Source organism: Mesorhizobium sp. M0904 (assembly GCF_040319475.1).
Classification (GTDB): domain Bacteria; phylum Pseudomonadota; class Alphaproteobacteria; order Rhizobiales; family Rhizobiaceae; genus Mesorhizobium.
Genome location: NZ_JAMYOC010000018.1, coordinates 54,230 through 109,751, shown reverse-complemented (window position 1 = coordinate 109,751; position 55,522 = coordinate 54,230). Strand labels below are relative to the sequence as shown.

The following is a 55,522-nucleotide window of genomic DNA, read 5'->3' as shown; positions in this document are numbered from 1 at the left end:
GATATCAGGCGTGCGCGACACGCTGAAGATGCTGCAGCCGGCAAGCTCGGTGCCATTGCTGCTGCGCCAGATCCCGCTGCGCAAGGACGGCGTCGTCATCGGCTCGATCGACCTCGCTCTGGAGCGTGCCTACATCTATCGCGAATATGCCGAGAGCGAGGTCGCCCAGATCCCGAGCGACGACAAGGCGCGCGAGCTCGAGGCGCGCTTTTCCATGCTGGAGACGCTCGCCGACCATGACGACCGCCTGATGGAGCAATTGCTGGACGAGATCGAACCGCCAAAGGACGCGATCTTCGATGACCTCGCCGCGGATCTGCGCGACGGCACGGTGACCCCGGTGCTGATCGGCACCGCCGAGAAGGGCAACGGTGTGCTGCGCCTGTTGAAGGCGATCCGTCACGACGCACCCGATATCGCGGCGACGCGCCAGCGTCTCGGCGCTCCCGACGGCAATGCCACCGTGGTCCAGGTGATGAAGACCATCCACACCGCGCATGGCGGCAAGCTGTCGGTCTCGCGCATCCTGTCCGGTCAGGTCGCCGACGCCGCCGAGCTGTTCCTTCCCAGCGGCGAGACGGCAAAGGTCTCCGGCATCTACAAGATGCTCGGCAAGGACCAGGTCAAGCTGACGTCGGCCAAGGCCGGCGACATGGTGGCGCTCGGCAAGCTGGACGCCGTCAGGACCGGCCAGACGCTGAGCTCGACCAAGGGCGGCATCAAGCCGCTGGTCACGCTGACCCCGCCGCAACCGGTCTTCGCCTTCGCGCTGCGGCCGAAAGAGCGCAAGGACGAGGTCAAGATGTCGGCGGCCATCCAGCGCCTGGCCGAGGAAGATCCCTCGCTCAGTCTGCATCACAACCAGGATTCAGCCGAAACCGTGCTGTCCGGTCATGGCGAGATGCATCTGCGCGTCGTGCGCGAGCGGCTGGAAGGCAAGAACCAGATCCCGGTTGAAGGCCATGCGCCGGCCGTGCCCTATCGGGAGACGATCCGAAAAGCGACGCAGCAGCGCGGCCGCCACAAGAAACAATCGGGCGGCCACGGCCAGTTCGGCGACGTAGTGCTGGAGATCAAGCCGCTGCCGCGCGGGTCAGGTTTCCAGTTCACCGATACGATCACCGGCGGCGTCGTGCCGAAGACGTACATCCAGTCGGTCGAGACCGGCGTGCGCGATTACCTGAAATCCGGCCCGCTCGGCTTTCCGGTCGTCGACGTTGCCGTCAACCTTTCCGACGGCTCCTACCATGCGGTGGATTCCTCCGACATGGCCTTCCAGATGGCGGCGAAGCTGGCGATGAAGGAAGGCATGGCCGCCTGCTCGCCGGTGCTGCTCGAACCGGTGATGAAGGTCGAGATCGTCACGCCGTCGGATGCGACGTCGAAGATCATCGCGCTGATCCCGCAGCGGCGCGGCCAGATCCTCGGCTACGACGCGCGGCCCGACTGGCCGGGATGGGACGTGGTCGAGGCGACCATGCCGCAGGCCGAGATCGGCGACCTCATCATCGAGCTGCGCTCGGCCACGGCTGGTGTCGCCAGCTATCGGGCCGTCTTCGACCACATGGCCGAACTCACCGGGCGGTTGGCCGACGAAGCGCTGAACGCCAACGGCAAGGCCGCCTGAAACAGCAGCTTGCGGCGGCCAGAGCACAAGGATGCACACAAGGAAACGGCGCCCGGATCATTCGGGCGCCGTTTCGTTGCGGACCGTCTTCGTGGGAGGCGAAACGGCAGGTCCGCCGCATGCTTGCCGCCGGTGTCTGGAGGCGGAGGAAGGTTCGGACGCGGTAGCTGCCTGAGCCCGGGTCGTCCGAGTGATGCCCCCATCCCCCGGACGAGCCACACCGCGTCCTATGCTCTGCTTACCCGATTTAGCGTGCCAACGCATGTTACCCGAGGTTACATGTCACTGTTACGCGCCAGTTCCGGCCGATTTTCCGGCGAAGTGTTGGTTTCGGGCAACAAAAAAGCCGGATCAATGAAGACCCGGCTGAGTTTGATTGGAAGTGCCTGTTAAGGCTAACCTCCAGAGGGGAACACTCGAGAGCGCTAATGGGAGGAGAACGCGCTCAGGAGATGATCTATATATGTGCTCTTCATGCCCAAGAAACAAGCATCTATTTTGCAACACTCACATGCAAAAAGGCGCCGGCTGTGGTCTAATCCGTCCCGAAGCGCAATAGGACCAGTTGAATCGCTGAAATACAGCCTGCGGCAAGGCAAAAATCGATCCGCGGCCGCGAATCAGCAGCGATTCCTGCTCGGAAAGTCGAAAAACGCAGGATGACGTGGAATCGTGCAGCACGCGTTTGTTTTTTCGGCAGCCAGACCTTGCTGGTGCATGCCGCCCAAAAAGCCCGCCATCGAGCTTGACCTGAGGGTGTAGTGGTTTGAGTTACATGCCGGACAAGACCTGAAGCGCTTTGCAGGAGACCGTTCAAGGCCGCGCCCGTAAGGAGAGCTATATGCGAGCCACTTCGGCGATCGCCGGCAGCGTCATCTTCCTTGCGGCAGCGCCCGGCGTGGTCGCCGGACTGCTGCCTTGGCTGCTGACCGATCGCTATCGCCTGCCCTGGTCGAGACTGCTCGGTTTCGTTCCTGTGGGCTGGCTGCTGATTGTGGCCGGCACAATCGTGCTGCTGCACGCCTTTGCCCGTTTTGCTCTGGAGGGCCTGGGTACGCCAGCCCCGGTCGCGCCGACCGAGAGGCTGGTCGTCGGCGGCATCTATCGCCATGTCCGCAACCCGATGTACGTCGCCGTGCTGTCGATCGTCCTCGGCCAGGCACTGCTGTTTTCGAGCGGGACGGTCGCCGCCTATCTAGTCATCGCCGCGGCCGCCATGATCTCCTTCGTAAAACTATATGAGGAACCGACGCTTGCCCGCCGCTACGGCGCCGAATACGAAGCCTACCGCCGGGCCGTACCAGGCTGGCTGCCCCGGCTGACGCCTTGGCGCGGCTAATTTCTGGACGCCGACAATTGGCGAAACCGGTGAGACAGCTCCTTTCTCCCCGTCACCATACGGGGAGAAGTGCCCGGCAGGGCGATGGGGGGGCATCAGGACTGCCCATCGAAGGGCAAGTGCGACGAAGGCTGGCGCTGCCCCTTCTCTGGCTGCCGCCATCTTCTCCACGTATAGTGACGGGAAGAAGGACGAATTCGCCGAAGCCTTCGCCATCGCCCGACGTTGCTCAGAAGTCGACGAGCGGCACTGGTAACTAAAACGACCAGCTGCGCGCCTTGGCGATGATGAAATCGCGGAAGACATGCAGCTTCGCCTGGTTCTTCATCGCGTCGGGATAGGCGAAATAGGTATCGAAGGACGGCACTTCGGTTTCGGGCAACAACTGCACCAGCCCGGAATCCTTGCTGACCACATAATCCGGCAGCATGGCGATGCCGGCGCCGCCCTGCACCGCTCGCTTGATCGACAGGATGTCGTTGATCTGCAGCGTCGGCACCCTTTGCCCACCTTCGAAATCGCCGACCGTCTCCAGCCAGTTCAGTTCCGACAGATGCGCCGGCACCGGCACGCCGAAGGTGACGATGCGATGGGCCTTCAGCTCGGCGATCGAATTCGGCTTGCCGTATTTGTTCACATAGGAGGGCGCCGCGTAGAGATGGAAATGCACGGTGAACAGGCGGCGCTGGATGAGGTCCGGCTGCTGCGGCTGGCGCAGCCTGATGGCGCAGTCGGCCTGGCGCATGGTGAGATCGAGCTCCTCATTGGCCAGGATGAGCTGCAGGCTGACCTCGGGATAGAGCTCGATGAATTCCTGCACGCGCTCGGTCAGCCAGCCGGCGCCGAGGCCGACCGTGGTCGTCACCCTGAGCACGCCGGAGGGCCGGTCCTTGGTTTCGGTCAATCGTGATTTGATGGTTTCGAGCTTCATCAGCACGTCGTGTGCCGTGCGGAACAGCATCTCGCCCTGCTCGGTCAGCACCAGGCCGCGGGCATGGCGATTGAACAGCGGCACGCCGACGTCATGCTCGAGCGCGCTGACCTGCCGCGAGATCGCCGATTGCGACAAATGCAGTGTTTCCGCGGCATGGGTGAACGACCCCGCTTCCGCCGCGGCGTGAAACACGCGTAGCTTGTCCCAATCCAACGCCATGATTTCCCCTCGTCCTGTTTTCTGGCGTCCGCCTGTTTTGGCGTCTGAATGAAAAATCAGGCTTTTGCGCGGCTTGTCTCAGCCGCTTGTTCAACAATCACTCCGCCGCTTCGCGGTGAACCTCGATCCCCGCCAAATATTTTTCCGCCTCGAGCGCGGCCATGCAGCCGAGACCGGCCGCCGTCACCGCCTGGCGGTAGATGTCGTCGGTCACATCGCCGGCGGCGAACACACCCGGCATATCGGTGCGGGTCGAATCCGGCGCCGTCCACAGATAGCCGTTCGGCTTCTGCTTCAGCTTGCCGGCAAACAGCTCGACCGCCGGCGCGTGGCCGATCGCCACGAACACGCCGTCGACCACCAGATGCATCTCCTGCCCGGTCACCACGTTGCGCAGCTTCAGCCCTTCGACCGACGGCGGCAGCGGCGCCTTGCCGGGCCTGCCGGTGATCTCGTCGACCACCGTGTCCCAGATGATGCGGACATTGTCTTTCTGCAGCAGCCGCTCGCGCAGGATGCGCTCGGCGCGGAAATCGCTGCGCCTGTGGATAACGGTGACGCTCTTGGCCAGGTTGGAGAGATAGAGCGCTTCCTCCACAGCCGAATTGCCGCCGCCGATCACCGCGACATCCTTGCCGCGATAGAAGAAGCCGTCGCAGGTGGCGCAGGCGGAGACGCCAAAACCCATGAAGGTCTGTTCGCTCGGAATGCCCAGCCATTTCGCCTGCGCGCCGGTGGCGATGATCAGCGCGTCGGCGGTATAGATCGTGCCGGAATCGCCCTTGGCGCGGAACGGCCGCACGTTCAGGTCGACCTCGGTGATGATGTCGTTGACGATGTCGGTGCCGACATGCTCGGCCTGCCTGAGCATTTCGCTCATCAGCCATGGACCCTGGATCGGTTCGGCGAAGCCCGGATAGTTTTCGACGTCGGTGGTGATCATCAGTTGCCCGCCCTGCTGCAGGCCGGCGACCAGCATTGGCTTGAGCATGGCGCGGGCGGCATAGATTGCCGCCGTATAGCCGGCGGGGCCGGAGCCGATGATGAGAACAGGCGCGTGCTTGGTGATCATGAAAAGCCTCTGCGGGGAGCAGCCATGGATTGTGGCATGAACTCTCGTCGATTGTTGCGCGTAATGTAAGTGTTGCCTGCGACGCCAGCAAGGCAAGTTGCCGTTCGTCCCCGGAAAGCTTCGGCGCCGGCGACGGCGACAAGCAACCGCAGCAAGATGCTGCGAAAATCCTCGATCCAGCGGATGGAATAGACAGCAAAGTCGTTTAACTACAAAGTCGCGAAAGATTCTTTCGCGTCACCACGGAAGCCGCCATGCCGATCAAGGCCGATCTCGATGCCATCGACTGGAAGATCCTGCGCGAGCTTCAGCAGGACGGACGCATGACCAATGTCGAACTGTCGAGCCGCGTCGGCATTTCGGCGCCGCCGTGCCTGCGCCGCGTCCGGCGGCTGGAAGAGGCCGGCATCATCCGCGGCTACCGTGCCCTGCTCAACGCTCCGGCACTCGGCCTCGACGTCGTCGCCTTCTGCCTGATCGGCCTACATCACCAGGCCGACGCCGAGCTCAAGACCTTCGCCGAGCGCACCCGCGGCTGGCCGATCGTGCGCGATGCCTGGATGGTGTCGGGCGAATCCGATTTCCTGCTGCACTGCGTGGCGAGCGATCTCGGCACCTTCCAGACCTTCGTCATCGAGGAACTGGCCTCGGCCCCCAATGTCGATACGGTGCGAACCGCGCTGACCATCCGCCGGGTCAAGGACGAAGGGTTGGTGGCGTTTTCGGCTTGAGACCAGGCAAAGCCCCGGAGAAACAAAACCCGGAAACAAAAAACCCGCCTCGGCGGGCGGATCGTCGGTGGGAATCATCACCGTAGTTGAATTAGTAGCATAGCTGCCGGCACAAAGCAAGAACAAAATGTGGCTATGCGTCAAATAATACAGACTGGCGCTGGCCTCACCTTACCTTCCCCGTGAAGGACGGGGAGAGGGGTCGCCAGCGTTGCGGCTACTTCTCCCCGTTGACAATTGACGGCCTCTACCGGCCTGGCGCAATCACCCTGCGTCGCAGAGGCGCGTTTCGACCAGTTCGCAGAGATGGTGGTAAAGGCACAAATGCCCCTGCTGGATGATCGGCGTCGAGGTCGAGGGTACGTTGAGCAGGATGTCGGAGAGCGGCTTCAGCTTGCCGCCGGTGTCGCCGGTCAGGCTGACCACCGTCATGCCCATCATGCGCGCTTGCTGGGCGGCGGCGAGGATGCTTGGCGAATTGCCGCTGGTCGAGATGGCGAGCAGCACGGCGCCTGCCGAACCATGCGCCTCAACCTGGCGCGCAAACACCGTGTCGAAGCCGTAATCATTGCCCCAGGCGGTCAGCACCGCCGCGTTGGCCGGCAGCGCGATGACGTTATAGGCCTTGCGCTCCCTGAGGAAGCGGCCGACCAGCTCGCCGGCGATATGGATGGCGTCGCTGGCCGAGCCGCCATTGCCTGCGATCAGCAGGGCCTTGCCCTGCGAAAGCGCGGCGACGACGGCGCTGACCGCCCGCTCCATCTCGCTGGTCAGGTCGCGCTCGACCATCGCCGAAATCGCGGCCGCCGAGCGGGCCAGGTAATCGTTCAGTTCGAACATGAAACCCTCAGTTCCCGGCGCGCAATCTGCCGATGGTGCCGGTCGTGCTCTTGCCGGCGACGAGATCGACCAGCACGACGCGCCCGCCGGCCTTCTGCACGACATCGGCGCCAACCACCTGATCGACAGTATAGTCGGCGCCCTTGACCAGTATGTCCGGGCTCAGCGCCTCGATCAGTGAAAGCGGCGTATCCTCCTCGAAGATGACGACGGCGTCGACCGAGGCAAGTGCTGCAAGGACGCAGGCCCTGTCATGCTGGTCGTTGACCGGGCGCCCCGGCCCTTTCAGCCGGCGCACCGAGGCATCGCTGTTGAGACCGAGCACCAGCCGGTCGCACTGGCTGCGCGCCGCATGCAACAGGCTGACATGGCCGGCATGCAGGATATCGAAACAGCCATTGGTGAAACCGACGCTCAAGCCCTCGTCCTTCCACGCAGCCGCCAGCCGCGCCGCGGCCGCGGCATCGAGGATCGCGTCCTTGTGGGCGACCGGACCATGCGAGCGAAACAGCGCACCGGTGAGTTCCTCGATCGTCAGCCGCGCGGTGCCGCGCTTGCCGACGACGACGCCGCCGGCGGCGTTGGCGATCGATCCGGCCATGACACGATCAGCCCCTGCTGCAAGAGCCAGCGCGAAGGTCGCGATTACCGTGTCGCCGGCGCCCGAAACGTCGAACACTTCGCGCGCCTGCGTGGCGATATGGCGGGCGTCGTCCGCACCGACGACGCTCATGCCCTTTTCGCTGCGCGTCGCGACGACGAAATCGAAACCGTGCGCCGAAATCAGCTGGCGCGCCGCCGCCTCGATCTCGTCATCGGCAAACACTGCGCGGCCGACCGCCTCGCCGAGTTCCTTGCGGTTGGGCGTGATTGCCGTCGCGCCGGCATAACGCGCATAGTCGCTCCCCTTCGGATCGACCAGCACCGGCTTGCCCGCTTGCCGGCAGATCGAGATCAGCTCGCCGGCGACGCCGCCGAGCAGCACGCCCTTGCCATAGTCGGACAGGATGACGATGTCGGCGCGCGCCAGTGCTTCGCGAAAATGCCCGACCAATGTCGCGCGCTCGGCATCGCCCAGCGGCTTGATTTCCTCTTCGTCGAAACGCAGCACCTGCTGGTTGAGCGCGCTGAAGCGGCTTTTGGACGACGTCATGCGATCGGCATCCTGCCTCAGCCCGCCGGTGTCGACGCCAAAGTCGCCGAGCATGCGCATGAGGTTCTTGCCGGCCTCGTCGGCTCCGATCACCGAGACCGGTATGACGGCAGCGCCGAGCGAAACGATGTTGGCGACGACATTGCCGGCGCCGCCCATCGCCAGCGTTTCGCCGCGCCCGTGCAGCACGGGGATCGGCGCTTCCGGCGAAATGCGCTCGATCACGCCGTTGACGAAACGGTCGAGGATGAAATCGCCGACCACCAGCACGGTGGCGCTGCCGAAGCGCGAAATGGCGCGGTGAAGAGGTTCGGGAGAGGGCAGCTTGATCATGTCAACGCGTGGGAGAGCCGATTTTCGGTGACGGGGAATTCGATTGGCAGGGCCGGCCGTTCATGGCGATGCCGATATACCGCAATTTCAGCCGACGCAACGGCAGGCCTTCGACCGATCGCGGCGGCGAGGCAATGCGTCAGCTTTTCTGCAACGCGACATGCACGCCCAGTCCGACAAGCACCGCACCGCCGGCGCGCCGGATCAGGCGCTGCGCCCGGCTCGACTGCCGCAGCCTGGCGATCACTGCGCCGGCCAGCACCACGCAAACAATGTCGGCCGACGAGAACATCAAATTGACGATCGTTCCAAGCACGACGAACTGCAGCCACACCGGAAACGCTGCCGAGGCATCGATGAACTGCGGCAGGAACGCCATGAAGAAAATCGCCGTCTTGGGGTTGAGCACCTCGACGGCAACGCTCTCGAAAAAGGCGCGGCGGGCGGATTTCGGCTGAATTCCCGGCAAGACAACGCCGCCTTGCGCCTTGGCGCGAAACAGCGAAACACCGAGCCAGATCAGATACAGCGCACCGACCAGCTTGACCGCCATGTAAAGCACCGGCACGGCATGGAACAGCACCGACAGGCCGACAGCGGCGACGAAGACATGAACGTAGCCGCCAAGATGGATGCCGAGCGCCGCCATCAGGCCGGACCAGCGGCCGCGCGCCATGGTTTGCGCAGCGGCATAGAGCATGGCGGGGCCGGGGATATAGGCGAAGATCGCCGTGGTGGCGAAAAAGGCGACAAGCAGTTCGGTTGACGGCATTACCTTGCTCCTGTCGCCGGTTGGCCGGCAGGCCGACTGAAACGTGACGTTTGCGGCGGCACTGTGGCGCTCATCCAACCGCCCCGCCACCTGCTTTGTCGACAGCCCGGCCCGCCTCCCCTATAAGGCCAGAATCCGACGAGGGCTACAACCGGCACAAGGTACCAGAGGATTTCATGATCATCGTCACGGGCGGCGCCGGCATGATCGGTTCCAACATCGTCGCTGCGCTCAACGCTGACGGTTTCAGCGACATCCTCGTCGTCGACGACCTCACCGACGGCCACAAGATCGCCAATCTCGCCGATCTCGAGATCGCCGACTATCTCGACAAGGACGACTTTTTGGCGCGGATGGAGGCCGGTGACCTCGGCCGCATCGAGGCGGTTTTCCACCAGGGTGCCTGCTCGACCACCACCGAATGGAACGGCAAGTTCATGATGGAGGTCAACTACACCTATTCGAAGCACCTGCTGCACGCCTGCCTGGCCTTGCGCGTACCCTTCCTCTATGCCTCGTCCGCTTCGGTCTATGGCGGCGGCGCCGAGTTCCGCGAGGAGCCGGAATGCGAGCGGCCGCTGAACGTCTATGCCTATTCGAAAAAGCTGTTCGACGACTATGTCCGCCGCACCGTTTTCGATACCGACCATTCGCCGGTCGCGGGCCTGCGTTATTTCAACGTCTACGGACCGCGCGAGGCACATAAGGGCGCCATGGCCTCTGTCGCCTTCCATTTGTTCAACCAGGTCGAACGCGGCGAAAACCCCAAGCTGTTCGGCGCCTATGGCGGTTTCGGGCCCGGCGAGCAGAGCCGCGACTTCATCCATGTCGGCGATGTCGCCGACGTCAATCTGTGGCTGTGGAAACGCGGTTCTAGCGGCATCTTCAACTGCGGTACCGGCAAGGCCCAGCCGTTTCGCGCCATTGCCGAAACGGTGATCGATACGCTCGGCAAGGGCCAGATCGAATTCATCGAGTTTCCCGACCACCTCAAGGGCAGCTACCAGAGCTTTACGCAAGCTGATATGTCCCGCTTGCGCGCAGCCGGTTACAATGGCCAGTTCCGCACAGTGGAAACCGGCGTCAGAGACTATGTCGAATGGCTGAAAGCCCAACGATCCTCGTGATCGGCCCACGCTGGGTGGGCGACATGGTGATGGCGCAGTGCCTGTTCCAGGCGCTGAGGGAGCTTCATCCGAACGCCGCCATCGACGTGCTGGCACCGGCGTGGGCAGCACCGCTGGTCAAGCGCATGCCCGAAATCCGCCAGCAGATCGACCTGCCGCTGCAATCCGGCGCGTTCGAATTCCGCGTCCGAAGGCGCTTCGGCCGCCTGCTGCGCGGCCGCTACGACATGGCCTTTGTCCTGCCGGGAAGCTGGAAGTCGGCGCTGATCCCGTTCTTTGCCGGCATTCCGCGCCGTGTCGGCCATCTCAAGGAAATGCGCTACGGGCTGCTGACCGACATCGTGCCCTTGCCCGATCGCCTCAAACGGCGCACCGCGCAGGCCTATTTCAGCCTTGCCCGTGGTGGCGCCTTCCAGGCGCCGAAGCTCGCCGTCGATCAAGCCAGCCAGGCGGCACTGCTCAGCCGTTTCGGGCTGACAGCGGGAAAATTCGTGGCACTGATGCCCGGCGCAGAATTCGGCCCGGCCAAGCGCTGGCCGAGCGAACACTATGCCGGCCTTGCCCGCGAGATGATGGCCAAAGGGTTTGGCGTCGCGCTGTTCGGATCGAAGAACGACGCTGAGGTGACGGCTGAAATCGCAGCGCTGGCGCCGGGCGCCTCCGACCTTGCCGGCCAGACGCGGCTGGAGGATGCCATCGACCTGATCGCCGCGGCGAGGCTCGCCGTCTCCAACGACAGCGGGCTGATGCATGTCGCCGCCGCCGTCGGCACGCCGGTCGTCGCCGTCTACGGCTCGACCTCGCCCGACAACACGCCGCCGCTCGCCGAGCGCCGCGAACTGGTCTGGCTCGGCCTGTCCTGTTCGCCCTGCCACAAAAAAATCTGCCCGCTCGGTCATCTCAACTGCCTGAAGACGTTGGAGGTCGAACGTGTCGTGGCGGCGGCGGAGCGGCTGCTGGAAATGCCGGCCGCCGCATGAAGGTGCTGATCGTCAAGACGTCGTCGATGGGCGACGTCATCCACACCTTTCCCGCAGTCGAGGACGCGCACCGCGCCCGCCCGGATATTTCCTTCCACTGGTGCGTGGAAGAGGCCTTTGCCGGCATCGCGGCGCTGCATCCAGCCATCCAAACCATCCACAGCGTGGCGATCCGGCGCTGGCGCGGGAAGCTGCTCGAGCCCGGCACATGGCGGGAAGTGGTCGGCCTGCGCAGCGCCTTGCGCGCGTCCCGCTACGACCTCGTCCTCGATGCACAAGGCTTGCTGAAATCGGCGCTGGTGGCGCGGTTGGCGGCAGCACCGATTGCCGGCTTCGACCGCTCGAGCGCACGCGAACCTTCGGCGAGCCTGTTTTATGGCCATCGCTTCGCCGTGCCGCGGGGCCTGCATGCCATCGAGCGCACGAGACGCCTGTTCGGGCTGGCGCTCGGCTACGAGCCGGATTTTTCCCGGCTCGAATCGGGCATCGTGCCGCCAGCCGCAAAATCGACTTTTGTCGGCGAAAAGACAGCCTTCCTGCTGCACGGCACCAGCCGCGAGGACAAGAAATGGCCGGTCGCGGACTGGATCGAAATCGCCAGGCTTCTCGTGGCACGAGGGATGACCCCGGTCACCACCTGGTCGAACGACCGTGAACAGGGGGTTGCCGAAGCGATCGCCCGCGCCGTTTCGCAAACCGTGGTGGTTCCCAGATCGCCGCTTGCCGAGATCGCCGCCGTCATCGGCAGCTCGACGCTGGTCATCGGCGCCGACACCGGCCTGACCCATCTCGCCAGCGCTTTCGGCGTGCCGACGGTGGCTGTATTCCTGGCGACGGAGCCCGGCCTGACCGGCCCGCGCGGGCCGTTCTCATCGACGCTACTGGCCGCGCCTGGCCGCAGCGTCACGCCGCCGGAGGTGATGGCGGAAGCAGAGAGATTGCTGGCGCTTAAATTACAAGGCGCTGTATAGGACCTTTTCAGAATTCGCTCTGGCGAGTCGAATAGCGTGGTTTTCGAGAACCGGAGCGGAGCGTACTTAAAGTACGTGAGCACCGGAAGCGCAGAAAACCGCGCTAGTCGGCCGCCAGAGTAGAATTATCAAAAGGTTCTAAATGAATTGCACCTGGACGATCTCATAACCCCTGGCGCCGCCCGGTGCGTTGACCTCGATGGCATCGCCCACTTCCTTGCCGATCAGGGCGCGCGCGATCGGCGAGGAGATCGAGATGCGGCCGGACTTCACGTCCGCTTCCTGGTCGCCGACGATCTGGTAGGTCTTTTTCTCCTCGGTATCCTCGTCGACCAGCACCACGGTGGCGCCGAACTTGACCTTGTCGCCGCTGAGCTTGGTGACGTCGATCACCTCGGCCCGCGCGATCAGGTCCTCGAGTTCGTTGACCCGGCCCTCATTGAGGCTCTGTGCCTCTTTTGCCGCGTGATATTCGGCATTTTCGGAGAGGTCGCCATGCGAGCGCGCTTCGGAAATCGCCTCGATGATACGCGGCCGCTCCTGTTGCTGGCGCCAGCGCAGTTCTTCCTTCAATGACGCGAACCCCTCGCCTGTCATCGGGACCTTGTTCATAATGCCTGACCTTTCCTGCCGCCGCCCCCGCAATCGGGAGCGACCTTGTCGATGGTACAAAAAGAAAACGGTCCGGCAGCCTCGCTAACGGAACCGTCTCACCACAATCTTTGCAAGATATAGCAATCTTCGCGGGTTTTTCACGTCCAAAAAGTCGGATTTTGAAAAATCATCCACCGATCGCGCGGCTGACCTAACGTCAAGGAGCGGATCACGTGTCCCGTGATGCCAAATTCCAGTTCGCAGCAGCATGTGAGCACAGCAAAAAACCGGCTGCGATCGCCGCAGCCGGTATGAGCAGCGTCCGGAGGTCGGATCAGCTCCTCATGAAATGATCGATCTGCTCCGACAGCATACCGTATTCGCGAGATCCCTTGCCCGTGCGCTTCTCGATTTCGCGGAGCTGTTCCTGGGCGCCGGCAAGATCGCCGATCTGCAGGTGCGCCTCGCCGAGATATTCGCGTACCAGCGTGTAGTTCGGGTCGATGCGCAGCGCTTCCTCGTAATAGCCGAGGCCGACGGTGACGCGGCCGGAATGGCGGTGCGAATAGCCGAGATAGTTGAGGATGCGCGGGTCCTGCTTGTTGGCGGCGAGGCTGAGCACGGCGATCGCCTCGTCATAGCGTCCATCCATCGCCAGCGCGCGACCGGCATCATAGATGCTGTCGTCATCCAGCATACCTTGCTTGGGCGAGACACATTTCTTCTGCTTCTTGTCCCAGGCCTCCCCCTTCTTGCACTGGCTCTGGCCGCCGCCGCCACCACCACCTCCCCCGCCTTCACCAGCCGAAAACGCCTGAGCCGCAATCAGCGGCAGGGCGGCAATGGCCATGGCGTAAATCAGCAATCGTCTGCGCATTACACTCTCCTTTGAACCTGACAATGCAACACTAACGCCGGGCCAAAGCCGTTTCGTCCCGGAAAATGTCATCCTATCTCAAAACCGCGATCTCTCCCAGCAAAGGCCATCTTATTCCGGGAAGAGAGGGCATCATAAATCATGGTTCACGATTAACGCCCACGCGCAAGAGAACGTGACGAGCGCTGCAAATCCGCTATCATCGGGCCGACCGAGCACGAAGCAGGGAGACGGCCGGTGCAGCAACGCGTTGAACGAGACTGGGAGCTTTCGATCGGTCCCGACACCGTGCGCCTGTTCATCCTGAAGGCGAAGGCGCTCAGCGCCGCCGTCAACGAAGACTATGCCGACGGCGCCGAGCACGAGGTAGAGCTCGACGGCAACGCGCACGACAACCACCATCATGACGGCCTTGCCGAGGAAAGCTCCGAAGATCTCACCGAGGAAGAACTGCGCGAGCTGATCGACGATCTCAATGTCGACGAAGCGGCCGAACTGATTGCGTTGGCCTGGGTCGGCCGCGGCGACTATGACGCGACGGAATGGACGGACGCGCTGACCGCCGCCCGCGAGCGCGCCAACAAGCGCACGGCAAAATATCTGCTCGGCATGCCGCTGCTGGCGGACTGGCTCGAGGAAGGCCTCGAAGCGATCGGCGCGTAACAGCGCGGTTACCGATTGTGATCGCCAGCCCCCCTCGCCCAAGGCAACTTCCCTGCATTCTGGCCGTTGCGAGACAATGGCGGCGTTTGGCTTTTTCAGATTGGGCAGAGTGCTGCTGGCCGTTGCGGCTACGCCGCTGGCGGGACCCGTTTCAGCCAAGGCGCCCGAACTGCCGCCAACCGCACCGGTTCCGCAACTCAACCAGCAAGTCACTCCGCCAGCACCAACCGAGATCCCGGTCCCCGAACCACGCCCCGCTCCGGAGGCTGAGCGGCCCAAAAACGGCCAGCCTCAAAACGATCAGCCCCAAAATGGCCAGTCCAGGACCGAGCAGCCGAAGCCGCCGGCGATCGCACCACAGCCGCCTGAAAAGCCGGCGCAGGCCGAGCCGCAGGCAAACCCATCGGTCGCGCCACCAAATCCGGCCGAGGCAGACAAAAAGGCGGAGCAAGAAATCCTTCCCGATCCTCGATCGGTCGCAATTGCCGAGAAAGAAATGCCGGCCGAGGAATTGGCCTGCCGCAGGCGGCTGAAATCGATGGGCGTCGATTTCGAGGAGCGCAAGCCCGAGCATGATACGGCGGTCGGTTGCTCGATCCCCTACCCGATCGTGCTGAGGACGCTCGGCAAATCCATCGCCATCGGCCCGGAGCCCGAGCTCAATTGCCAGATGGCTGAAGCGGCCGCACGCTTTGCTGCTTCGGTCATCCAGCCTGCTGCAAAGGCCGAGTTCGGCACGGATATCAAATCGATCGGCCAGGCCTCCGCCTTCGTCTGCCGGTCGCGCAATGGCGGCGGCAAATTGTCGGAGCACGCCTTCGGCAATGCGCTCGATATCGCCAGCTTCAAGCTTTCGGACGGGAAGGAGATCGATGTCGGCCCGGCGCCGCCGGAAAAGGACGCGAAATTCCTGGACACAGTGCGCAAGGCAGCCTGCGGACCGTTCAAGACCGTGCTTGGCCCCGGCAGCGACGCCGATCATTCGCAGCATCTCCACTTCGACCTCGAACCGCGCCGCAATGGCGGCACGTTTTGCCAATGACGCCGGCCGCCGATAGCGGGCGCCGCAATTTGGCCGCAGACGTGAACGGCGCCGCTGATTTTTCCTTTACTCTTCAGGTTTAGAGTCTGTGCCATCTGGGGACAGGAACCCTTCCGATGGCCGGGCTAATTCGCGCTGCGCTTGTCGCTGCGCGGCACACAGGACGCGCGCGCATGGCCGGCAGGCTTGCCGTCGTGATTGCCATTGCGGCGGTCTCCGCCTGCAACACCGGCAGCGTGCTGTCGCTGCAGCCGGCCGTCGACGTCGGGAGCCAGACCGCTGCCGTTCCGCCCTATTCCGGCCAGCAAGATTCCGGCCCAGAATATTCCGGCATGCAGCGCCTCGTCCCATCCAACCCCTATATGACGGCCGCCTATCCGCGCATGGACAATCCGATGTCGCCGGCCGAACAGATGCCGGCCGCAGAGATCGATTGCCGCAAGGAGCTGAAACGCCTCGGCGTCGTCTACACCGACGTCGCGCCGATCCATGAAGGCCAATGCGGCATCGATTATCCGGTCAGGGTCTCGGCCATCGGCAGCGTCGCGATGAAGCCGGCCGCGACGCTGACCTGCGACATGGCCGCCAGCTTTGCCGGCTGGACCAGGAATGAACTCGTCCCGTCGGCCCGCTGGCGCTATTTTTCAGGCGTCAAGACCATCCACCAGGGCTCGAGCTATTCCTGCCGCAGGATCGCCGGCGAAGGTGTTTTGTCGGAACACGGCAAGGGCAATGCGCTCGACGTGATGAGCATCGAGCTTAACAATGGCGACGACATCGACGTCCGCAAGCCCGGCCTGTTCGCCTTCCGCACGCGCGGCTTCCTCAACAATGTGCGGGCCGACGGCTGCCAGTATTTCACCACCGTGCTCGGCCCCGGCTACAACTACGACCACCGCAACCATTTCCATTTCGACATCAAGAATCGCAAGAACGGCTACCGCGCCTGCCGCTGACCGTTCCGGTTTTCAGATGAAATGCGACAAGTTATTTCGTGCAACAGCGCCTGGATCAGCCGCGTTGTGTGCCGCCGGTGGAAGCCATGCTGCGCCACCAGGTCCTGGACGTGCCACAAGTTTCTGTCGCGGATTCCGCTTTCCTCGAGCATGCTGACGGTGCGGAACAGATACTGCGCGGACGAACCCCAATGTCCGGCTGCCCGCGCCAGCGTCTGCGTCCAGATCAGCGAGCCGTAGGCAAAGACCCAGAGCGCTTTGGCGCCGGTATTCCAGAAGCAGCTGCTCGACAAGATCATCGAACTCCGCGTCGCTATGCTCGGTCGTCCCCGGCTCGGGGCCGGGATCCGGCTCGACCCGTTCGACCAGCGCGATAAGGTCGGCGGTCAACGCCATGGCAGTGCCGCGCGCCGGTTTACCCTCCATCACGCCCTCATTCGTGCTAGCCGGTTCTACGCCATTTCATGCTAAAATATGAGGATAGACCGGTTGCGCGCCGCTTGCCAAGGATTTCGACGGCCCGACGGGCCTGCCAGTTCGAGCCAATGCATGAGCCAACGAAGCCTTCGACGACGTGCAACGACCTGGCTGGTGGCATGCTGTGCCGCTTATCTTTCGCTCGCCTATTTCGCCGCGCCTGAGTTCTGGACGTTACGGGACCGCAATTTTCGCAATCAGCAATTCGAGATGGTGACGCACACGCCGCAAGGCATTCCGGGCGATCCGATCAATGTCGGCCTTGTCGGCACCAAGAAGGAGCTTGTCCATGCTTTTGCCGTCGCCGGCTGGGATACGGCAGACGCGGTCTCGCTGAAGACGGCGATCGAGATCGGCGAAAGCGTGCTGTTTGACCGCCCCTATCCCGACGCGCCGGTCAGCCGGCTGCTGTTCGAAGGCCGCGCCCAGGACCTAGCCTTCGAAAAGCCGGTCGGCGACAGCGCCGACCGGCGCCACCACGTCCGCTTCTGGCAGACCGCTGCGACCGGAGACGACGGCCGGCCGCTTTGGCTTGGCTCGGCAAGCTTTGACCGCGGCGTCGGCCTCAGCCATGACACCGGCGCGATCACTCATCACATCGGCCCCGACATCGACGCCGAGCGCGATGGGCTGATGCGCGACCTGTCCGCCGCCGGCATGCTGATCTCGACCAGCGACATACCAGGGGTCGGCGCCACAAAGACCGGGCGCAACGGCGAAGGCGATCCCTATTTCACCGACGGCAAGGCCATCATCGGCGTACTGCTGCAACTGCCGTAGGCGCGCAATCGGCCCGTCTGACAGCCATTTCGCCCGATGGGCTCAGGGGACGGTGATCACGATCTTGCCGAACGGTCCGGTCTCCAGACGCTCGAATGCCTGCGGCACCTCGTCGAAGCCAAACACCCTGTCGATCACCGGCCTGATCGCGAGCGTCTCGATCGCCTGGTTCATTCGTTCGAAGGCGCGGCGGTGGCCGATCGATATGCCCTGCACGACGATCCGGTTGCGCAGGAACGGAATGATCGGGAAACTGAGCTCCATGCTGCCGAGAAGGCCGATGAGCGACAGCCTGCCGTCGGCGCCCAGCGCATTGAGCGAGCGCCGCGCATTGTCGCCGCCGACCATCTCCAGCACGTGCCTGACGCCGGCGCCGTCTGTCAGCTCGCGGGCGACCTCGTCCCATGCCGGATGGCTGCGATAATTGATCCCCTTCCAGGCGCCGAGCGCTTCTGCCCGCTCGAGCTTCTCGTCGCTGCTCGAGGTGACGATGGCGCGCAGGCCGAAAGCGGCGGCGAACTGCAGCGCAAACAGCGACACGCCGCCGGTGCCCTGGATGAGAACGGTCTCACCCGGGATAGGCTTGGCCGCCTCGACCAGCGCGAACCACGCCGTCAGCGCCGCGATCGGCAGCGTCGATGCCTCGACATCGCTGAGCGACGGCGGCGCCGCCACGGCGGCATCCTCGTGAAAGAGCACATGCTCGGACAGCATGCCGGGCAGTGACGAACCAAGCGTATGCTTGTGCAGCACCGGCGGGGCGTTGCCGTCCGGCCAGTCGGCGATCACCTGGCCGAGCACCCGCTGCCCGATTCCGAAGCGGCTGACTTCGCTGCCGGTGGCGACAACTTCGCCAACCGCGTCCGATGTCGGCACGAACGGCAAGCTGAGGTCCGGTATCAGCACGCCATCGACGATCATCCTGTCCTTGTAATTCAGCGATACCGCTGTGACGCGTACCAGAAGATCATGCGGCCCGGGTCGGGGCAGCTTTCCCTCGGCCGGCTTCAAACTGGACAGGCCGAAACCGGCATCTGCCAGGATCTGTTTTGGGTGCTCATTGGTTCGCGCTCCGTGGTTGATGGTGGGCGAGACATTTATGCCGTTTCACTATGGAGAAAAGTGCTTCCATTTGGCATATTCTGCGACAGATTAAGGAGCAAAACTCTACAATAGGAGCGCTTCATTGGAATCGGCCAATTTGCAAGGCATCGTCGCATTCGTTCACGCGGTGGAGGCCGGCAGCTTCACCGGCGCCGGCGCGCGGCTGCATGTCACGAAATCGGCGGTCGGCAAGTCGATCGCGCAGCTGGAACAGCGATTGGGCGTTCGCCTGCTCAACCGCACCACCCGCAGCCTGAGCCCGACCAGTGAGGGCCTGAGCTATTACGAAGCCTGCGTCAGGGCACTGGCCGAGATCGAAGCCGCGCAGTCGCTGCTGGCTTCGCGCAAGCAGGTGCCTTCCGGGCGGCTGCGTGTCGACCTGCCTTTGGCCTTCGGCCGGCGGTGCGTCGCCCCGGTTCTGTTCGACATTTCCAAAAAATTCCCGGATCTGACGATGGAAATCTCGTTCAACGACCGGCGCGTCGACCTGATCGAGGAAGGCATCGACCTGGCGGTGCGCATGGGCGACCTCGACGACAGCTTGTCGCTCGCCGCGCGCCGCATCTATGCCCAGCGTTCGGCCATCGTCGCCGCCCCCGCCTATCTCGACGCCCATGGCAGGCCGCACTCGATCGAGGACCTGCCCAGGCACAGCCTCATCGGCTACGGCCGCGACGGCACGGTCCATCCCTGGACCGTCAGGCATGCCGACGGCCGTCTCGAAAAATTCGCGCCCAAGGCGCGGCTGGTGCTCGGCCACGGCGAACCGATGCTCGATGCGGTACTGGCCGGCTGCGGTATCGTCTATCTGCCGACATGGCTGACGGCCGGCAGCATCAGGCGCGGCGAGCTCGAAATGGTTCTGTCGGACTGCCTTGTCGAAAACACCGTGGTGCATGCCATCTGGCCGGTAACACGCAATCTCGCACCAAAGGTGCGCGTCGTCGTCGACGCCCTGATCGAGCATTTTTCCGCGCCGCCCTGGGATGCGGCCTGGGGTGCCGCCTGATTTGCCCGGCTCGCCAAATTTAAAAAGCGCGACCGTCCTATTTTCGAAAACCGCGCGGCAATGCTATGGACCCGGCATGCTTTATGCTGAAATTGCCATCGTGGTCGTCCTCATCTGCGTGAACGGCCTTCTGTCGATGTCCGAGCTCGCCATCGTCTCGTCGCGGCCGGCGCGCCTCAAGACGATGATCGACCGCAACGTCAAGGGTGCCGGCCGGGCTCTGGCGCTCGGCGCCAATCCGGGAAAGTTCCTGTCCTCGGTGCAGATCGGCATCACTTTGGTCGGCGTCTTGTCCGGCGCCTTTTCCGGCGCCACGCTCGGCGAGCGGCTGGCCACCTTCCTGGCATCGGCCGGCGTCCGCGAAAGCCTCGCCGACCCGCTCGGTGTCGGCATTGTCGTCGCCATCATCACCTATGGCTCGTTGATCATCGGCGAACTGGTGCCCAAGCAGATCGCATTACGCGACCCCGAACGGGTCGCCGTCAGGGTCGCTCCGGCAATGACCATCCTCGCCAGCGTTTCGGCACCGCTGGTCTTCCTGCTCGATTTTTCCGGCCGCGCCCTGCTGTGGCTGCTTGGCCAGCACGGCCAGAGCGAGGAGAGGGTCACCGACGAGGAGATCAAGATGCTGGTCGCCGAAGCCGAGCACCACGGCACCATCGAATCCGACGAACGGCGCATGATCGCCGGCGTGATGCGGCTCGGCGACCGCGCCGTGCGCGCGGTGATGACGCCGCGCACCGAGGTCGACTGGATCAATCTGCAATCCGACGAGGCGGCCATCAGAAAGCTGCTGATGGACACCCAGCATTCGCGCCTGCCGGCCGGCGACGGCGGCGTCGACGCCATGATCGGCGTCGTCCAGACCCGCGACGTGCTGGCGGCGATGCTCGGCGGCCGCGCTCTCGACCCGCGCCGGCACGTGCGCACGGCCCCAATCGTGCATGACCAGGCCGATGCGCTGGACGTGCTTGCGACGCTGAAGGAATCCGACGTGCCGATGGCGCTGGTACATGACGAATACGGCCATTTCGAAGGCATCGTCACCCCGGCCGACATACTGGAAGCGATTACCGGCGTCTTCCGTTCGGATCTCGATGCCGGCGAAGAGGAAAACGCCGTCAAGCGCGAGGACGGCTCATGGCTGCTTGCCGGCTACATGCAGGCCGACGAGATGGCGGAGGTCCTCGGCATCGACCTGCCTGAGAACCGCGACTACGAAACCGTCGCCGGCTATGTGCTGTCGCATTTGCATCATCTGCCGGCGACCGGCGAATGCGTCGACGCGCAAGGCTGGCGCTTCGAGGTCGTCGACCTCGACGGCCGCCGCATCGACAAGCTTATCGCCACCCGCCTGCCCGGCGGTCACCGCGAGGTCGTGCGGTAACGAGCGAAGCGACTTATGGGCTATATGCTCTCGGCGACACCGCTCGCACATTCAAAGTTGATTGGGGATATCGCCTTATGGTCGACCGGTTTTTCGCCGACCCGTATCTCGCTGCCGTCTATGATGCCTGGCACCCGAGATCTGCGCGCGACGACTATGATTTCTACCTGCCCCGCATTCTAACAGCAAACGCGGTGCTTGATGTCGGATGTGGAACGGGCACCCTCCTTCACGAGGCACGCCTGGCCGGACATTCAGGGCGGCTCTGCGGCATCGACCCAGCACCCGGCGTGTTGAATCGGGCACGAACGCGCACGGATATCGAATGGGTCCTCGGCGATCTCCAATCGGCCGGCTGGACAGCCGAGTTTGATCTCATTGTGATGACGGGGCACGCATTCCAGGCCCTTGTCAGCGACGAAGATCTGGGGGATTTCATGGCGGCTGCGCGACACGCCCTTGTGCCAGGCGGATGCTTCGCGTTCGAAACGCGGAACCCTTCGGTGCGGGCGTGGGAGCACTGGACACCCGAAAATGCTGTCGTCGTTGAGCTGCCTGACGGGTCTCTGGTGCAGATCACAACAGAGGTGATCATGCCGTTCGATGGCCAGACCGTGACATTCACCCACAGGTTCGGCGGAAAGCATCCGAGCCTTCCGAAAGTTAGTCGCAGCACCTTGCGATTCCTCGACATGGACGCCCTATCGAGCCTGCTGGGGAACGCGGGTCTACGGATCGAACGGCAATTCGGCGGCTTTGACGGCAGCCCACTTGGCCCTTCGAGCTCCGAGATCATCACGTTCGCGACGAGATGAAAGGAAGCATCCGCTCTCCAGCCCCTGCAAGCAACGACAACTCACGGACCCATTGCGGACGTGGAGCCGTATTTCGCGGGGACTGCTGCCGACCGTAGGCTAGGGCCAAACTTGGCAATTCAATCGATCGCCTCGATGCCTTGTGCCTTCAGCCGTTCGAGATGGTCCTTCATCTCTTTCAGCCGCTCGGGGGAGTGGCCCTGCCACTCGGTGACCTCGCCCGTGATCCTGAGCGGCTCGCGGCAGCGATAGGACTGCGTCGGATTGCCGAGAAATTTCTTGTCCGTAAGATTGGGGTCGTCCATGACCGGGCCGGTTGGTTCCACGATGTAGATCCTTTCGCGTCCGTCACCGGCGGCCAGTTCTGCACCCCAGATAGCGGCATCCAGAGTGCCGGTTAGATAGACCCAGGCTGCCTGCTTTCGCGCCCCGTAATTGGAGCTGTAACCGGCTTCGATCAGGTCTCCCGGTTTAAGTCGGCCCGGGTGCCGTGGTAGAATTGGCGCGGCTTGTCGGGGGCTGTCATCGGCTCATCCTCGCTGTCTCAGGCGTCATGGTGTTGTGGTGCGCACTATTTCATGCACGTCATCGAATCAACCGTCTGGCCGTTCGGTTATCGGACGTCCCCCCATTCCGGTCGTCCCGCCCAAAGCACGCTTCCGGTCGGCTGCCGGTGCGGGTATTATCGGCGCCCTGAACGTCGCTATGGTGGAAAAATGGATCTGCAAACCTTCAGGGATTCGATTGCAAAACCACAGCCGCCAGCCGGCTTGAGCCCTGCCCTGCAGGCGTTGTGGTGGGATGCAAAGGGCGATTGGACTAAGGCGCACGAGTGCGCGCAGCAGCGCGACAATACGGCGGGCATGCACGTGCATGCCTATCTCCACCGCAAGGAAGGCGACCAGTCGAATGCGGAATATTGGTATCGCCGCAGCAACGCGGCGCCGTCGACCTTAACGCTTGACGAGGAATGGCAAGAGTTGGCACGTACACTTTTGCAGCAAAGCTGACGCTTGCTCAGTCATCGTAAAATGGCCGGTCCTGCATCCACTCTCCGGGGTTTCAGCTGGCGCCCTGTGGCTTGTCCCTGCCGTTCCATTCCGCATTGCGCGCCTGCGCCTCTTCGGCGATCAGCTTGAACTCCCGCATCTTCGCAGCTTCGATGGCAAATGCGCGGCTTGGCAGGACGCCAGGGTCCTCCTGACTGTTCTGAAACTGAAAACGGGCCTCCAGTTCGGCCCATATTCGCTCGGGTGCCGTATCCTTGCTGGCAAGCAGCGCAACGACCAGCGCCAGAGTCTCGCGCTGGGCGTTCAGCCGCCCTTCGATCTCTTCATTCGGCAATTCGGACATGCGGGTCGCTTCCGGTTTCTGGCTTAACGGCAAAATCGCACCCTTGTTCCGGAATTCGGGGCTGGCGCGGTCCGGCTGGGCAGCATATGCTCGCAATCGCAATCGAGATGATCTCTCCTCCTCGATCCTGTTGACTCGGGCCGATGGCACTTTTCGCGCCGCTTGCGTCCAGCCTCTTCGAATGCAGCATGCGGACAAATCTTGAGAGCCTGAGCGAATTCTGCCCCGCAACGATCAAAGCCTGTCATCGAGAACGACCATAGGCTGCTGCGAGCACCGGAACAGCTGCGAAGCCTTGGCGTTGTTGGCATCTCGGATCTCGAGCGGACGCTATGAAACCTTCTGATTTTTAAGCCGTTATCGCCGGATGCCCGAGGCTAAATTTAAGCTGAAATCGGTTGACGGCGCCCGAACGCGCGATGCCGAGAAGTCGCGCCGCGAGAAACAATCGACTGTCGAAGTCGCGTCAGAGGTCGTCGGCCAGCCCGCGCCGCCGCCGGATGTCACCGAACCCGATCCTGAGCTGACACCTGAAGAGGCAGAGCGGGCGCGCAAGAGATACCTGCTTAAGCGCTTCTGGATCAGCGCGCGCGGTTACTGGAGCGGCAGTGGCGACAGGGTCGCCTGGCCGTTGACGATCGGGCTGTTGGTCCTGATCGTCGCCAATGTCGGCTTCCAGTATGGGATCAATGTGTGGAATCGCGCAATTTTCGACGCCATTGAGCAACGCAATGCCCACACCGTATATTGGCTGAGCGCCGTATTCCTGCCACTCGTGATCGGAAGCGCCAGCCTTGTGGTGGCACAAGTCTTCTTTCGCATGAGGATACAGCGCCGCTGGCGGTCCTGGCTCACCACCGCGGTCATCGCGCGCTGGCTGGCAAGCGGCCGCTACTATCAGCTGAACCTCGTCGGCGGCGATCATAGCAACCCCGAAGCCCGCATCGCCGAGGATTTGCGGATTGCCACCGAATCGCCCGTCGATTTCATCGCCGGTGTCATCGTCGCATTTCTGTCGGCCTCGACCTTCATCGTGGTGCTCTGGACGATCGGCGGCGCCCTGACCCTGACGATTGCAGGTTCGACCGTCACCATTCCCGGCTTCCTGGTCATCACCGCAGTGCTCTATTCCGCGATCACGTCCACTTCGATGGCGGTCATTGGCCGCCATTTCGTCCACCTCTCCGAGGAAAAAAATCAGGCGGAAGCCGAGTTCCGCTACACGCTGACGCGCGTGCGGGAAAACGGCGAGAGTATCGCATTGCTCGGCGGCGAGGAGGAGGAGCGCAGCGGCATGGACAAGACATTCGCCCATGTGCTCAGGCAATGGGCGCTCCTTGCAGGCCAGCACATGCGCACGGCATTGGTGTCCCAAGGGTCGAGCCTGTTTGCGCCTGTCGTGCCGGTCTTGCTTTGCGCTCCAAAGTTCCTCGAAGGCAGCATGACACTTGGGCAGGTCATGCAGGCTGCCTCGGCCTTTGCCATCGTGCAGGGCGCGTTCGGGTGGCTGGTCGACAACTATCCCCGTCTCGCCGATTGGAATGCCTCTGCACGGCGCATCGCCTCGCTGATGATGTCGCTCGACGGGCTCGAGCGGGCGGAACAGAGCAACACGCTGGGGCGCATAAAGCGCGGCGAGACCGGCAGCGATGCGATGCTCAGCCTGAACAATCTCTCCGTGTCGCTCGACGACGGCACCGCCGTGGTCAAGGAAACCGAGGTCGTGATCGAACCAGGCGAACGGGTGCTTGTCGCCGGCGAATCCGGCTCGGGCAAGAGTACACTGGTGCGGGCCATCGCGGGTCTGTGGCCATGGGGTAGCGGCAGCGTCAACATCCGCGCCGACAGACGGTTGTTCATGTTGCCGCAACGGCCTTACATCCCGACCGGGACCCTTCGCCGCGCTGTCGCCTATCCAGGCGCCGCCGACAGCTGGACGCTGGATAAGATCAAGGCTGCGCTCGACAAGGTGGGACTCGACTACCTCAACGACAGGATTGAGGAGGACGCCCCATGGGACCAGACCTTGTCGGGTGGCGAAAAGCAGCGCCTCGCCTTCGCGCGTCTTCTGCTGCACCGCCCCGATATCATCGTGCTGGACGAGGCAACGTCGGCACTCGATGAGAAGAGCCAGGACAACATGATGCAGATGATCATTCGCGAATTGCCGAAGGTCACCATCATAAGCGTAGCGCATCGCGCCGAGCTGGAAGCTTTCCATAGCCGCAAGATCACATTGGAGCGGCACAAGGGCGGCGCAAAACTCGTCAGCGATATCGAACTCGTCCCGCGCAAGGACAGACGGAACTTGCTCATGCGCCTTCTGAGGCAACGGCGCGCCAACGGAAAGCCAGCGCGACCTTGAGCAAAGCGGCGCTGCCCTACGCAAAGAGTGAGGCCGCCGGACGGACCAGGCGGATCTCCGGTTCGAGTCACTGCCCGCATCTGGTCCTGAAAGCACCAGCCGTGGTACCTTGGTTCCGGGCAGCTGCTGTCGGAACGTCGATGGCACGAGCGCATTTCCATGTCCGGTGCAACGCCGAGGCCAGCTGTGAAAAACCCGGGTTGATTTCAAAAGCCCAGATTGATTTCGAAAGCAAAGGGACCAGCAATGACAATCGCCAAGAACACGATCTGCCTTTGGTACGACAAGGACGCCGAGGCTGCGGCCCGTTTCTATTCCGAGACTTTTCCTGACAGCTCGGTGAAATCCGTCCACCGCGCTCCCAGCGACTACCCGTCCGGCAAGGCCGGCGACGTGCTGACGGTCGAGTTCACGGTCGCCGGCATCCCCTGTCTCGGCCTCAATGGCGGGCCCGCGTTCAAACACAACGAAGCCTTCTCCTTCCAGATCGCCACCGACGATCAGCAGGAGACCGACCGCTATTGGAACGCCATAGTCGGCAATGGCGGCCAGGAAAGTGCGTGCGGCTGGTGCAAGGACAAATGGGGCATCTCCTGGCAAATCACGCCGCGCGTGGTGACCGAAGCGATGGCCGCCGGCGGCGATGAAGCAAAGCGCGCATTCGAAGCGATGATGGAGATGAAAAAGATCGACGTTGCAGCGATCGAGGCGGCGCGGCGCGGCTGACAGTTCGGGGTCAGCCCGACGCGAAAAGATCAGGGCAGAGCGGCCGGAAATGCTGCCGGCCCACCTCCAGACAGGCGTGCGATGGTGTTGAACTGCGCTGAGTTTTACGACGCCGAACTGCGACGGCACAACGAGGTCTTCAGGGCTGCGGTCAAGGCGGGAACGCGCGATCGCGTGCTCGATATCGGATGCGGTTCGGGACAATCCTCTCGTGATGCCGCCCGTGTCGCGGTGGAAGGCAGCGTGCTCGGCGTGGACCTATCGGCGCGGATGCTCGAGATCGCCCGGAGCCGTAGCGCCGAAGAAGGATTGCGAAACGTCGCCTTCGAGCGCGGCGATGCGCAATTGCTGGTATTTCCGCCTGCCGGCTTCGATCTGTGCATCAGTCGCTTTGGTGTGATGTTCTTTGCCGATCCGGCGGCGGCGTTCGCCAATATCGGCCGGGCGATGCGACCGGGGGCGCGTCTTGTATGGATGGTATGGCAGGGCCCGGACCGCAACGAGTGGGCGACTGCCATTCAGCGGGCGATTGCGCCGGGGACCGCCATATCGGCGGGCGCCGCCACCCCATTTTCGCTTGGCGACCCCGCCATCACCGCGGAGATCTTGCGTGCATCCGGTTTTGTTTCGGTCGACTTTGCCGAAGTGCGTGAGCCGGTCTTCTACGGCCAGGACGTCGATGCGGCCTATGACGCTTTGCTTGGCCTGCAACTGGTTAAGGATCCGCTCGCCCGCGCGGATGTGGATGTCGACGCGGCGCTACGGCGGTTGCGCGATCTGCTCGACGCGCACTTGACCGCGGACGGTGTGCTTTTCGACTCGCGCGCCTGGATCATCACCGCAGTTCGGGTGAGCCGACAGTCACCGGGCGATTGACCCGTCGACGATCCTGTTCTCTCGGCCTTCCCGTCAGTCCATTTGCGGCGTGACTTCTGAAAGCAGCCAATCCCTGAAAGCCTTGACCTTGCGCTGACGGATCGCCTCCGGCGGGTAGACGAGATAGAAGCTGGAAGGGGATTTCAGGGCGTGGCCGAAGGGGCGGACAAGCCGCCCGGCGGCGAGGTCGGCCGCAACGAGCATGGTCCGACCCAGCACCACCCCCTCGCCTTGTGCAGCCGACTCCATGGCAAAGGTGGCAGAGTCGAAGGTAATCCCGCTCTGCGGGTCCACGCCCTCGACCCCGGCGCTCGCCAGCCAGGTCGCCCAGTCGATCGGAAAGCTGTCACGGATCAGCGTGTGGTGTCTGAGGTCCTGAGGCGTGCGCAGCGGATGCGCACCCTCAAGAAGCTTTGGGCTGCACACTGGAAACACCTCCTCGCCGGTGAGGAACTCCGACGTGAGCCCCGGATAGTTTCCGCTGCCATAACGGACGGCGACATCGATGCCGTCGCCGAGGAAGTTGGTCAGCTTCCCGCTCGTCGAAACCCGTACATCGATGTCGCCATGCGCACGGTGAAAGCGGTAGAGGCGTGGCACCAGCCATCTCCCCGCGAAGCCATCGGAGGTGCTGACGTTCAGTGTCGAGCTCGAATAGCGGGCCGTTGCCGCAGCAGTGGCGGCGGCCAACTGGTCGAGCACCTCGCGCACCGCCCGCGCATAGGGCTCGCCGACGGCGGTCAGGCTCACCGAACGCGTACCGCGCTCGAACAACTGCACACCGAGCTGATCCTCAAGGTTCTTGATCGCCCGGCTGATCGCACCGTGGGTGACATGAAGTTCCTCTGCCGCCTTGGAGAAACTCAACAGGCGCGCCGCCGCTTCGAAGCTCGGCAAGGTGGTGAGGGGAGGCAGCTTCCGGGGCATGGATCGATACCTATATGTGAGCGATGCTCACACATTGTCGCCGATAAGTCGTTTGTCGTCCAGGCCGGAAGACGGCATGTTTGCTCGCGTATTCAGTCATTCACCGCCGCTGCAAAAGGCGATTTGATGTGACTTATACTCTCGCTGACGAAAGTCGCGGGGCAACTGCTGAAACCAAAACTGCCGCCACTCTGGGAGAGCACCATGAACGCCAAACGAGTTGAACCCATCGTCGACGTCCTGACCGGCATGGCCGGCCGCATCCTCGCCTCGAGCAGCCGGCGCCGGACCGAGCGGCAGATTGCACGCTTCTCGACCCGCCGGCTCGAAGACCTCGGGTTTGCCCGCGACTGGGACGGCTCGGTCTATCGGCCGTCGGACTACCGCTAAGCCTGAATGAAAGCAACAGCGGACAGGCTCTTCGCCAAAAATCGCTGCCGCAAGGAATTAACGGAGAACGGACATGGCCACCATCCACCCATTCCTCTGGTTCAACACCGACGCCAAGGAGGCCCGCGATTTCTACCTCTCGGTCTTCAAGAACAGCAAAGCGCTCCAGACGCTCGAATACACCGACTGGGTGTCCGGAACCAACAAGACGGTCCCGCATGCCACCTTCGATTTCGAGCTCGAGGGTCTGCACCTTACAGCGCTCAATGCCGGGCCGCAGCCGCCTTTCAACGAGCGGCTCTCACTCTACATCGAGACCAGGGACCAGGCCGAGACAGACTACTACTATGAGGCGCTCACCGCCGGCGGCGGCAGGGAACAACCCTGCGGCTGGCTCACCGACAAGTTCGGCGTCTACTGGCAGGTCATCCCGGAAATCCTGCCGCGGCTCAGCGCCGACCCGGACCGCGAAAAGGCCAACCGCGTCCGGCAGGCGATGTACGGGATGCGCAAGATCATCATCGCCGACCTCGAAGCCGCCTACGACGGCAAAGCTTGACCCTCACCGAAATCGCAAACGAATGGAGACCTCCCATGACATCGCTCGTGGACAGGAAAGTCATCGTCATCGGCGGCAGCTCCGGCATCGGTCTCGGCGTCGCGGAAGCTGCTCTCAATTGCGGAGCGAAGGTCGTGATCGTCAGCCGGTCGCCCGCGAAACTGCAGGCGGCCGAACGGACGCTCAATACGGGGCACGTGACCAGCTTGGTTGCCGATATGACCGACGAAGCGGACGTCGCTCGCCTGTTCGAGGAGATCGGTCCCTTCGACCACCTGGTATCGACCGCCGGAACACTGCCGCCCGGCGATCCGATCGGCAGTACCGACATGGAGGCTGTGCGAGGCTTCGTCGACAACAAGCTGATTGGGGCCGTCATGCTCTCCAAGCACGCTGTGCGCACCCTGAAGGCCGGTGGCTCCATGACCTTCACCTCGGGCATCAACAAGGACAAGCCGCCAGTGCCGGGAGGCTCGGTCGTCTCAGCGATTGCCGGCTCATTCAGCTACTTCGCCCGCGCCCTGGCGCTCGAACTGGCCCCGACGCGCGTCAATGTCGTGTCTCCCGGATGGGTCGACACACCGATGTGGGACATTGTTGGAGAAGCCAAATCCAGCTTCTTTGCCGACATGGCTGCCCGGTTGCCGTCGAGAAAAATTCCGACCGCTGCGGACGTCGCCGCCGCCTATGTCTACCTCATGGAAAGCGAGTTCACGACCGGCGAGACAATCCGCATCGATGGCGGCCATAACCTGATCTAGCCGCCATTTGCACGCCGCCTGAATGGGTTGAGTCGGCATGACCCGCTAGTCCGGCGCACTCCTGCCGAAGGCGACGAACGCTGGCGGATCATGCCGGCGTAGCCCAATCGGGGTTTACATCGGCAGCCAGGTCCCTAGTTTTAGCGTTTCGCGCCGCGCACCCGAGTGCGTGGATGATCGAGGACGGGACTGTGAGCTCTGGCCGGCCCCTCGAAACTTTCAAAGGATGGCTATCATGACACAGGCCAAGAATGGCGACACCGTGCGCATCAATTACAATGGCCGCCTGGCTGACGGCACTCAGTTCGATTCTTCCGGCAACGAACCGCTGCAATTCACGTTGGGTGAAGGACAAGTGATCGCCGGTCTCGAAACCCATGTCGAGGGTATGGAGGTGGGCGCGAAAAGCACCGTCACCATTCCCGCCGACGCCGCCTATGGCCCCCACCGCCCCGAAGCGGTGATGACCGTCGACCGCGCCCGCGTGCCAGACAACATCAACGTCGATATCGGCACTCGATTGCAGGTCAGAACCGCAGAGGGGCGCCCGATGCCGGTAACAGTCGTCGGCGTGGACGACACCAGCGTCAAGCTCGACGGCAATCATCCTTTGGCGGGACGGGATCTGGTGTTCGACGTTGAACTGGTCAAGATCGTTCAGGCGGCGTAGGCACGGCAAAGCGCGTAACGGCATGATTTTTCGGGTGACGCATTTCGACCGGCGGTTCCGGCGGTGCGTCACCTGTCGGGGGCAAAGACCGCGACGGCGGAAATCGTGTAGCGTGCAGCAACCCATAGAGACATTCGGCATCTGGAATGTCCAATTCAGCGTCGCAGTCTCGAGGACCTGTGGAAGACCTCGCTTGACAGCCGACTTCTCGTGACTGCAAAGTCTCGTGATGCGGGCGATTGGTTGGAATAGAATTGCGCGTGTCGGGGCAATCGTGCTGATGATCGGCACAAATGTTCCTGGGCCGGCGCGTTCCGACTCGCTCCTTCTCACAAGCCCGTCCCAGCCAGCCAATGTCGGCGATGCGATGCTGGCGGCTGCCAATTATCATGATTCCGGCGACTATGATCGCGACCTTGCCGCTGTGGCGAAGCAGGCAGGCGACTGGGTCGTCAAGCGCGCAATGGAGGTGCCTCGCCCCGCACTGGTGCTCGACATCGACGAGACGGCGTTGGCCAACTGGGAAGTGATCACACGTGACAATTTCGGCCGCCCGATCGGCGGCGCCTGCGACATCGCAATCGACGGCCCCTGTGGCTGGGCCGCCTGGGATCAGCTTGCGAAGGATCCGGCTATCGACCCTGTGCTGGAGGTTTTCCGGCAGGCGCGAACGGCGAAAGTCGCGGTGTTCTTCATCACCGGACGTCCGGAGGACCAACGTCAGGCAACCGAACAGAACCTGCAGTCGGCCGGCTATGCCGGCTATGAGCACCTTTACATGGTCCAGCCTGGGGCCAAATACGGCTCCGCAGCAGATTTCAAGGCACCCATAAGGGCCGAAATCGAAAAGGCCGGCTACACGATAATTGCCAATGTCGGTGACCAGCCATCCGACCTGTTCGGGGGGCATGCCGAGAAGCTGTTCCTGCTGCCTAATCCGTTCTACCGGGTTCGCTGACGGCCTGTACGGCACAAGCCCGGATCCTCGGCTCCTTGCCGACCACCTGCTAAGGTATCAAGACGACCTTGCCGGTTGCGCCGCGCTCCTCCAGCAGGCGGTGTGCGTGGCTGGCCTGGTCGAGTGGGAAGCGGCCACCTTTGGTCACCACAAGCTGACCACCAGCGGCCAGATCGAAAAGTTCCAAAAGGCCGTCACGGAGCCCGTTCGTAGACAGCAACGGAAGCAGGGCAAAACCCCTCAGCGACTGGTTGCGGCCGATCATCGCCTCCATCTCCGGGGCGCCGAGCGCGTATCTGCCAAGGGCGGCAAACACCAGCTCTCCGCAAGGCGCCAGGGCCTCGAGCGCGGCCGCCGTCAGCGGGCCGCCGACGATGTCGTAGATGATGTCGACGCCAGCGCCACCTGTCGCTGCCCGGGCGTGCTCGGGCCAATCCGCGTTGCTGTAGTCGACGGCGGCATCGGCTCCCAGCGACAAAGCAAGATCGAGCTTGGCCTTGCTGCCGGCTGCCGCGATGACACGGCTCGCGCCGGCGCGCTTGGCAAGCTGGACGAGCAACGAACCGACGCCACCCGCGGCAGCGGCGACCAGCACCGATTTGCCGGCCGGCCGGCTTTGCCGCGATAGATGCAGCGCCGTCAGCCCTTGCACCATCAATGCCGTCGCGTCTTCGAACGAGAGCGCATCCGGCAGCGGCACGGCCAGGCTTGCGTCGATCGTCACATACTCGGCATAGCCGCCAAACGGCTGGCTTGAGGCGAACAACGGCGCAGCGACGCGCATGCCGAGCAAGGAAGCCTCCACCCCATGCCCAAGCGCCTCCACGATCCCGGCGGCCTCGACACCAGGGATCATCGGCAGCTGCGGCGTCACCGCATAGCGATCCGCGCGCATCAGCACTTCGAAGAAATTCACCCCGGCCGCATGAACGCGGACCAGGACCTCGCCGGCTTGCGGCTCAGGCTTCGGCACCGCGACTATCTCGAGAACGTCGGCCTCGCCGAAACGGTTCAGTTGAATAGCTCTCATCGCAGGCACCGATTGCTGTTGGCATCGGCCGCTGTTTGCCACTATCTGCCTGGCTTCGACTACACACCGATTTGTCCGCTGCTGACCGGGAGGTGACCATGACCAAGCTGATCAAGAGGCTGCCGATGCTGCCGGCGGAGCGCGCGCTGAAAGTGATTTCGGGCCGCTGGAAGGCCGTCATCCTGTACCATCTCTTCGACAGGCCCCGGCGGCTGTCGGCGCTGCAGGCGCTGATGCCCGGCATTACCCAGAAAGTGCTGATCCAGCAGCTTCGCGAAATGGAAGAGCACGGCCTCGTCCGCCGCGAGATCTTTGCCGAGATCCCCTCGCGCGTCGAGTATTCGGCGACGCGGCTCGGCCTCAGCCTCGAGCCGATCCTGCTGGCACTTTGCAAGTGGGGCCAGCATCACGCCGACGAGCTGAACGAGATGGACCGCCTTGCCGATTGCATCATCAGGCCACGGCAAGCGCAGGACGCCCATGCCGTGTGAAACAAAAGGGGCGGCGCATGCGCCGCCCCAATGCTTGGGAGAATTAATCCTTGGGAGGACTGTTCGAACCTATGCTCAGGCCGCCTTGACTTCCTCGGCGACGGCATCGGCCTGACGCGCCGTCTTCAGCACCCTCGCCCACCATGCAATGTCGTTGACCAGCGCGGTTGCCGCCTGGTTGAGGTGCTCGAACTCGTCGAGCTTCTTGTCGCCTTGCTTGACCGCAAGGAAATCGGCCCAGGAGATGTGTACGGCGGACTTCACCGGCGCCATCTGCAACTCGACCGCATGCAGCCTCAGCTGCTCGACCGCGCGCGCGCCACCGACGCTGCCATACCCGACGAAGCCGGCCGGCTTCTTGTTCCACTCGTTGGCGGCGTAGTCGATGGCGTTCTTCAGAACGGCCGTCGGGCCATGATTGTATTCGGCGGCGGTGAAGATGAAGCCGTCGAATCCGGCGACCTTCTTTTGCCAGCGCTGCGCCACTTCGTTCTGCGACGGCGCCCAGGCGGAGGATGCGACCTCATCGAAGAACGGCAGCGGGAAATCGCGCAGGTCGACGACTTCGACGTCGATATCGGCATGCGACTTGGCGATCCTGGCAATCCATTGGGCCGGGACGTCGGCAAAGCGCGCGGCGCGGGTCGAACCAATGACGATGGCGATTTTGGGTTTTGACATAGAGGGGCTCTCCTTACAGCAATACTGGTATCGTTTAGATACCTGAGCTATATGAGTAACCGGCCGCTCAATGTGCAAGGAGGCACTTTTTTGTTACCAAGGCACCCGCACCGCACCGAGGACTGCCGCGCCGTCTCGGAAATCCTGCAGCGCGTCGGTGACAAATGGACTGTGCTCGTCGTTGGCAAACTCGGCAACGGGCCGCTGCGTTTCAACGAGTTGCGCAGCGCGGTCGGCGGCATTTCGCAAAAGATGCTGACCACCACCTTGCGCGGGCTCGAGCGCGACGGCTTCGTCACCCGCACCGTATTCCCGACCATCCCGCCGCGGGTCGACTACGAATTGACCGATCTTGGCTACGAGCTGCTGGTGCCGGTCGATGCGCTCGGCGAATGGGCACGCAAGAACACGGAGCGCGTCAAGGCCGCGCGAGAAAAATTCGACGCCATGCACAGCTGAACCCTTGCGCTGCAAGGGTTTGAAGCTGTCGGGGATGCTCCGGACGAGCCCTACTGCTGTAACTGCATCTTGCTCTTCGGCAGCTTCTCGATCCGGTTCCATTTCGGGTTGGGACTGACCACCTTGCCGCCAATCGTGCAGGTCGTGGTCGTCTCCTTGCGGCAATTGCTCACCGTCGTGCCGCTGGTGTCGCATTTCGTCGCCGAGCAGATCTCGCACTTGGCCGCCTGCCCGTTGATTGTGCGATTTTCCGACGTGCAGGTGGCGCCTGGATCGCCTTTTTTGACCTCGGCAAAGGCGCTTGCTGACGACAGGCAGAGCAAGGCTGCAAAGGCACTCGCCAGGGCAGCGTTCAGCATGTGTTGACGCATTGTCTTTCCTCCCAAGATCCCGTCGGTCGCGCTGCAGGCGCGCATGCGGGAACCCGTCGGTCAAAGACCACGCGGGATCGCTGTCCGCATCCCCCGCGCGGGAGAGACTGCTGTCTAAATCCGTCTTCTGGAATCAGGCCGGGTCAGCCTTCGGCCGGAACCGCCTTCGGCTTGCCTTCGCCGTCCAGCGCCACCATGACGAAGTCGGCATGGGTGACCTTCTCCATCAGGTCGGAGAGATAGCGCTGCGCCCAGGCCTCGACCTTGAGCGTCATCGAGGTGCGGCCGACGCGTTCGACATGCGTATAGATGCACAGCGTGTCGCCGATCTTCATCGGTTTGGCGAAGGACATTTCCTTCACCGCCGCCGTCACCACGCGGCCCTTGGCGCGCTCGGCGGCGCGGATGCCGCAGGCGAGATCCATCTGCGCCATCACCCAGCCGCCAAAAATGTCGCCTGCCGCATTGGCGTCCGAAGGCATAGCCAGCGTCCTGAGCGTAAGATCGCCGATCGGCCGCCCGTCCGCATAATGCACCATTGGCCAATCCTCTCGAACCGATCGCCCAGACCCCGTACCGTCGCGGCACGGACAGGTCAACGCCATTGAATGGTGTCGCGGCCTGCAGTTCGGGTATCGGTCGACGGTGTTGAAAGGATGCTGTGCGCAGCTAGACGAGCCCAACCAGTAGGATTGCATTCTATGGCCGAGGTGAGAAGGCTGGCGCGCCCGATGGCGCGACAGAACCAAGCCCTCGCCGATAGCCGTGCTTCACAAAGCGGGCCAGGGTGTCGGGACGTAGGCGTAGGCGTTGCCGTCGCGGATGACATGACCGATGCCTGGGAAGGGCAGGTGCATACCCGCGACGAGCAGGCCATCCGCCGACACCATGTCGAGCACCTTCTTGCGCGTGGCGATTGCGGCCTCCTGGTCCACGTCGAAGGCGATTGCCCATTCCGGATGCGCAAATTGCAGCGCGGAGGCGTGGATTACGTCAGTCAAGAGCAGCAGGTTGGCATCACCAGAGCCAATTCGAAGCGCGAGATGCCCCGGCGTGTGTCCAGGCGCAGGCAACGCGCTGATCCCGGGCGCGATCTCGACCTCGCCTTTGATCTTCCGGACCTTGCCATGGTAAGGCAGCAGCGATTTGCGCGCTATTTCGAAGTACGGCTTCATCTGGTCGGGCGCCTTGAACCGTATCCCGTCATCGTGCCAGAAAGCGAATTCCGGCGCGGCAACCACGACCTCCGCTGCCGGGAAGGCGGCCGTGCCGCCAATACCGACAAGGCCGTTGGCATGGTCGGGATGGAGGTGGGTGATGATTATCGTGTCGATTTCTTCCGGCCCGACGCCAGCGGCGGCGAGCGCCTCGGGTATATGTCCCAGTATGGGCCCCAGCGCCGATGCCGTGCCGGTATCGATCAGTACCCGTCTGTCGCCTTTGGTGACAAGGTAAGCATTGACCGAGGTCGGGAGTGGTTTTGGCAGGAATGCCTTTGCCAGCAGCGCTTCGGCGGCAGCGGTATCTGCGGAAGGGAAGAGTTCGAGGCCGAGATTGAGGTAGCCGTCGCTCAGTGCTGTGATCTCGAGGTCGCCGAGCATGAACCTGTGGGCGCTCGCAAGCGAAGCCGGAGACGGGGCGGCGATAGCCGCAGCGTTGCTCCCAAAGAGGCTGATCGGGGGAAGTAGCAGGGCGCCGGCACTAAAGGTGCCGATACCGAACGTTCGACGGTTGATATTCATGGTCTTGTCTTTCGAATTGCAGCTGAAAGCTGGGCGCAGGGTACGGGATCGCCGCAGGGCGGATGCCGACCGCTCGGACCACTCCATGGAAATGGAAGACCTTCGGGCGGGTCGGCGCTGTTCACGGCGAACTCCTTGCGACATCAATAATGCGCCTCACAAACTGCGGGAATAGCGATGGGATGCAGTTCACTGCTGCAGATTATGCAGCAGTGAACTTAAGTGGGTAAGGCCGCTGGTTTGGCCCTCCGAACGGCCTCGCTGAGCCCCGGCTTGGCCGCCTACTGGACAGGTTGCCGGGGTTCGAGCGCTCGGCGCAACGTCGGCGCCTCTTGCTCGATATGATCCCACAGCCGGTTCGAGATCGGCCCGTGCGGCCGGTCGCGGCGGCGCGCCACCACCAACTCCTCGGTGCGGCCTGGCAGATGACGGCCGGCAACGGATTGCAGGCGTCCGTCGCGCAGCTCATCCTCGATCAGGAAGCGGGGCATGTGGCCCCACGCGAGGCCCTGCAGGATGATTTCCTTCTTCATCCCCTGGTCGGCCACCATGCATTGAGGCGCACCCTCGATCATGAAGTAGTCTTGTTGCGGTGAATGGCGGGCCGTGTCGCGCATGACACATTGGGTGAACGCGTGCATCTGATCCGGCGTGATGGGGTGCTTGATGCGCTCCGGTAGAAAGCCCGACGCCACTACGGGAACGAATGGCACCTTGCACAGATCGATCCATTCCACCCGCGGATCGCTCTTGTCGATCCAGTGCAGGATCAAATCGGCTTCGTCATCGAAGAGGCGCTCCCACGGGCCGCCCACCGCCTCGAAATGCAGGTGCAGGCGTGTGCCCGGACACTGGGCGAAGAACCGTCCGAGCATGCCCAGTGCCTGCGGGCGCGGGCACAGGTCGCCGATCACCACATGGATCTCGCTTTCTTCGCCCATTGACAGCTGAGCAGCATGAAGCCGCAAGCCCTCGAGCTCGCGCAGCAGCGATTGTGCCCTGCGATGGAACGACAGCCCTGCCTCGGTGGGGCGCACGCGATAGCCGCTGCGATCCAAGAGAACGAGGTCGAGTTGCCGCTCCAGCTTTGCAACGGCTGCGAACACCGCCGGGTGCGAGCGATGCAGCATGGCCGCCGCAGGCTGAAAGCCGCCGCAGCGGACCACGGCATCGAAGCATTGCAGGTCGTGCAGGGTGAATTCGGCCATGTCAGCTTCTATTACAGAGATAGTCCTATCTTTGTAATATCATCAAAAGCGCGCCGCAACTAGGCTTTGCCACATTCAACGCTCCAAGAAGGAAGGTGTATTCACCATGAATGAGCTGGATTTCGTGACCGTCGGCGATGGCACACGCATCGCCTACCGCATCGACGGCGACGCCGGGAACCCCGTGCTGATGCTGTCGAATTCCATCGCCACCACACTGCGGATGTGGGACATGCAGGTCAACGAGCTGTCGAAGCATTTCCGTGTTCTGCGTTATGATTTTCGCGGCCACGGAGGGTCAAGCGTTCCGGCCGGTGCTTATTCGCTCGACCGGCTTGGCCGCGACGTGATCGAGCTGCTCGATGCCTTGGCCATTGAACGCGTACACTTCCTCGGTCTGTCGTTGGGCGGCTTCGTCGGGCAGTGGCTCGGCATCCACGCGCCCGAGCGGATCGAACGCTTGATCCTGAGCAACACCTCGTCCTACCTCGGACCGGCAAAGCAGTTTGACGAGCGGATTGCCGCCGTGCTGCAGGCGCCGGACATGGCGGAAACCGCCGAGATGTTCCTGGGCAACTGGTTCCCTGCGCGTATGCTGGCGGCCAACGAGCCCGTCATCGAGGAATTTCGCGCCATGCTGCTGGCTATCGACCGGCAAGGCTTGGCTGGTCTGTTCGCGGCGGTTCGCGATGCGGACCTTCGCCGAACCGCAGCGCTGATTTCCAGGCCAACGTTGGTGATCGCCGGCCGGCACGACACTGTGACAGCCGCCAGCCATAGCGAGTTGATCGCGGCGACGGTGCCCGGCGCGAAACTGGTTGTCCTGCCCGCGGTCCACTTGTCGAATGTCGAGTACCCCACCGAGTTCATGGAGGCCGTGCTTGGTTTTCTGCGCTGAGATGGAGCACGACAGGGACGCTGAGTGAAACCCCGGTTTGAACATCCCCGCATGGACCGCAACCTATGATGCGCTAGCGCGCAGTGCAGGCTAGACTGGGCAATATCAATAGCGGATGACGGCTGACATGGAACTTGGCTTTCGCCCATTAACGCCCGATCTGTGGCCGGCGCTCGAGGACCTGTTCGGTGACAGCGCCGTCTGCAGTCGCTGTTGGTGTATGTATGGGCGGATCGGTCGTTCTTACCGAAAGAGACCCGGCGAGGAAAACAAGGCAGCGTTCCGGCAAGCCGTCCAGCATGGTCCGCCTCCAGGCATCCTCGCCTTCGACGGCGATACGGCTGTCGGCTGGTGCCGGGTGACGCCGCGAGATGCCCTGCCCTGGCTCGATCGGCTGTGGCAGCTCAAGCGTGTGGATGATGCGCCGGTCTGGTCCTTGTCCTGCCTGTACGTGCGAAAACGATACCGCAGGCGGGGCGTAACATTCCAGCTGATAGCAGAGGCACTGGAACTCGCGAGGCGCGCAAATGCTCCTGCGCTCGAAGCCTATCCTTTCGACGCGGACGTATCGCCGAGTGCTTCCGGCAGCGGATATGCCTCCACCTTCGCGCGCGCCGGGTTCAGGGTCGTCGCTCGCAGGACGCCGGCCCGCCCGATCGTGCGCTATGATTTCAGGTAGATTGCCGATCATCGCCTGTAATGGTTGGACGGCTTGTCGACAAAGCACAGCGAAGGCATGGCCAGCGTCCTGAGTGTCAGATCGCCGATCGGCCGCAGATTCTCGACAACGGATGAACCGAATCGTCTAACCAGGACTGATAGATGAGTAGCTCTCAAATGGATAAGTATGTCTGGGCCTCGGTCTTATATTACACCGTGGCTGCAGTTGGATTTGTGGTTATTTTTGTCTCGATCAATGTGCTTGGAATTTTGTGGGGCCTGCTTGCAATATTCGGGTATTTGGCGCTGGTTACATCTCTCAACATATGGCGACGCAATCGACATCCGCGAAGCGTCTATCAAGTCGAATTGACCAAACGAAGACTGGACGGCTAATCACCGCTGGATGAAAACTCCGAGCATCGCGCCAGTCGCTTTTTTCACATCAGATGCCGGAAGACCCGGCGACGCCGCGCCGCGCGCGAGTCTAGGTTAGAGGCCGAATTCCGGAGCCGCCCAATCCACCATGCAGACCTATGATTTCATCATCGTCGGCTCCGGTTCGGCCGGCTCGGTCCTGGCCGAGAGACTGTCGGCTTCCGGCCGCTTCTCGGTGCTGGTGCTGGAAGCCGGCGGCAGCGACCGCCGCTTCTACGTGCAGATGCCGCTCGGATACGGCAAGACCTTCTTCGACCCGGCGGTCAACTGGAACTACAAGGCCGAGCCGGACCCCGGCCTCGCCGGCAATGTCGACCACTGGCCGCGCGGCAAGCTGCTCGGCGGCTCGAGTTCGATCAACGCCATGGTCTGGATCAGGGGCGCGCGCGAGGATTTCGATGCCTGGCGGGATGCCGGCAACCCCGGCTGGGGCTTCGATGACCTGCTGCCTGCGTTCAAGGCACTGGAGGATAACCAGGCGGGCGCCGACCAATGGCGCGGCGTCGGCGGGCCGCTGCATGTCACCGACTGCTCGACCTCCGTCCATCCGCTCACCAAGCGCTATCTCGCCGCCGCCAACCAGGCCGGCCTGCCGCTCAACCCGGATTTCAACGGCGCCTCGCAGGAAGGCGTCGGCGTCTACCAGATCACCACCAGGAACGGCCGCCGCATGTCGGCGGCGCGCGCCTTCCTGCGCCCGGCGATGAAGCGCAAAAATGTCCGCGTCGAGATCAACGCGCTGGCGACAAAGATCCTGTTCGAAAGCAAGCGTGCCGTCGGTGTCGAGTATCTCCAGAATGGCGCGACGAAAACCGCCCGCGCCGGCCGCGAGATCATCCTGTCGGGCGGCTCGGTCAATTCGCCCCAATTGCTACAGCTTTCAGGCATCGGCCCGTCGGCGCTTCTTGGCGCGCTCGGCATTCCCGTCGTTCACGCCAACGAGAATGTCGGGGCAAACCTGCAGGACCATGTCGGCATCAACTACACGTTCAAGGGCAGGCTGCCGACGCTCAACCAGATCCTGCGCCCGTGGTGGGGCAAGCTGCTGGTCGGCATGCAATACGTGTTTTTGCGGTCGGGCCCGCTGTCGCTGTCGATGAACAATGCCGGCGGCTTCTTTCGCACCGATCCGGCCGCGGCACGGCCCAACATGCAGCTCTATTTCCAGGCGTTTTCGACCGTCATTCCGAAGAGCGGCGAACGCCCGATCCTGACGCCCGATCCATGGCCGGGCTTTTCCATCGGGCTGTCCAATTGCCGTCCATCGAGCCGCGGCGAAATCATGATCCGCTCCGCCAATCCGCGCGATTATCCCAAAATCGTCGCCAATGCCTTTTCGACCGAGGCGGACGTCGCTGAAATGCTGGCGGCGGTGAAATTCGTCAGGAAGATCGCCTCGATGCCGGCGATGGCCGAGATCATCGAGGAAGAGGTTTTGCCCGGTCCCTCGATCACCTCCGACGCGGATCTCATTCAGGATTTCAGGAAGCGCTCGGGCACCGTCTATCACCCGGTCTCGACCTGCCGCATGGGGCCGGACGCGGCGCACGCCGTCGTCGATCCGCGCCTCAAGGTACACGGCATCCAGGCGTTGCGCGTCATCGATGCCTCGATCTTTCCCGACAACATAACCGGCAACACCAACGCCGCCGCGATCATGACCGGATGGAAGGGCGCCGAACTGGTTCTGGAGGATCAGAAATGAAAATCACCGACGTCAAGACCTGGGTGGTCGGCAATCCGCCGCCCGGCATCGGCGGCAAGTATTTCATCTTCGTCAAGCTCACCACCGATGGCGGCATCGTCGGCTATGGCGAAGCTTACAACGCTACCTTCTCGGCCCATGTCACCGCAAAAATGGTCGAGGACATGGCAGAGCGCTATCTCGTCGGCCGCGATCCGCACGACGTCGAAAACTTCTTCCGCCGCGCCTATTCGTCAGGCTTCACCCAGCGCCCCGACGTGTCGGGCATGGGCTGTTTCTCGGCGCTCGAAATCGCCTGCTGGGACATCATCGGCAAGGAGGCCGGCAAGCCGGTCTACAAGCTGCTTGGTGGCCAGGTGCACGAAACGCTGCGTTCCTATACCTACCTCTACCCGCACAGCGGCAGCGTCCACTCCGAGGACGCCCGCGGCAAGAACGTCTACAACGACCCCGATCTGGCCGCCGCCTGCGCGCTCGAATATGTCGAGCAGGGTTTTAACGCGGTCAAGCTCGACCCGGCCGGCCCCTACACCGCCTTCGACGGCCACCAGCCGCGCCTCGTCGACATCGACCTCTCCGCCCGGATGATCAAGGCGATCCGCGAGGCGGTCGGCACCCGCGCCGATATCCTGTTCGGCACGCACGGCCAGTTCACAGCTTCGGGGGCGCTGCGCATGGCCCGCGCCATCGAGCCTTATGACCCGCTGTGGTTCGAGGAGCCGGTGCCGCCCGACATGCCCGAGGTGATGGCGCAGGTCGCCCGTGCGACCTCGATCCCGATAGCCACCGGCGAGCGGCTGACGACCAAGTTCGAATTCGCGCGTGTGATCGAGAACCGCGCGGCGACCATTCTGCAGCCGGACCTTGGCCGCTCCGGCGGCATTCTCGAAACCAAGAAGATCGCCGCCATGGCCGAAGCCTATCACATCCAGATCGCGCCGCACTGCTATTGCGGGCCGATCGTCGGCGCCGCCAACATCCAGCTCGCGGTGACGCTGCCCAACTTCCTCATTCTGGAATCGCTGAAGCAGTGGGGCGGATTTCACGAGAAGCTGCTCAAGAAGAAGATCGAATGGCAGGACGGCAATGTCATCCCGTCGAAGGAGCCCGGCCTCGGCGTCGAACTCGATGAAGCCGTTTGCGAAGCGCATCCCTGGACCGGCAAGGACCTGCATTTGCAGATGATGCAGACACCGCTGATGCCGTGAGCGCCAGCCTGATCCGCAACGGCTTTGCCGTCACCGTCTACGACCGCGGCCCGGCGCCTGGTTCCTCGGCACAGAGGATTTGACGGGTCGCTTGCGTTGACGGACCGCATGCCTTGGTGATTAGCGCAAACGCCCATCGCTTCGTCATCCTGGGGCGGAGCAAGGAGCGAAGCGACGCGGCGCAGACCCCGGGATCCATGCCGCGACTTCAGAGCGCTGCTGCGGTGCAAAATTCTGCTCCGCTGCACTCTTTGATCAAGGTTACGGCATGGATCCCAGGGTCTCCGCGACGGAGCTTCGCTCCTGCTTCGCCCTGGGATGACGAAGTTGGGGGGGATTCGGCCAATCTCCAGGGTTTGCGATTTACCACCGACAGGAACGACCGACGTTCGCTGCCGATGGGCCGCCACCTGCCAAAATCACTGTTTCAAGGAATTGGTCGACCATGATCGTCAGGCTTCTGGAAGATGCGATCGGAACCGATCTTCGCGCGCCTGGTTTCCCGGCCAAGCTCGAGGCCTGACATCAGGCAATTGTCACGCGATTTCAGCACATTGGCCGGATCGCTGGAATCACCGCCGAAAGAACTTGAATCAACCCCTCAATGCCTTGATTCAATATCTCAGCGTCAAGGCGCCGGGTAGGATCTCGAAGGTCGCCGGTATGCGACCCGGCGATTCGCCGTCTATGTCGATCAGCGCGGCGTTCTTTTGCACATCGCCGAGCGGCTCGACAACCACTTTCTTGCCGCGCAGGATGGTGATCGCCGGATGGTTGCGGTGCCGCCCGCCATAGAGCAGGCGGATGTCCCAGATCAGCTTCAGCTTGCCGGCGGCGCGCAGAATGACGATGTCAAACTCGCCGTCGTTAAGCTCGGCATCGGGCGCGATCATCATGCCGCCGCCGAAGAATTTGCCGTTGGCCACCGCCACCAGTGCCATGCGCGCCTCGACCGGGGCACCGTCGTCGATGGTGATCGCAACGTCCTGGAAGCGGTAGCGGAGGAACTCCCAGACCGTGCGCCAATAGAACAACGCCTTGGCCGAAACCTTGCCCTTGCGCTTGTCGGCGTTGACGGCACGGTCGGTGACGCCGGAGAGCCCGAGGCTGGCGATGTTGATGAAATGGCGGCTGGCCAGCGCGCCGTGGTCGTCGACATAGCTGATGCACCCGGCATCGACCTTGCGCCCTTTGGCCTCGGCAATCCGCTTCAGTGTCAGGTCGACATTGTTCGACAGGCCGAGCCCGCGCGCGAAGTCGATGCCGGCGCCGCACGGCAGCAGCCCAAGCTCGGCCGTCCGGCCGCTTTCTCGGAAAGCTTTCAGCAGCCCGTCGGCGACCTCGCTGGCGGTGCCGTCGCCGCCGGCCGCGATCACCAACTCGAAGCCGATGGCGGCAAGGTCGAGCGCCAGCCGTTCGGCATCGCCCTCGGCCTGCGTTTCACGCAGCTCGAAATCGCCGAAATGTCTTTTCAGCGACGCCGCAACCTCGGGCCAATGCCGCTTGAGCCTGCCGCCGCCGGCGATCGGATTGAGAACCACCGCGACCTTCAAGCCCGCCTCCCCAAGGCCATCGAACACGCCTTCCAATCATTTGCCGGCATTGAAGCCCCCGCCGGCCCGCGGGGCAAGATCGAATGTCCGACAATGCGGTTTTGGCCTCGAGGCGGCAAATCCCGGCCGGCGGCGGCAGAGATCGGAAAGTCCCTGTTTTGGCAGGGTCAGTCCCCGATAATCCCGCTATCCACAGGCACGCGGCAGTTCCGCCAAACACTTATCCGACATACATTAAACCCATCTCAGGCGGCTACCGATCGCCACGCCGAAAGGCACAGCGGAACGGCGGATTTCCTGAGGCCCGTACGGCCCTGAACGAGAACAGGCTTGCCTGTTGGAGGGATGGAAGCCGAGACCTACGGGGCCGCGGAAAGCGTGCGAACGCCGACGGCGGACCGATGCTGCCATGAAGGACGGCAAAAACCTTCGATGGCGCGCCGGGCAAAGCTCGCAAGAGTGGAGACCGGCGTGGTCCGGAACGGACGCTACCCTCGGGTGGCGACTGGCAGGACCGTCAAAATCAAGGCCGGCATGGCGCGACACCTTTCGGGAGTTGCTGCCGCGACCGTGTCCTGATCTGACAGGGAGGCGCTGGGAGAAATCCCGGCGCCGACTGTCCTTGTGGCCCCGCCGGACGACTTTGCCGGCGACGCTTCACCCTGCGCCAAAATCAGCTACTATCCACTTGCCGTGGGAGGCCGGTTAAAAGGGCTGACGGCAGGGGGACATTTCATGACGCTCATCCAGAAGCTTGCTGTTGCCTATGCTTTCCTGTTCTTCGGCGTTGTTGCCATCGGCTATGTGCCGGCCTTCAACGATGCCGGCGGCAATCTGTTCGGCCTGTTCTCGCTGCAATGGTATGATGATTTGCTGCACGCCTTCTCCGGCGTCTGGGCGCTGGCGGCCGCCTTCATCTCGCACCGCCAGGCGGTGTTCTATTTCAAGCTGTTCGGCTCGGTCTATCTGTTCGACGGCGTGCTCGGCCTGGTCACTGGTTCCGGCTGCCTCGATGGCGGCATTTTCATCAACGGCTTCGGCTCCCTGAACGACATCGAATTCCCGGCCCGCTTCTTCGCCAACCTGCCGCACATCGTCATCGGCGGCTTCGCCGTCTATGTCGGGTTCTGGCTGTCGAAACGTGTGTACGACCATTTCGCCACGGCCTGACCGGCCATGTTCCTGTTCCGCTGGCTGAAGCGCATCATCAAGGCGATCCTCTGGCTCGTCGTCATTGTCGTGTTGATCCCGATCGCCGGGCTGGCCTACGGCTTTCTCACGACGCCGTCGCTGGACACAACGCCTTTGCCGGGCGTCGCTGAGGGTGCCCCGCCGAAGGCGCTGGCCGACAAGATCCGTGCCGAAATCCCCGGCTACCAGCGGCCGGAGGAATCGACCTTTCTTACTTATCCGGAATGGGCCATCGTCTACGCCGCCCGCGAATATGCCGGCTTCGTCGACAAGAACCAGCCGAGCGGTTTTCCCTATCTCTCCTATATCGGCCGCTTCTGGCAGGACTATGCGATGGTCATCCGCGCCAGCTCCGCCTACAGGTTCAACCTCGACAATCACCAGATGCTGGTGATCATCGGCACCAGCCACACGATCGAGCACGCCATCCAGTGGGCCTATGAAAATACGGTCGGCCGCGTCACCGAAGCGACAGCCGGCAAGCGCACCGCCGTCGACATCTACCAGGCCAAGGTGGCGGCGGAGTATGCCGGTTTTCTCGACCAGGTGCCGTGGTACCAGTTTCCCTATGCCGAAAAGCGTGCCGGCCTGTTCGCCGTCCAGCCGGCAGCGGACGACAGCGCTGTCCGTACCAGCGAACGCAAGCTCGCCTTCGGCTTCGCCGACACCATCAAGCAAGGCTACGCCGATCTGATCAAGTCGGCGCTCGCCGCCACCACCGATCCGGCCTTGCTCGACATTCACGTCTGGGCCAAGGGTCCGGTCAGCGAGGTGACGCGCAACGAGCCCGACACTTTGCTGGAGCGCGATCTCGGCGCCGACGGCACGGTCTTCGTCACCAGGCGCTATCAGGTGTTCACCGACATGATTCCGCGCCTGATCGGCAAGGGCATCTCCTTCGTCGAGATCGGCGGCAATGACGAGATCATGGTCACCATGCTTTCCAACGACGAAATCAAGGTTCCCGAAGATGCACGCACCTTGTTCAGCTACCCGCTTCCGGCGGAACCTTCGACGCGACGCACCGGCCTGACCGTCGCCGTGCGCAAGCTGCACATCGTGCTGCCAGCGCTGATGACGGCAGGCGCCAGGCTCGAGCATGTCTACGATTACTGAGGCCTTTCGGTCACAGCCGGCCTCGGCAAAACGTTGCGTGATGCTCCGCCACGCTCATTCCACAATCGCGGCCAAATCCCGCCTTGTTCCGCAACGATTGATGATGCCGTAGACACGTTGTCTTGCGCACATGTGCAGGCAACTCGGAGGCACAAGACCGTGATCAAGACCGCCCTTGTCGCCATGACCATCGTCGGCTGCGACTGCGACGCCAGGCTTTGCGAATATATCGGCGAGACGCCCGCCAAATGGTCGACCATCGCCGAATGCGAAGCGGCGATGAAAAGCCAGATGCTGCACGAGCGCAATTTCGACTATCCGCTGGTCTCCGGCATCTGCCGGACACAGAACTCGTCTTCGTCATCGCAACTCGCTGCGACCGCTTCCGAGCCTGAATTGACGACGGCCAGTACGGCCGCGACAGACCCGCTGCCACCGGAACTGAGCCATCGGCCCAGTGCTGCGGTCGGAACGCAGGCAACGGCGACGGAAACGGAAGCCGTCCGGCCGGTCGCCTATGAAGCGGCGGTCGATGGCGGCCGCGCCGTGCTCTACCGCACGAAGGCCGGCTACGCCGTGGTCAAGACCGATCTCGGCCGCGCCGCATCGGCAACGATCGGCATCGCCAGGCGTTCGGCGAACTGGCTGGCGGCGAAGCTGCCTGACGGTCTGTAGCCGCCGCTTCAGGCCGTGCCGATCAATGCCTTGACGGCGCGATAAAAAATCGACGAAAACAACTCGCCCGGATCGTATTGCAGCTTCTTCGCCAGGAAGGACGGCAGTTCCGGATAGGAGGCAAGCAGTTCCTTGCCTGTGTAGTGGAGCTGGTAGGGCAGGAAAAAACGCCCGCCATGCTTGATCGTCACGTCGATCAGCGCCCTTGTCAGCGCCCGCATCCTGGCATTGCCGTCGGCGTCGGTCGGCTGATTGATGTAGAGCACCAGCGAATAGGCCGGCTCCGGCGCATAATTCAGCGCCACATCCTCTTTGTGGACGACGCGCACCGACGCGTTGAGCACCGGCAGGCTCTGGTTGCGCAGGATCTCGCGCGCTTCGGCGATAAACGGGTTATAGGCGGCGCGCGGGATGAAATACTCGTGCAGGATGTCGGTCTCATCGAGCAGATCGTTGAACAGATAGGGCACTGAATCATGCATCGGATTGTTGCGGGTGACGAGGCAGGCCTCGCCTTCGGCCATTGCCGTCGTGCGCGCCACCGTGCAGCTCTCGAATTGCGGCTCCAGCGTCTTTTCGGTGAACCATTTCAGTTCCTGGAACAGGCTTCTCCATTTCGCCAGGTTGATGATCACCCGTTTGAGCCCGACTGAACCCGGTTCGCCGATTGCCGGCTGGTCGGCCGGCGGCTGGTTGGCCACCTTGTCATAGCGGTAGACGATCATATCCTCGAGGAAATTACCCGGCGCTGTCGACAGGTGCCCATAAAACAGACCGATCGCCCTGTTTGGCTCCAGCACCTCGGCGAAAAACCTTGGAAAGTCGTCCGATTTGATGATCTCGCGCGAGGTCCGGTAGACGTCGTTGTCGACAATGTCGAGCGTCGCCTCCAGCACCACGCCGAACAGGCCGTAGCCGCCGACGACGTGGCGGAACAGCTCGGTGTTTTCGGTCGGTGAGCAGGTTGTCACCGAACCGTCCGCCAGCATCACCCGCATCGATCGAATCGAGCCGGCGACCGAGCCGGCCTGGTGGTCCATGCCATGCGCGTTGACCGACAGCGAGCCGCCGACCGAAAAGATGTCGGTCGATTGCATCGCCTTCACCGCAAAGCGCGGGTGCAAAAGGTTCTGGATATCGTGCCAGCGCGCGCCCGGCTGCAAGGTCATCGTCTTCGCAGTCGGGTCGACGCTGACCTTGTTGAATTTGCGCATGTCGAGGACCAGTGCGTTGTCGTCGAAGGCGTGTCCGCCCATCGAATGGCGCACAGCCGCGACCGAGACCTTCAGGCCATTGGTGCGGGCAAAGGCCAGCGCGCTCGCAATGTGGCCTTCCTCGCTGACTTCGACAACGCCGTAGACCGGCGTCATCGACAGGCCGCTGGCATCGTTGATGTCGCCGCCCTTGGTCAGCCATGGCAGCGACGGATCGTAGGCTGGCGGGCCCTCCAGCGGCTTCTGCGCCAGATCGATGCCGTCAATGTCGTCGATGCGCCCGGAATTCTTCTGCCCCGACGGACCGCGCGCCAGCCGCGCCACTGTCGTCCCGCCCCAGACCATCGCGCCGCCGACCACCGTCGCACCAAGCAGCAGCCGCCGCGACAGGCGAAACCCCTTGCGTTCTTCGACCATGATACCCCTCGCTGCCTAGGGATAGCGCGGGTTTCCGGCAAAAACCAGAGCCGGAGTGCGTAGCAGAACTAGCGGCAGTTGCGGCATCAGGAGCATTTTCTTATGGTTGCAATTAAGGTATGCTTCGCGCTATGATTGAAGATCGAACGGATCTATGATGATGCTGACCATTGTATGGGCGCCCATTCCATGAAGCTCGTGTCCCGCGCGATACTGTCCCTGATGCTAGAGCTTGCTCCGATATGCGCCGAGGCTCACGACTCCAGTCAGGGTGACGACAGCGTCGTCGCAGTCGCGCCTGACGATCCAGATATGGCGGCGGCGACTGCACAGGCACGTGCCACCCTGGATGCATTCCTGGCATTATCCCAGACACCGCCACCTGGAACGGACACATTCAAACTGAAGGTGATGATCAAGGACGGACATGTGACCGAACACTTCTGGGTCATCCCGTTCCAGCGGAACGAAACCGGATTCGTGGGGATATTGGCGAATGAGCCACATAGTGTCCACAACGTCGTGGCTGGCCAGTATGTCGAATTCAACCGAGACGATATTTCCGACTGGGGATATACCAAAAACGGTCACCAGGTTGGCAGTTTCACCGTCTGTGTGATGTTCAAGTCGATGCCGAAGGAAGAAGTCGACTACATGCGTAGCCAACGCGGCTTCGATTGCTGACCGCCCAGCCGGACTACCCCGCCTCCTCGTCCTTCGCCCCGATCTTGCGCACCAAAGCCGCCGTCGCCAGCATCGCGCCCATATCGGCGATCATCGGCGCGACATGCCTGGTGTAGTCGAGGCGCGTGGAGACATCCGGCAGCTCGAAGAAATTCCGTTCCTGCGGCAGCAGGAGGAAGCCGTCGCTGCCGTTGAGCGCGACGCGTGCCGGATCGTTCGGCCGGGTCTCGCCGAGCCATTGCAGCGCCTGCGCCAGCCGGCCGGTCACCAGCGGCCGCGCCGCCTCGATATTGTCGGTGCGGAACTCATAGGCGGCGTCGAGTTCGGGTACGCCGCTGGATAGTTCCTGCATCCTGCTGCCGAAGATGCCGCGGAGAAAGCCGACGACCTTGTTGGTCCGGCGCGCGGCCACCAATGTGCCGGGGAACGGCACGATCGTCTCGAAGGCGACGATCACGCCCTTGAACACTGCCGTCGTGCTCTTGCCCGTCCCTTCCCGTAGATCTGCTTCGTACAGTTCGAATGGAAACCCTTCATAGCGGCCGGAGAAAACATCGTCGAAAGACTGTCGGTTGAACGAACCAACCGTCTCACGCGGCAGCCGGTCGAACGAATTCGGCTTGACGTTGTTCCGATACCGCATGTCCTCGATGAAACCGAAGATGATCGGCAACAGCGTGCTGCGAAACGACTGCTGCAATTTGCTCGCTGGCTTGATCGCCCGGAAATAGAGCAAGATCGCTGCCAGGAGTCCGCCGACATAGAGGAACACATGCGGGGTCGAGACCCACTGCTCGTTCGGGTCTGCAACCCCGTTGAAGAGCCAGGCCACAAACACCACGAACGCCAGCACCAGCCCGATGAACAGTGGGACCCGCCAGCGCGTCCGGCGATGGGCCGAAGCTCTTTCGGCCTCATAGGCCTCGATGTTCTTCCTGAGGCCGGCGATCACCGCTTCGCTCGGCATGAAATCCGCAGTTTCCATCACCCACCGCCGCCACAAGCCTGCCCGCGCTGGGCATGATAGCCGGTTTGGTGGACCGCGTCAGCGCAGCCGTCAGCGCCCGGCACTGAAGATCGCATCGAGGCGGGCCAGAACCCTTTGCCTTGGATTTCCCTTCAACATTTCAACCGGCACCAGCCGCTCGTGATCGCCGGCGCGCAGCCGCATGAAGGCATGCAGCCGGTAGGCGGCAATGGCGCCGCGCGTGCCGGGATCGGCGCTGATGTCGACGACGAGAATGGCACCGATGCGGCCAGGCCAAGGCTGGCGCGCGAAGGCGGTGCCGAAGAAATCGCCGAGTCCATAGGCGACGAGCGTCTCGCCGATCCGCTCGATCGGCTGCACGACATGGGCATGATGCCCGGCGATCAGGCAGACGCCATGTTCGGCCAGAAGCCGCGCCAGTGCCCGCGTCCTCGCACGTGGAAAATGCCGGAATTCCCAATCCCAATGCGGCACCCCGCAGAGGAGGTCGACACCCGAAGCGGCATCGCGCGGCCATTGCGCCGGATTGCTTTCCATCGAGACACGGCCCGCGAACTGAGCCGCGTCGGCATTGCGCCACAAGGTAAAGGCGGCAAGGCCTATGGTCAGCGAACCAACCGCAAACCGCTCGACCGGAGCCGCAGTGCCGATCGTGCGGATGCCTAATTGCTCCAGCGCGGCGACCGTCTCGTCGAAGCCGGCGATGCGCTGGTCGAGCACATGGTTGTTGGCCAGCGACAGCACCAGTTTTTCGCGCGAAATGCCGGCAGCGGCCAGCGCCTCGGCAAGGAACCGCTCGCTCATCGCGTGGTGCGTGCCAAACCTCGTACCCAAAACAGCGCTCGGCCGTTCCACCACCGGGCTTTCGCAATTGCCGACCACCAGATCGGCCGAGGCAAGCAGTGCCGCAATCGCCGGGTCGCAGTCCGGCGGGCTGCGATTGGCCACCGCCGAGATATCGCCGACGAAAGCCAGCCGCACCGTCCGCGCCGGCGGCGGGTCGAGCAGGGTTGCGGCCGCCGGAGCAAAGCCGCGCGCGTCGCCATCGAGCGAAGGCCGGAGGAAGCGTGGCAGCCAGGACAGTTTGTAGGAAAGCGGATAATTCGACACGCGACGGCCCAATGGTTTGCCTTGTGTAGACCGCCAGCCGGACTGATTGAAGCGCTGACTGTTGTCGTTGAACCACGGGGCTACAGGCGCGCGAACCAAATGCGTGTATGATCCACTGCGGAGCGACAAAAGGGGTGATCACGATGACGCGTTTTTCCAGGCTGGTGGCGTGCGCCATCGTTCTTTTCCTGCCGCTGTCTTCGGCCGGCGCCGCAGTGTCGGATGCCGCGGCACTGTTCGAGGCAAAAACCGTGACTGAGCGTAACGGCGCTCTTGCCGCTCTTGAAACCGCCGCGCCAGGCGATCCGGCAGCCGCCTACGCCGCCGGCGCCGGCGAATTCTTCACCGCGCTGGAGATCCTGGCCGGCGGCCTGCATCGCCACGGTTTCGAAAGCCCGCAATCCTTCATGCTGCCGCTGATGCGGCTGCCGGTGCCGGACAACCCCGATCCCGAGCCGCTGACCTACGAACAATTCCGCGCCATTCTCGTCGCCTTCCGGGACCGGCTGGAGAAATCCGCAGCCATGCTGGGTTCGGTACCCGCCGACGCGGACATCGGCATGGTCATCGACCTCACCCGCCTCGGCATCGATCTCAACGAGGATGGCCAGATCGCGCCGGACGAAAGTGCCGCCGCGATCATGGCGTCTCTGTCACGCGGCGGCGGTGTGCCAGACGCGGCCGCACCCGCCCTCACCTTCCGCTTCGACCGCGCCGACGGCTATTGGCTGCAGGGCTATGCCGAGTTCCTGATGGCGCAGGCCGACTTCTGGCTGGCGCATGATTTCAGGAACACGTTCGACGGCTCCTTCCACATGCTGTTCCCGCGCGCAAAACTGCCGCTGCAGGATACGCTCGTGCCGCTGGACGGTGGCATGAATGGTGGCATCCTAACGTCCGAATGGCGCCTCGCCGACTTCATCTCCCTGGTGCATCTCGTCAACTGGCAAGTGGTCGAGCCTGAGCGCCGGCAAGCGGCGCGCCGCCATCTGATGGAGATGATCCGACTGTCGCGCGAGGACTGGAAAGCCATCCGCGCCGAAACCGACAATGACCGCGAATGGCTGCCCGGGCCGCAGCAGAAAGGCGCCAGCCCGCTGACCGGTCTCGAAGTCGGCCAGCAGCAGGTACAGGCCTGGCTCGCCGCCCTTGATATGGCCGAGGATCTGCTGGAGGGACGCAGCTTGCTGCCGCATTTCCGCATCGCCGACAAAGGCATCAACATGAAGCGCTTCTTCGACGAGCCGAAGCCCTTCGACCTGGTGCTGTCGATCACCGGCCCGGCCATCGCGCCCTATCTCGAACACGGCAAGATTCTCACCAGCGAGGAGTTCAACCAGATCCAGCGCCAGTTCGGCGGCGCCGGGTTTCTGACGTTCGCGCTTTGGTTCAATTGAGGGAGTGCGTCGACGCTATTCCTGACAGCCTGCTGTCAGCAGCCAAATTGCCCCTCGCGCCACCCGCCACTCCGCTCTTTCCATTTTGGCCGATACCTCCCATATTCGGGCCATGGCCAGACTCTCCGACAAGAAAACGCCGCCGCCGGCGAATGACGAGCGCGCTTCGCCGCCCAAGCGGCGCAGTCCGCTGACCGATTTCCTCGATGCCTCGGAGCCCCTGTACAAGGGCGGCTTTGCCGAGGCGCCGCAGGCCGAGTTCACCGGCGCGCCGCTGACCGGCTCGATTGCCGACTGGGCGGAGCAGATCGAGCAGGAAGCCGAGAAGGAAGGGCGTCAAATCTCCCCCCTCGAGGGGGAGATGTCGCCGAAGGCGACAGAGGGGGTCGGCAAAGGAAGCGCTCGGCATGAAAGGTCGCAGAGCACTGCCGCACCGACCCCACCCGGCGGCTCCGCCGCCACCCTCCCCTCGAGGGGGAGGGAAGGCGCCAAGTCTGCCAAGAAAATCCCCGAGCGCTCCTCTTCCCCCGGCCGGACGGCACGCGGCACCTCGATGGGCGGCGCGGCTTCGGCGCGGGAGCGCACTGCGGCCGGTCTCAACCCTGTCGCCGGCCTCGACATTTCGCTGGAGGACGCCGAGACCATGGCCTCGGGCGGCGTCACCGCCACCGTGGCAGCGCTGTCGGCGCTGATCGAATCCGGCAATCCGCTGCACAAGGACGGCGTGCTGTGGACGCCGCACCGCCCTGCCCGGCCTGAGAAATCCGAAGGCGGCATCGCCATCAAGATGGTCTCGGATTTCGAGCCGGCCGGCGACCAGCCGACCGCGATCAAGGATCTCGTCGAGGGCGTCAACAGCAACGACCGCACTCAGGTGCTGCTCGGCGTAACCGGCTCGGGCAAGACCTTCACCATGGCCAAGGTGATCGAGGAGACGCAGCGCCCCGCTCTGATCCTGGCGCCCAACAAGACGCTGGCCGCGCAGCTCTACTCCGAGTTCAAGAAATTCTTCCCGGAAAACGCCGTCGAGTATTTCGTCTCCTACTACGACTATTACCAGCCCGAGGCCTATGTGCCCCGGACCGACACCTACATCGAGAAGGAATCCTCGATCAACGAGCAGATCGACCGCATGCGCCATTCGGCAACGCGCTCGCTGCTCGAGCGCGACGACGTCATCATCGTCGCCTCGGTGTCCTGCATCTACGGTATCGGCTCGGTCGAGACCTATACGGCGATGACCTTCCAGATGCAGATCGGCGACCGGCTCGACCAGCGCGCGCTGCTCGCCGACCTCGTCGCCCAGCAATACAAGCGCCAGGACATCAACTTCGTCCGCGGCTCGTTCCGGGTGCGCGGCGATACGATCGAGATCTTCCCGGCCCACTTGGAAGACCGCGCCTGGCGCATCTCGCTGTTCGGCGACGAGATCGAAGCGATCACCGAATTCGATCCGCTGACCGGCCAGAAAACCGGCGAGCTGAAGAGCGTCAAGATCTACGCCAATTCGCACTACGTCACGCCGCGCCCGACCTTGAATCAAGCCATCAAGTCTATCAAGGAAGAACTTAAATATCGGCTGCAAGAGCTTGAAAAGGCTGGCCGCCTGCTTGAGGCGCAGCGGCTTGAGCAGCGCACCCGCTTCGACCTGGAGATGCTGGAGGCGACCGGTTCCTGCGCCGGCATCGAGAATTACTCGCGTTATCTGACCGGCCGCAAGCCGGGCGATCCGCCGCCGACCTTGTTCGAATACATTCCCGACAATGCGCTGGTCTTCATCGACGAAAGCCATGTCACCATCCCGCAGATCGGCGGCATGTATCGCGGCGACTTCCGCCGCAAGGCGACGCTGGCCGAGTATGGTTTCCGCCTGCCGTCCTGCATGGACAACCGGCCGCTGCGCTTCGAGGAATGGGACGCCATGCGCCCGCTCTCCGTCGCGGTTTCGGCGACGCCCGGCGCCTGGGAGATGGAGCAGTCCGGCGGCGTCTTCGCCGAGCAGGTCATCCGCCCGACCGGCCTGATCGACCCGCCGGTCGAGGTGCGCCCGGCCAAGACACAGGTCGACGACGTCGTCGGCGAAATCCGCGAGACCACGAGGGCCGGCTACCGCACGCTGGTCACCGTGCTGACCAAGCGCATGGCCGAGGATTTGACCGAATATCTGCATGAGCAAGGCATTCGCGTCCGCTACATGCACTCAGACATCGACACGCTGGAGCGCATCGAAATCCTGCGCGATCTGCGCCTCGGCGCTTTCGACGTGCTGGTCGGCATCAACCTGTTGCGCGAAGGCCTCGACATTCCCGAATGCGGCTTCGTCGCCATTCTCGACGCCGACAAGGAAGGCTTCCTGCGCTCCGAGACATCGCTGATCCAGACCATCGGCCGTGCCGCCAGAAACGTCGACGGCAAGGTCATCCTCTATGCCGACCAGGTCACCGGCTCGATGGAGCGCGCGATGGCCGAGACCAACCGCCGTCGCGAAAAGCAAATGGAGTGGAACGCGGCCAACGGCATCACCCCGGAATCGGTCAAGTCGCGCATTTCGGACATTCTGGATTCGGTCTACGAGAAGGATCATGTCCGCGCCGACATTTCGCAGTTCACCGACAGCGCCGGCGCGATGATGGGCAACAATCTGAAGGCGCATCTTGACGCCCTGGAAAAGCAGATGCGCGACGCCGCCGCCAACCTCGATTTCGAAAAGGCGGCCCGCATCCGCGACGAGATCAAGCGGCTGCGCGAGATGGAACTGTCCATCTCGGACGACCCGCTGGCCAAATATGCCGACATGGAAAGCCCGGTTTCGGGCCGCGAAAAGGGCAAGCACAACAAGGGCGTGGCCAAACATCGTACAGCAGAGGAACAGGAGCGTTTCCGGAAGCTCGACGAGGCA

The 55,522-nt window shown here is 63.1% G+C and carries 55 protein-coding genes and 1 pseudogene (2 of these 56 cut by a window edge); 34 read left to right on the top strand and 22 right to left on the bottom strand.

Translation table 11 applies throughout. The annotated features are described in order from the left end of the window. Positions 1-1,627, top strand: partial view of an elongation factor G gene (locus tag NKH80_RS19905; RefSeq protein WP_352704181.1) — the 3' portion only. It extends 425 nt beyond the left edge of the window; only the last 1,627 of its 2,052 coding nucleotides appear in the window; the start codon falls outside the window, past its left edge; the stop codon is at positions 1,625-1,627. Positions 1,628-2,468: 841 nt separating this feature from the next. Continuing rightward, positions 2,469-2,966 (top strand): methyltransferase family protein, encoded by a 498-nt coding sequence (locus NKH80_RS19900; RefSeq protein WP_352704179.1) that lies wholly within the window; start codon positions 2,469-2,471, stop codon positions 2,964-2,966. A gap of 256 nt (positions 2,967-3,222) precedes the next feature. Here NKH80_RS19900 and NKH80_RS19895 read toward each other — a convergent pair whose 3' ends face one another. Together NKH80_RS19895 and trxB are read right to left on the bottom strand one after the other, a co-directional pair. Further along, positions 3,223-4,119 carry a LysR family transcriptional regulator gene (locus NKH80_RS19895; RefSeq protein ID WP_023719100.1) on the bottom strand — a complete coding sequence of 299 codons (897 nt, stop codon included), beginning with the start codon at positions 4,117-4,119 and terminating at the stop codon, positions 3,223-3,225. 97 nt (positions 4,120-4,216) lie between these two features. Then, on the bottom strand, positions 4,217-5,191 hold the full coding sequence (gene trxB / locus NKH80_RS19890; protein ID WP_254819256.1) for a thioredoxin-disulfide reductase: 975 nt from the start codon (positions 5,189-5,191) through the stop codon (positions 4,217-4,219). Positions 5,192-5,445: 254 nt separating this feature from the next. On the opposite strand from trxB, the gene NKH80_RS19885 reads away from it, so the two are divergent. Beyond that, complete coding sequence (locus NKH80_RS19885) at positions 5,446-5,922, top strand: Lrp/AsnC family transcriptional regulator (RefSeq protein ID WP_023678347.1); 477 nt, start codon at positions 5,446-5,448, stop codon at positions 5,920-5,922. A 264-nt stretch (positions 5,923-6,186) separates the two neighbouring features. On the opposite strand, the gene NKH80_RS19880 is transcribed toward NKH80_RS19885, so the two are convergent. From NKH80_RS19880 to NKH80_RS19870, 3 genes are all read right to left on the bottom strand, one after another. After that, a complete protein-coding gene (locus tag NKH80_RS19880) occupies positions 6,187-6,762 on the bottom strand; it encodes a D-sedoheptulose-7-phosphate isomerase (RefSeq protein WP_352993061.1) in 576 nt (191 codons plus the stop codon). A gap of 7 nt (positions 6,763-6,769) precedes the next feature. After that, positions 6,770-8,248: a D-glycero-beta-D-manno-heptose-7-phosphate kinase gene (gene rfaE1 / locus NKH80_RS19875; protein WP_352993058.1), complete on the bottom strand. Its 1,479-nt coding sequence runs from the start codon at positions 8,246-8,248 to the stop codon at positions 6,770-6,772. A gap of 139 nt (positions 8,249-8,387) precedes the next feature. Continuing rightward, the gene (locus NKH80_RS19870; RefSeq protein ID WP_352993056.1) at positions 8,388-9,020 is read right to left on the bottom strand and encodes a LysE family translocator; all 633 of its coding nucleotides are present in this window, start codon (positions 9,018-9,020) and stop codon (positions 8,388-8,390) included. 176 nt (positions 9,021-9,196) lie between these two features. Here NKH80_RS19870 and rfaD point away from each other — a divergent pair, with 176 nt between their 5' ends. From rfaD to waaC, 3 genes are read left to right on the top strand one after another with little or no spacing between them, the layout of a single operon-like run. Beyond that, positions 9,197-10,147, top strand: coding sequence for an ADP-glyceromanno-heptose 6-epimerase (gene rfaD / locus NKH80_RS19865; RefSeq protein WP_254819252.1), 951 nt, complete (start codon positions 9,197-9,199; stop codon positions 10,145-10,147). After that, positions 10,120-11,127, top strand: a complete 1,008-nt coding sequence (gene waaF / locus NKH80_RS19860) for a lipopolysaccharide heptosyltransferase II (protein WP_352646506.1) — start codon at positions 10,120-10,122, stop codon at positions 11,125-11,127. Before rfaD ends, waaF begins: the two co-directional genes overlap by 28 nt. Then, positions 11,124-12,098, top strand: coding sequence for a lipopolysaccharide heptosyltransferase I (gene waaC, locus NKH80_RS19855; RefSeq protein ID WP_352993053.1), 975 nt, complete (start codon positions 11,124-11,126; stop codon positions 12,096-12,098). The genes waaF and waaC overlap by 4 nt, the downstream gene beginning before the upstream one ends. A 138-nt stretch (positions 12,099-12,236) precedes the next feature. Here waaC and greA read toward each other — a convergent pair whose 3' ends face one another. Further along, on the bottom strand, positions 12,237-12,710 hold the full coding sequence (gene greA / locus NKH80_RS19850; RefSeq protein ID WP_023719113.1) for a transcription elongation factor GreA: 474 nt from the start codon (positions 12,708-12,710) through the stop codon (positions 12,237-12,239). A 316-nt stretch (positions 12,711-13,026) separates the two neighbouring features. Then, positions 13,027-13,569 carry a tetratricopeptide repeat protein gene (locus tag NKH80_RS19845; protein WP_352993051.1) on the bottom strand — a complete coding sequence of 181 codons (543 nt, stop codon included), beginning with the start codon at positions 13,567-13,569 and terminating at the stop codon, positions 13,027-13,029. Positions 13,570-13,806: 237 nt separating this feature from the next. Between NKH80_RS19845 and NKH80_RS19840 the strand changes: the two genes are divergently transcribed. From NKH80_RS19840 to NKH80_RS19830, 3 genes are all read left to right on the top strand, one after another. Continuing rightward, positions 13,807-14,232 (top strand): DUF3775 domain-containing protein, encoded by a 426-nt coding sequence (locus tag NKH80_RS19840; protein WP_254819248.1) that lies wholly within the window; start codon positions 13,807-13,809, stop codon positions 14,230-14,232. Positions 14,233-14,308: 76 nt separating this feature from the next. Further along, positions 14,309-15,274, top strand: a complete 966-nt coding sequence (locus NKH80_RS19835; protein WP_352993049.1) for an extensin family protein — start codon at positions 14,309-14,311, stop codon at positions 15,272-15,274. A gap of 116 nt (positions 15,275-15,390) precedes the next feature. Beyond that, positions 15,391-16,230 carry an extensin-like domain-containing protein gene (locus NKH80_RS19830; RefSeq protein ID WP_352506723.1) on the top strand — a complete coding sequence of 280 codons (840 nt, stop codon included), beginning with the start codon at positions 15,391-15,393 and terminating at the stop codon, positions 16,228-16,230. Here NKH80_RS19830 and NKH80_RS19825 read toward each other — a convergent pair. Further along, positions 16,212-16,529 carry a hypothetical protein gene (locus NKH80_RS19825; protein ID WP_352506722.1) on the bottom strand — a complete coding sequence of 106 codons (318 nt, stop codon included), beginning with the start codon at positions 16,527-16,529 and terminating at the stop codon, positions 16,212-16,214. The genes NKH80_RS19830 and NKH80_RS19825 overlap by 19 nt on opposite strands. Before the next feature lie 250 nt (positions 16,530-16,779). On the opposite strand from NKH80_RS19825, the gene NKH80_RS19820 reads away from it, so the two are divergent. After that, entirely contained in the window at positions 16,780-17,487 is a 708-nt protein-coding gene (locus NKH80_RS19820; protein ID WP_352506721.1) for an LssY C-terminal domain-containing protein, read from the top strand. A gap of 42 nt (positions 17,488-17,529) precedes the next feature. On the opposite strand, the gene NKH80_RS19815 is transcribed toward NKH80_RS19820, so the two are convergent. After that, entirely contained in the window at positions 17,530-18,498 is a 969-nt protein-coding gene (locus tag NKH80_RS19815) for a zinc-dependent alcohol dehydrogenase family protein (protein ID WP_352993047.1), read from the bottom strand. Positions 18,499-18,673: 175 nt separating this feature from the next. On the opposite strand from NKH80_RS19815, the gene NKH80_RS19810 reads away from it, so the two are divergent. The 3 genes from NKH80_RS19810 (at position 18,674) to NKH80_RS19800 (ending at position 21,802) form a co-directional block, all read left to right on the top strand. Continuing rightward, a complete protein-coding gene (locus NKH80_RS19810; protein WP_254819243.1) occupies positions 18,674-19,600 on the top strand; it encodes a LysR family transcriptional regulator in 927 nt (308 codons plus the stop codon). Positions 19,601-19,676: 76 nt separating this feature from the next. Further along, the gene (locus NKH80_RS19805) at positions 19,677-20,987 is read left to right on the top strand and encodes a hemolysin family protein (protein WP_352506718.1); all 1,311 of its coding nucleotides are present in this window, start codon (positions 19,677-19,679) and stop codon (positions 20,985-20,987) included. Between the two features lie 77 nt (positions 20,988-21,064). Continuing rightward, positions 21,065-21,802, top strand: a complete 738-nt coding sequence (locus tag NKH80_RS19800) for a class I SAM-dependent DNA methyltransferase (protein WP_352993045.1) — start codon at positions 21,065-21,067, stop codon at positions 21,800-21,802. Between the two features lie 119 nt (positions 21,803-21,921). On the opposite strand, the pseudogene arr reads toward NKH80_RS19800, so the two are convergent. Next, positions 21,922-22,328: pseudogene (gene arr, locus NKH80_RS19795) on the bottom strand (NAD(+)--rifampin ADP-ribosyltransferase). A 190-nt stretch (positions 22,329-22,518) separates the two neighbouring features. Between arr and NKH80_RS19790 the strand changes: the two are divergent. Further along, a complete protein-coding gene (locus NKH80_RS19790) occupies positions 22,519-22,812 on the top strand; it encodes a hypothetical protein (protein WP_352704151.1) in 294 nt (97 codons plus the stop codon). A 52-nt stretch (positions 22,813-22,864) separates the two neighbouring features. Here the strand turns inward: NKH80_RS19790 and NKH80_RS19785 are convergent, their stop codons facing one another. Next, a complete protein-coding gene (locus NKH80_RS19785; RefSeq protein WP_352450454.1) occupies positions 22,865-23,155 on the bottom strand; it encodes a hypothetical protein in 291 nt (96 codons plus the stop codon). A 367-nt stretch (positions 23,156-23,522) separates the two neighbouring features. Here NKH80_RS19785 and NKH80_RS19780 point away from each other — a divergent pair, with 367 nt between their 5' ends. The 3 genes from NKH80_RS19780 (at position 23,523) to NKH80_RS19770 (ending at position 27,122) form a co-directional block, all read left to right on the top strand. Further along, on the top strand, positions 23,523-25,520 hold the full coding sequence (locus NKH80_RS19780) for an ABC transporter ATP-binding protein/permease (protein WP_352993043.1): 1,998 nt from the start codon (positions 23,523-23,525) through the stop codon (positions 25,518-25,520). A 252-nt stretch (positions 25,521-25,772) separates the two neighbouring features. Continuing rightward, positions 25,773-26,246 (top strand): VOC family protein, encoded by a 474-nt coding sequence (locus tag NKH80_RS19775; RefSeq protein WP_352993100.1) that lies wholly within the window; start codon positions 25,773-25,775, stop codon positions 26,244-26,246. Positions 26,247-26,327: 81 nt separating this feature from the next. Then, positions 26,328-27,122 carry a class I SAM-dependent methyltransferase gene (locus tag NKH80_RS19770; RefSeq protein ID WP_352993041.1) on the top strand — a complete coding sequence of 265 codons (795 nt, stop codon included), beginning with the start codon at positions 26,328-26,330 and terminating at the stop codon, positions 27,120-27,122. A gap of 33 nt (positions 27,123-27,155) precedes the next feature. Here NKH80_RS19770 and NKH80_RS19765 read toward each other — a convergent pair whose 3' ends face one another. Next, positions 27,156-28,049, bottom strand: coding sequence for a transcriptional regulator GcvA (locus tag NKH80_RS19765; protein WP_352506712.1), 894 nt, complete (start codon positions 28,047-28,049; stop codon positions 27,156-27,158). Positions 28,050-28,253: 204 nt separating this feature from the next. Here NKH80_RS19765 and NKH80_RS19760 point away from each other — a divergent pair, with 204 nt between their 5' ends. The 5 genes from NKH80_RS19760 (at position 28,254) to NKH80_RS19740 (ending at position 31,387) form a co-directional block, all read left to right on the top strand. Further along, positions 28,254-28,439, top strand: a complete 186-nt coding sequence (locus tag NKH80_RS19760) for a DUF1127 domain-containing protein (protein ID WP_352506711.1) — start codon at positions 28,254-28,256, stop codon at positions 28,437-28,439. Positions 28,440-28,512: 73 nt separating this feature from the next. Next, positions 28,513-28,998: a VOC family protein gene (locus tag NKH80_RS19755; protein ID WP_254819234.1), complete on the top strand. Its 486-nt coding sequence runs from the start codon at positions 28,513-28,515 to the stop codon at positions 28,996-28,998. After that, a complete protein-coding gene (locus NKH80_RS19750) occupies positions 28,995-29,759 on the top strand; it encodes an SDR family oxidoreductase (RefSeq protein WP_352506710.1) in 765 nt (254 codons plus the stop codon). Before NKH80_RS19755 ends, NKH80_RS19750 begins: the two co-directional genes overlap by 4 nt. A 235-nt stretch (positions 29,760-29,994) precedes the next feature. Further along, on the top strand, positions 29,995-30,429 hold the full coding sequence (locus NKH80_RS19745) for an FKBP-type peptidyl-prolyl cis-trans isomerase (protein ID WP_352993039.1): 435 nt from the start codon (positions 29,995-29,997) through the stop codon (positions 30,427-30,429). Positions 30,430-30,709: 280 nt separating this feature from the next. Further along, the gene (locus NKH80_RS19740) at positions 30,710-31,387 is read left to right on the top strand and encodes an HAD family acid phosphatase (RefSeq protein WP_352506708.1); all 678 of its coding nucleotides are present in this window, start codon (positions 30,710-30,712) and stop codon (positions 31,385-31,387) included. Positions 31,388-31,436: 49 nt separating this feature from the next. On the opposite strand, the gene NKH80_RS19735 is transcribed toward NKH80_RS19740, so the two are convergent. Continuing rightward, the gene (locus NKH80_RS19735) at positions 31,437-32,417 is read right to left on the bottom strand and encodes a quinone oxidoreductase family protein (RefSeq protein ID WP_352993037.1); all 981 of its coding nucleotides are present in this window, start codon (positions 32,415-32,417) and stop codon (positions 31,437-31,439) included. A gap of 98 nt (positions 32,418-32,515) precedes the next feature. Here NKH80_RS19735 and NKH80_RS19730 point away from each other — a divergent pair, with 98 nt between their 5' ends. Then, positions 32,516-32,908 carry a winged helix-turn-helix transcriptional regulator gene (locus tag NKH80_RS19730; RefSeq protein WP_352646532.1) on the top strand — a complete coding sequence of 131 codons (393 nt, stop codon included), beginning with the start codon at positions 32,516-32,518 and terminating at the stop codon, positions 32,906-32,908. A 75-nt stretch (positions 32,909-32,983) separates the two neighbouring features. On the opposite strand, the gene NKH80_RS19725 is transcribed toward NKH80_RS19730, so the two are convergent. Continuing rightward, a complete protein-coding gene (locus tag NKH80_RS19725) occupies positions 32,984-33,589 on the bottom strand; it encodes an NADPH-dependent FMN reductase (protein WP_352477902.1) in 606 nt (201 codons plus the stop codon). A 90-nt stretch (positions 33,590-33,679) separates the two neighbouring features. Between NKH80_RS19725 and NKH80_RS19720 the strand changes: the two genes are divergently transcribed. Continuing rightward, a complete protein-coding gene (locus NKH80_RS19720; protein ID WP_254819229.1) occupies positions 33,680-34,048 on the top strand; it encodes a winged helix-turn-helix transcriptional regulator in 369 nt (122 codons plus the stop codon). A gap of 50 nt (positions 34,049-34,098) precedes the next feature. On the opposite strand, the gene NKH80_RS19715 is transcribed toward NKH80_RS19720, so the two are convergent. From NKH80_RS19715 to NKH80_RS19700, 4 genes are all read right to left on the bottom strand, one after another. Next, positions 34,099-34,419, bottom strand: a complete 321-nt coding sequence (locus tag NKH80_RS19715) for a hypothetical protein (protein WP_352737748.1) — start codon at positions 34,417-34,419, stop codon at positions 34,099-34,101. A gap of 143 nt (positions 34,420-34,562) precedes the next feature. Continuing rightward, on the bottom strand, positions 34,563-34,958 hold the full coding sequence (locus NKH80_RS19710; RefSeq protein WP_023678380.1) for an acyl-CoA thioesterase: 396 nt from the start codon (positions 34,956-34,958) through the stop codon (positions 34,563-34,565). Between the two features lie 231 nt (positions 34,959-35,189). After that, positions 35,190-36,161, bottom strand: a complete 972-nt coding sequence (locus NKH80_RS19705; RefSeq protein WP_352737747.1) for an MBL fold metallo-hydrolase — start codon at positions 36,159-36,161, stop codon at positions 35,190-35,192. Positions 36,162-36,442: 281 nt separating this feature from the next. Beyond that, positions 36,443-37,369 (bottom strand): LysR family transcriptional regulator, encoded by a 927-nt coding sequence (locus NKH80_RS19700; protein ID WP_352506700.1) that lies wholly within the window; start codon positions 37,367-37,369, stop codon positions 36,443-36,445. A gap of 106 nt (positions 37,370-37,475) precedes the next feature. On the opposite strand from NKH80_RS19700, the gene NKH80_RS19695 reads away from it, so the two are divergent. The 4 genes from NKH80_RS19695 (at position 37,476) to NKH80_RS19680 (ending at position 42,278) form a co-directional block, all read left to right on the top strand. Beyond that, positions 37,476-38,267, top strand: coding sequence for an alpha/beta fold hydrolase (locus NKH80_RS19695; RefSeq protein ID WP_352993035.1), 792 nt, complete (start codon positions 37,476-37,478; stop codon positions 38,265-38,267). Between the two features lie 127 nt (positions 38,268-38,394). Then, positions 38,395-38,946, top strand: coding sequence for a GNAT family N-acetyltransferase (locus NKH80_RS19690; protein WP_352506698.1), 552 nt, complete (start codon positions 38,395-38,397; stop codon positions 38,944-38,946). A 507-nt stretch (positions 38,947-39,453) separates the two neighbouring features. Next, entirely contained in the window at positions 39,454-41,070 is a 1,617-nt protein-coding gene (locus NKH80_RS19685) for a GMC family oxidoreductase (protein ID WP_352506697.1), read from the top strand. Further along, on the top strand, positions 41,067-42,278 hold the full coding sequence (locus NKH80_RS19680) for a mandelate racemase/muconate lactonizing enzyme family protein (RefSeq protein WP_352993032.1): 1,212 nt from the start codon (positions 41,067-41,069) through the stop codon (positions 42,276-42,278). The genes NKH80_RS19685 and NKH80_RS19680 overlap by 4 nt, the downstream gene beginning before the upstream one ends. A 614-nt stretch (positions 42,279-42,892) precedes the next feature. On the opposite strand, the gene NKH80_RS19675 is transcribed toward NKH80_RS19680, so the two are convergent. Beyond that, on the bottom strand, positions 42,893-43,831 hold the full coding sequence (locus tag NKH80_RS19675; protein WP_352506695.1) for a diacylglycerol/lipid kinase family protein: 939 nt from the start codon (positions 43,829-43,831) through the stop codon (positions 42,893-42,895). 735 nt (positions 43,832-44,566) lie between these two features. Between NKH80_RS19675 and NKH80_RS19670 the strand changes: the two genes are divergently transcribed. From NKH80_RS19670 to NKH80_RS19660, 3 genes are all read left to right on the top strand, one after another. Beyond that, complete coding sequence (locus tag NKH80_RS19670; RefSeq protein WP_352993030.1) at positions 44,567-45,001, top strand: hypothetical protein; 435 nt, start codon at positions 44,567-44,569, stop codon at positions 44,999-45,001. Positions 45,002-45,007: 6 nt separating this feature from the next. After that, on the top strand, positions 45,008-46,138 hold the full coding sequence (locus NKH80_RS19665) for a hypothetical protein (RefSeq protein ID WP_352508106.1): 1,131 nt from the start codon (positions 45,008-45,010) through the stop codon (positions 46,136-46,138). 159 nt (positions 46,139-46,297) lie between these two features. Next, positions 46,298-46,813, top strand: a complete 516-nt coding sequence (locus NKH80_RS19660) for a hypothetical protein (protein ID WP_352450478.1) — start codon at positions 46,298-46,300, stop codon at positions 46,811-46,813. Between the two features lie 8 nt (positions 46,814-46,821). Here the strand turns inward: NKH80_RS19660 and NKH80_RS19655 are convergent, their stop codons facing one another. Beyond that, the gene (locus NKH80_RS19655; protein WP_352993028.1) at positions 46,822-48,444 is read right to left on the bottom strand and encodes an FAD-binding oxidoreductase; all 1,623 of its coding nucleotides are present in this window, start codon (positions 48,442-48,444) and stop codon (positions 46,822-46,824) included. A gap of 189 nt (positions 48,445-48,633) precedes the next feature. On the opposite strand from NKH80_RS19655, the gene NKH80_RS19650 reads away from it, so the two are divergent. Continuing rightward, positions 48,634-49,128 (top strand): YegJ family protein, encoded by a 495-nt coding sequence (locus tag NKH80_RS19650; protein ID WP_254819220.1) that lies wholly within the window; start codon positions 48,634-48,636, stop codon positions 49,126-49,128. 13 nt (positions 49,129-49,141) lie between these two features. Here NKH80_RS19650 and NKH80_RS19645 read toward each other — a convergent pair whose 3' ends face one another. Both NKH80_RS19645 and NKH80_RS19640 read right to left on the bottom strand, forming a co-directional pair. Then, a complete protein-coding gene (locus NKH80_RS19645) occupies positions 49,142-50,113 on the bottom strand; it encodes a hypothetical protein (RefSeq protein ID WP_352993026.1) in 972 nt (323 codons plus the stop codon). Between the two features lie 72 nt (positions 50,114-50,185). Further along, the gene (locus tag NKH80_RS19640) at positions 50,186-51,226 is read right to left on the bottom strand and encodes a CapA family protein (RefSeq protein ID WP_352993024.1); all 1,041 of its coding nucleotides are present in this window, start codon (positions 51,224-51,226) and stop codon (positions 50,186-50,188) included. 143 nt (positions 51,227-51,369) lie between these two features. Between NKH80_RS19640 and NKH80_RS19635 the strand changes: the two genes are divergently transcribed. Both NKH80_RS19635 and uvrB read left to right on the top strand, forming a co-directional pair. After that, a complete protein-coding gene (locus NKH80_RS19635) occupies positions 51,370-52,623 on the top strand; it encodes a hypothetical protein (RefSeq protein WP_352993022.1) in 1,254 nt (417 codons plus the stop codon). 112 nt (positions 52,624-52,735) lie between these two features. Then, a protein-coding gene (gene uvrB / locus NKH80_RS19630; RefSeq protein ID WP_352993020.1) for an excinuclease ABC subunit UvrB crosses the window boundary here: on the top strand, positions 52,736-55,522 show its 5' portion. It continues 528 nt past the right edge of the window; the window shows 2,787 of its 3,315 coding nt (coding positions 1-2,787); its start codon is at positions 52,736-52,738; its stop codon lies beyond the right edge, outside the window.

Bases quoted from the DNA above. Each gene is read 5' to 3' on its own strand.
- NKH80_RS19785 (WP_352450454.1), bottom strand. From the start codon at position 23,155: ATGTCCGAATTGCCGAATGAAGAGATCGAAGGGCGGCTGAACGCCCAG.
- NKH80_RS19725 (WP_352477902.1), bottom strand. From the start codon at position 33,589: ATGTCAAAACCCAAAATCGCCATCGTCATTGGTTCGACCCGCGCCGCG.
- NKH80_RS19845 (WP_352993051.1), bottom strand. From the start codon at position 13,569: ATGCGCAGACGATTGCTGATTTACGCCATGGCCATTGCCGCCCTGCCG.
- NKH80_RS19755 (WP_254819234.1), top strand. From the start codon at position 28,513: ATGGCCACCATCCACCCATTCCTCTGGTTCAACACCGACGCCAAGGAG.
- waaF (WP_352646506.1), top strand. From the start codon at position 10,120: ATGGCTGAAAGCCCAACGATCCTCGTGATCGGCCCACGCTGGGTGGGC.
- NKH80_RS19685 (WP_352506697.1), top strand. From the start codon at position 39,454: ATGCAGACCTATGATTTCATCATCGTCGGCTCCGGTTCGGCCGGCTCG.
- NKH80_RS19830 (WP_352506723.1), top strand. From the start codon at position 15,391: ATGGCCGGGCTAATTCGCGCTGCGCTTGTCGCTGCGCGGCACACAGGA.
- NKH80_RS19835 (WP_352993049.1), top strand. From the start codon at position 14,309: ATGGCGGCGTTTGGCTTTTTCAGATTGGGCAGAGTGCTGCTGGCCGTT.
- NKH80_RS19735 (WP_352993037.1), bottom strand. From the start codon at position 32,417: ATGAGAGCTATTCAACTGAACCGTTTCGGCGAGGCCGACGTTCTCGAG.
- NKH80_RS19655 (WP_352993028.1), bottom strand. From the start codon at position 48,444: ATGGTCGAAGAACGCAAGGGGTTTCGCCTGTCGCGGCGGCTGCTGCTT.
- trxB (WP_254819256.1), bottom strand. From the start codon at position 5,191: ATGATCACCAAGCACGCGCCTGTTCTCATCATCGGCTCCGGCCCCGCC.
- NKH80_RS19765 (WP_352506712.1), bottom strand. From the start codon at position 28,049: ATGCCCCGGAAGCTGCCTCCCCTCACCACCTTGCCGAGCTTCGAAGCG.
- NKH80_RS19635 (WP_352993022.1), top strand. From the start codon at position 51,370: ATGACGCGTTTTTCCAGGCTGGTGGCGTGCGCCATCGTTCTTTTCCTG.
- NKH80_RS19705 (WP_352737747.1), bottom strand. From the start codon at position 36,161: ATGAATATCAACCGTCGAACGTTCGGTATCGGCACCTTTAGTGCCGGC.
- NKH80_RS19690 (WP_352506698.1), top strand. From the start codon at position 38,395: ATGGAACTTGGCTTTCGCCCATTAACGCCCGATCTGTGGCCGGCGCTC.
- greA (WP_023719113.1), bottom strand. From the start codon at position 12,710: ATGAACAAGGTCCCGATGACAGGCGAGGGGTTCGCGTCATTGAAGGAA.
- waaC (WP_352993053.1), top strand. From the start codon at position 11,124: ATGAAGGTGCTGATCGTCAAGACGTCGTCGATGGGCGACGTCATCCAC.
- NKH80_RS19715 (WP_352737748.1), bottom strand. From the start codon at position 34,419: ATGCGTCAACACATGCTGAACGCTGCCCTGGCGAGTGCCTTTGCAGCC.
- NKH80_RS19800 (WP_352993045.1), top strand. From the start codon at position 21,065: ATGGTCGACCGGTTTTTCGCCGACCCGTATCTCGCTGCCGTCTATGAT.
- NKH80_RS19700 (WP_352506700.1), bottom strand. From the start codon at position 37,369: ATGGCCGAATTCACCCTGCACGACCTGCAATGCTTCGATGCCGTGGTC.
- NKH80_RS19650 (WP_254819220.1), top strand. From the start codon at position 48,634: ATGAAGCTCGTGTCCCGCGCGATACTGTCCCTGATGCTAGAGCTTGCT.
- NKH80_RS19780 (WP_352993043.1), top strand. From the start codon at position 23,523: ATGCCCGAGGCTAAATTTAAGCTGAAATCGGTTGACGGCGCCCGAACG.
- NKH80_RS19805 (WP_352506718.1), top strand. From the start codon at position 19,677: ATGCTTTATGCTGAAATTGCCATCGTGGTCGTCCTCATCTGCGTGAAC.
- NKH80_RS19745 (WP_352993039.1), top strand. From the start codon at position 29,995: ATGACACAGGCCAAGAATGGCGACACCGTGCGCATCAATTACAATGGC.
- NKH80_RS19900 (WP_352704179.1), top strand. From the start codon at position 2,469: ATGCGAGCCACTTCGGCGATCGCCGGCAGCGTCATCTTCCTTGCGGCA.
- NKH80_RS19680 (WP_352993032.1), top strand. From the start codon at position 41,067: ATGAAAATCACCGACGTCAAGACCTGGGTGGTCGGCAATCCGCCGCCC.
- rfaD (WP_254819252.1), top strand. From the start codon at position 9,197: ATGATCATCGTCACGGGCGGCGCCGGCATGATCGGTTCCAACATCGTC.
- NKH80_RS19870 (WP_352993056.1), bottom strand. From the start codon at position 9,020: ATGCCGTCAACCGAACTGCTTGTCGCCTTTTTCGCCACCACGGCGATC.
- rfaE1 (WP_352993058.1), bottom strand. From the start codon at position 8,248: ATGATCAAGCTGCCCTCTCCCGAACCTCTTCACCGCGCCATTTCGCGC.
- NKH80_RS19740 (WP_352506708.1), top strand. From the start codon at position 30,710: ATGATCGGCACAAATGTTCCTGGGCCGGCGCGTTCCGACTCGCTCCTT.
- NKH80_RS19645 (WP_352993026.1), bottom strand. From the start codon at position 50,113: ATGGAAACTGCGGATTTCATGCCGAGCGAAGCGGTGATCGCCGGCCTC.
- NKH80_RS19670 (WP_352993030.1), top strand. From the start codon at position 44,567: ATGACGCTCATCCAGAAGCTTGCTGTTGCCTATGCTTTCCTGTTCTTC.
- NKH80_RS19665 (WP_352508106.1), top strand. From the start codon at position 45,008: ATGTTCCTGTTCCGCTGGCTGAAGCGCATCATCAAGGCGATCCTCTGG.
- NKH80_RS19895 (WP_023719100.1), bottom strand. From the start codon at position 4,119: ATGGCGTTGGATTGGGACAAGCTACGCGTGTTTCACGCCGCGGCGGAA.
- NKH80_RS19710 (WP_023678380.1), bottom strand. From the start codon at position 34,958: ATGGTGCATTATGCGGACGGGCGGCCGATCGGCGATCTTACGCTCAGG.
- NKH80_RS19885 (WP_023678347.1), top strand. From the start codon at position 5,446: ATGCCGATCAAGGCCGATCTCGATGCCATCGACTGGAAGATCCTGCGC.
- NKH80_RS19760 (WP_352506711.1), top strand. From the start codon at position 28,254: ATGAACGCCAAACGAGTTGAACCCATCGTCGACGTCCTGACCGGCATG.
- NKH80_RS19770 (WP_352993041.1), top strand. From the start codon at position 26,328: ATGGTGTTGAACTGCGCTGAGTTTTACGACGCCGAACTGCGACGGCAC.
- NKH80_RS19695 (WP_352993035.1), top strand. From the start codon at position 37,476: ATGAATGAGCTGGATTTCGTGACCGTCGGCGATGGCACACGCATCGCC.
- NKH80_RS19790 (WP_352704151.1), top strand. From the start codon at position 22,519: ATGGATCTGCAAACCTTCAGGGATTCGATTGCAAAACCACAGCCGCCA.
- NKH80_RS19825 (WP_352506722.1), bottom strand. From the start codon at position 16,529: ATGATCTTGTCGAGCAGCTGCTTCTGGAATACCGGCGCCAAAGCGCTC.
- NKH80_RS19820 (WP_352506721.1), top strand. From the start codon at position 16,780: ATGAGCCAACGAAGCCTTCGACGACGTGCAACGACCTGGCTGGTGGCA.
- NKH80_RS19880 (WP_352993061.1), bottom strand. From the start codon at position 6,762: ATGTTCGAACTGAACGATTACCTGGCCCGCTCGGCGGCCGCGATTTCG.
- NKH80_RS19730 (WP_352646532.1), top strand. From the start codon at position 32,516: ATGACCAAGCTGATCAAGAGGCTGCCGATGCTGCCGGCGGAGCGCGCG.